Genomic DNA, 56887 nt, shown 5'->3' on the forward strand with positions numbered 1-56887 from the left:
CGCTCGGCCTGCAACTCCCCGACCTGTCCGGCTTCGACGGTCCGGCCGCGGGCCCGCAGGACGCGGCGGCCGCGCACCGCACGGCCGGGTCGCCCGCGGGCGCGCCGCCCGCGGCCGCGCTCCCGGCCGCCGAGGTGCCGCTGCCCTCCCTCGCGGAGAGCGCGGCCCCCGCGGACCTGCTCGCCTCCCGCCTCAGCGAAGCCGCGCGCGAGGCCCTGGCGTTCGCCGTCGCCCTCGACGGCGAGTGCCCGCACCCCTCGCACCTGCCCGCGCTCGTCGGCGACACCCACGGCGACGCGGCGCTCGGCGAACTCACCTCCGTCGGCCTGGCCGTCCCCGTCGCGTCGCACTTCCGGCTCGCCGCCGGTGTCGTCCAGCAGCTGGCCGCGAACCTGCGCGCGGACGGCGAGCTCTCGGAGATCCAGGCCCACACCGCGGCCGTCCACTACACCTGGTGGACCGGTCACCCCTCCGTCACGCCCGAGCGGGCCGCAGGCGAGTCCGAGGCGATCCTGAGCGCGATGGCCGCGTGCCGCGACGGCGGCAACGCCAGCGCCGCGGTGCTGCTCGCGCGCACCGTCGCGCCGGTGTTCGCCGCGGCCCTGCACTGGGGCGCGTGGGAGCGGGCGCTGCGGATCGGCCAGGAGGCCGCACGGCTGACCGGCGAGGTCGCCGAAGAGGCGTACTTCCACCACGAGTTGGGCGTCCTCGCGCTGTGCACCGGCCACCTGGACCGGGCACGCGCGGAACTCGAGGCGTCCATCGCACTGCGCGGCGCGCTCGCCGACCGCAAGGGCACGGTGGTCGGGCGGCGCACCCTCGCGCTCGTCCTGGACCGCGAAGGGGCCACGGGCGGCGTGCCGTTCGACCTCGAGATCGACGGGTTCGGCAGCGCCGGCGCCGCGGTGACGATGCCGTTGCCGCCGGCCGCGGAGCCGGCGGCGGTCCTCATCAGTGCGCCGAAGACGCCGGGCGGCGCGACGGCCCACCGCGGGGTCGCGGCCAGGCGGCTGCCGCTGGTGGGCACCCGGCGCAACCTCATCGTCGCGGGCTCCGGCGCCCTGCTGGTCGCCGCGCTCGGCACGGTCGTGGCGATCGGGACGTCCGGGGGCAAGGGCGGCGACACCCCCAACCAGGTCCAGCCCATCGAGTCCGTCCAGCAGGACGCGCCCACCGACACGACGGCCCCCCCGGAGGACGGCACCACCGCGCCCGCGGCGCCCGCCGTCTCGTCCACGAGTCCGTCGTCCAGCCCCTCGACTGCCCCGACCACCCCCGCAGGCGGGCAGCCCCCCACGACCCCCACCGGCGGCATCACCTCGCCCCCGGCCCCCCCGACGTCGCCTGCGGCGGGCGGCGGGGGTCCCACCCCGACGCACACGTCGAGCCACCCGACGACGCCGCCGACCAGTACGCATACGACGACGTCCACGCCGACGCAGACGCCATCCACGCCGACACAGACCCCTTCGACTCCCACGGATCCGCCGTCGGTCGGGACGGCCCCCCAGTCCTCCTCCACGGGTCCCACGCCCTGACGCGTACGGCGTCATAGCTGCCCCGCGGGGCCTGTCGCCGCCGTGCGGTCGGTGGGGAACCCCGCGCCCCTGCCGGGGCCCGCTGTGCCGCGGAGGGAGGGCACCTTCAGGGGCGCGGGGTCCCCCAGACTCCGTCCGGGAGGTGCCCCCAACGCGACCAGCCAGAACGGGCGGGAGGTCGGCAGTGGGCCTGCGGGGGCACCCCGGGTGCCGCCGACCCACGGGCCGGAGGCCAGCCGCGGGCCTGCGGGCGCGCACGCCGGGTGCCGTCCACTGCCGGGCCGGAGGCCGGACTCGGGAAGGCCCGAGGGAACCTCAGAAGAGGCGAAGCTTGTCGTCCTCGATGCCGCGCAACGCGTCATAGTCGAGGGTGACGCACCCGATGCCGCGGTCGGTGGCCAGCACCCGCGCCTGCGGCTTGATCTCCTGCGCGGCGAACACGCCCTTGACCGGCGCGAGATGGGGATCGCGGTTGAGGAGTTCGAGGTAGCGGGTGAGCTGCTCGACGCCGTCGATCTCACCGCGCCGCTTGATCTCGATCGCCACCGTCCCGCCGTCGGCGTCCCGGCACAGGATGTCGACCGGCCCGATGGCCGTGGGGTACTCGCGGCGGATGAGGGTCCAGCCCTCGCCCAGCACCTCCATGCGGTCCGCGAGGAGCTCCTGGAGGTGCGCCTCCACCCCGTCCTTGATCAGCCCGGGGTCCACGCCCAGCTCGTGCGAGGAGTCGTGCAGTATCTCCTCGATCGAGATGATCAGCTGCTCGCCGGCCTTGTTGGTGACCGTCCAGACGCCGTCCTCGCCCTCCTTCATGGAGCAGGGCGGCGACATCCAGTTGAGCGGCTTGTACGCGCGGTCGTCCGCGTGGACGGACAGGCTGCCGTCGGACTTGATCAGCAGCAGCCGGGTCGCCGAGGGAAGGTGTGCGGAGAGCCGGCCCGCGTAGTCGACGGAGCAGCGGGCGATCACGAGACGCATGGTGCGCAACGCTAGCAGCATCGTGAGGCCGCCCGGACCTTGGGGCGAAAGCCCGGCCAAGTCCGGCCAACCCCGCGATACCGAGGAAAATTGGCTGGTTGTGGGCGTCGCCGCCTAGTGCTGCCGCGCGCCGGGCGCCTACGGTTGAAGCCCGGATCCGGCGTGCGTCCCCACGGCCGCCCCGTCCGGGGTCATCCGTCGGTTCGACCCCGTCGCGGTGCGGGGTCACGAGAGGAGTACCCATGTCGCTCGACGTCTCACCGGCCCTTCTCGAGCAGGCCGAGCGAGGCGAGGTCGACGAGCAGGAATTCGTCGACTGCGTCCGGACGTCCCTCCCGTACGCCTGGGAGATGATCAGCTCACTGGTGGCGCAACTCAAGGTTGACGGGGGGGATTTCGCCGACAACCAGGTGCCGCCGCCGAGCGAGAAGGAGCGTGGGCAGTTGCTCCGCGCACTTGCCAGCGACGCGATACGAGGTGCCCTGCAGCGGCACTTCGGGGTGCGGCTCGCGTTCCAGAACTGCCATCGCGTGGCGGTCTTCCCGCTGGACCCCTCGGCCGAGGCGAGCCTCGGCCGCTTCACCTCCATCCGCTCCCAGATCCTCAACCAGTCGCCCGAGTTCCGGGACTGCTGACCGCCCCGGGGGCCGCCCGCGGCCCGCGACCGGCCCGGCGATCTCCCGAACCGCCTTGGTACACCTGCTTTTTCAGGCCAGTTCCGGGAGCACGTCAGCGCCCAGCCGCGCGACGTTCTGCAGGGTGGCGTCCAGGTCGCCCGAGCCCTCGGCGAGCAGGGCGAAGCGGGTGATGCCGGTGGCCTCGGCGGTCGCCGCGAGCCGGTCGGCGCACAGCCGGGGCGTGCCCACCGGGTGCAGTCCGCAGAGCAGTTCGGTGTAGGCGTGCGGGTCGCGCATCGCGCGCGGGCTGCCGTCGTGGGTGCGGTGTGCCGCGAGACCCTGCTGGAGCCAGCCCGGCATGGCCTTCAGCAGGGTCTCCACGGCGTCCTGGTGGGTGTCGGCGACCTGGACCACCCCGGCCGACACGTGGCCCGCCGCGGCCGCCGCCACGGCCTCGGGGGAGTGGCCCGCGGCCAGCGCGGTCCGCCGCCACAGGGCGGCCATCCCCGCCTTGTCCTCGTCGCCGCAGTGCATGCCCAGCATCATCGGCAGGGCCCGTTCCGCGGCCAGTCTGACCGTGCCGGGCGAGGTGCAGGCGACCACCACCGGCGGCCCGCCGCCGTCGAGCTCGTCGGGCCGCGGCACCACCGGCACCTCGGGGAACGCGAACCGCGGGCCGTCCGCGCCCACCGCGGGTTCGCGCAGCCAGCGCATCAGCAGGTCGAGGGACTCGGGGAAGCCGCTCTCGAAGGCACCGATCCCGGCGCCGAAGACGGTCAGGTCCACCCAGGGCCCGCCGCGTCCCACGCCGAGCGTGAAGCGGCCGCCGGACGCCAGGTGCAGCAGCGCGGCCTGCTCGCCGAGTGCCACCGGGTGCGCGGTCGGCAGCACGCTCACCGCGGTGCCCACCCCGATCCTGGACGTGCGTCCGAGCAGCACCCCCGCGAGGGTGACGGCCGACGGGCAGACCCCGTACGGCACGAAGTGGTGCTCGGCCAGCCACACCGCGTCGAGCCCCGCGGTCTCCGCGGCGTCGGCGGTGGATATCGCCCGGTGCAGCGCCTCACCCTGGCCCTGTCCGGGGAACTGGGCGGCGAGGACGAAGGTTCCCACGCGCATCGCTCACTCCCTCCTGCGGGGTCTAACGGTTGGCACGTGCCGTAGGCACGGCTTGCGCAGACGTTTTCATGATTTTCGGCAGCTGTCCCGAAGACCGCGGGAGTGCCTGCACGCCCCCTCCGGGCGCGTACGCTGGAGTGCTGCCCCTACCGCAGAGCCCGTGAGGTGATCGTGTCGCCGCGACGCAACCAACCGCACAAGCCGGCGCACGGCCGGGACGACGACGAGCGCGAGCCCGGCGGCGGCTTCCAGGACACCGAGTCCTGGCAGGGCGAGGAGTGGATCGTGCGGCAGGTCGCCGGCGGCCCCAAGCACTACCGCTGCCCGGGGTGCGACCAGGAGATCCCGCCCGGCACCGGGCACGTCGTGGCGTGGCGCGAGTACGGGGGAGTGGACGACCGGCGGCACTGGCACCGCGCCTGCTGGAACGCCAGGGACCGCCGCACCAGCAGGGTGCAGCGGTCCCGGAACGCTCCGCGCCACTGAGGCACGGCAGGTCGGCGGCCCGTCAGGCGGTCAGGCGTCGCGGTTCTTCAGCACGAGGAACCCGCCGGCGAGCGCGGCGGCCACCCACACGGCCATGATCAGGATGCCGCCCCACGGCCCGTACGGGGTGTGGTTGTCGGAGGTCTGCACGACCTGCATGATCTTCTGGCCGGCCTGGTCGGGGAAGTACTTCGCGACGTTCTTCACCTTCGGCACCGCCCGCAGGATCGGCGACACCAGGAAGAAGAACGGCATCAGGATGCCCAGGCCCAGCATCGGGCTGCGCAGCATCGCCGCGGCGCCCACGCAGAACAGCACCAGCAGCGTCATGTACAGCCCGGCGCCGAACACCGCGCGGAAGACGTGCGGGTCGCCGATGTGCGCCTTGTGCGAGCCGAGCAGGGCCTGCCCGAGGAAGAACGTGATGAAGCTCGTCGCCATGCCGACGACCAGCGCCAGCAGCCCGGCCACGGCGACCTTCGCGGCGTAGAACGAGCCGCGCTGCGGCACCGCGGCCAGCGACGTGCGGATCATGCCGGTGCTGTACTCGGTGGCGATCACCAGCACGCCGAACACGATCAGCGCCAGCTGGCCGAGGGAGGTGCCGAAGAAACTCGTGTTGGTCGGGTCGAACGTCGCCTTGTCGCTGTCCGACATCGAGCTCCACTGGTTGTTGAACACCAGGCAGATGACCGCGCCGAGGCCGACGGTCACGACGAAGGCCAGCACGAGCGTCCACACCGTGGAGCGCACCGACCGGATCTTCGTCCACTCCGACTGCAGGACGGCAGAGGGGCTCGCCATGTCAGCGCCCCTTCCCGGAGCCGGGGTTGCGCCACTGGGCGCCCCACTCCTGTGCCGGGGGCTGCTGCCCGGGAGCCTGGCCCGCGGGCACGCCCTGCGCGATCACGTCCGGACCGCCGGCGCCACCCTGACCGGGCGGCAGCGACCCGCCCGCGTGGTACTCCACCGACTCCGCGGTCAGCTGCATGAACGCTTCCTCCAACGATGCCCGCTGCGGGCTCAGTTCGTGCAGCACCACCTGGTGCTGCGCGGCCAGCGTGCCGAGGTCGGCCGCGTCCGCGTCCTGGATCTCGAACGCGCCGTCCGAGGTGGTCACCACCGTGTGCCCGGCCGCCGCCAGCACGTCCTTGAGCCGCTCCGGCTGCGGGCTGCGCATGCGCACGAAGGACCGGGAGTTCTTCTCGATGAAGTCGGCCATCGAGGTGTCGGCGAGCAGCCGGCCGCGGCCGATGACGATCAGGTGCTCGGCGGTCAGCGCCATCTCGCTCATCAGGTGGCTGGAGACGAAGACCGTGCGGCCCTGCGCCGCCAGGCCCTTCATCAGGTTCCTGATCCAGTGGATGCCCTCGGGGTCGAGGCCGTTGACCGGCTCGTCGAACATGAGGATCTCCGGATCGCCGAGCAGCGCCGCCGCGATGCCCAGACGCTGGCCCATGCCCAGCGAGAAGCCCTTGGAGCGCTTCCTGGCCACCGCGGTCAGACCCACCGTCTCCAGCACCTCGTCCACCCGGTGCCGGGGGATGCGGTTGGACTGCGCCAGGCACAGCAGGTGGTTGTAGGCGGTGCGGCCGCCGTGCACGTCCTTGGCGTCCAGCAGCGCCCCGATGTACTTCAGGGGCTCGCTGAGCTGGGAGTAGTGCCTGCCGTCGATCCGCACGTCGCCGCTGGTCGGCGCGTCCAGGCCGAGCAGCATACGCATAGTGGTCGACTTGCCCGCGCCGTTCGGCCCGAGGAAGCCCGTCACCACGCCGGGGCGCACGGTGAAGGTCAGATGGTCGACAGCGGTCTTGTCCCCGTACCGCTTGGTGAGCCCCTGCAACTCAATCATGGGGGCGAGGCTAGCAAGCACGGCGGAACCCCCGCCCGAGGAGGGACGGGGGTTCCGGGGAAATGCCTGTGAAGATCTGCCGCCGAGGTCAGCGGGACTGCTGCGCCGGGACGCCCCGCGACAGCGGCTCGTCGTCGGCGGGGGCGCCGGCCGCGGCGACCGCCGCACCGGTCAGCGTGGCCAGCATCTCGCGGACGTTGGTCAGCTGGGCGTTGATGCTGTCGCGGCGGTTGGTGAGCGCCGCCAGCTCGCGCTCGGATTCGCTGCGGATCCGGTCGGCCTTCGCGTTCGCGTCCGCGACGATGTCCTCGGACTGGCGCTGCGCGGTCTCCACCGTCTGGCGGGCGCGGCGCTCCGCGTCGGTGCGCAGCTTCTCCGCCTCCAGGCGCAGCTGCTCGGCGCGGTGCTCGATCTCCGCCAGGCGCTTCTCCGCCTTCGCCTGACGGGACGCCAGGTCGCGCTCGGACTGCTCGCGGCGCTTGGCCAGGTTGGTCTCGAAGTCCGCGGCGGCCTGGGCGGCCTTGGCGCGGGTCTCCTCGAACAGCGCGTCGGCCTCCTCGCGCTTGGCCGCGGCGTCCTTCTGCGCGTCCGAACGCAGCTGCGTGGCGTCGCCCTTCGCCTTCTCGACGATCCGCGCGCCCTCGTCCTCGGCCTTGGCCCTGCGGTCGGAGGAGTAGGCCTCGGCGTCGCTGCGCACCTGCGCGGCGGCCGACTCGGCCAGCTCGCGGTGCTGTTCGGCGGCCCGGCGGGCCTCCTCGCGCAGATCCTTCGCCTCCTCCTCGGCGAGGCGGAGGATCTTCTCGACCCGGGCCCCGAGACCCGCGTACGACGGCTCCGAGTCGTTCACCTGAGCCTGGGCGTTCTGGGTTTCGAGGTGGAGCTCCTCGATGCGCTTCTCCAGTGCGGTGATCCGGGTCAACGCGCTGTCACGGTCGGCGACGAGCTTGGTGATGCGGTCGTCCACCTGTCCGCGGTCGTATCCGCGCCGCACGAGCTCGAAGCCGAAGGGGGAGGAAGTGTCGCTCATGGGGTTCCTGTCGATTCAGACCGGTGAGGTGATAGGGGAAATCCTAGGGGCCTTTGCGGCGTGTCACCGAGCCATTGCGGTTTCGGTGTGGAGAATGACCGCTCAATCGAGTGGTGCATCGTCGATGCGCTTGCCACCCGTCCGAGCGTTGCCGGCACCCGCGCCGGCAGCGACAGTACTCTTCGATCCGCCGCCGCCGTGAGGTGCCTCAAAGGATTCCAACGCCTCCAGCACATCCTGCACACGCGAGATCTCCGCGTTGATGTCCTCCCTGCGGCGCGTGAGCGTCTCCAGTTCGCGCTTCCCGGCGGTCACGATGCGCTCGGCCTCCGCCGTGGCCTCCGCCTTGACCCGCTCCGCGTCACGGTCGGCCGCGATCTTCTTCTGCTCGGCCTCCTTGAGCAGGCCCTCGGCCTTCTTCACCGCGGCGATCCTGACCTTGCTGGCCTCCGAGGTGGCCGTGGACTTGACCTCCGCGGCCTTGGCCTCCGCCTCGGCGAGCTGCTCGGTGGCCGCGGCCACCAGCTTGTCCACCCGCTCACCGACGGACTTCATCGCCTCGGAGGCCTCCTTGCGGGCCCGCTCGTGCAGCTCCTCGACCTCCGACTCGACCCGGCGGCGCAGCTCGTCGCTGCGCTCGCGGATCGCCGTGGCGTCGGCCCGGGCCTCGCCGAGCATCGTGTCGGCGTCGTTGCGGGACCGCTCGACGTACGTGTTGCCCTCCGCGGTGGTCTCGGCGACGATCCGCTCGGCCTCCGCGCGGGCCGCGCCCACCATGGCGTCAGCCTGCTCCTCGGCGGCGGCACCGGTCCTCACCGCCTCCGCCTGGGCCTTGCCGATCAGCTCGTCGGCCTGCTCCGCGGCCTCGCTGCGGCGCTTGTTGGCCGCCTCACGGGCCTCGTCGAGGATGCGCTGCGAGGCGGTGCGGGTCTCCTCGGCGTCGTGCTCCGCGGAGTCCAGCGCCTGCTTGGCCATCGCGCCGAGCCGCTCCGCCTCCTCGCGGGCCTTGGACACCAACTGGTCGGCCTGGGACGCCGCGTCGGCCCGCATCCGGTTGGCGTCCTCGCGGGCCTCCGCGCGCAGCCGGTCGGACTCCTCGATCGCCTCGGTGACCGTGCGGTCGGCCAGCCGGCGGGCCTCCTCGGCCTCCTCCTGGGCCTCCCGGCGCATCCGCGAGGCGTCCTCGGCGGCGCGCTCCCGCTCGGAGTTGGCGTCCGCGTGCAGCCGGTCGGCCTCGCCCTGGGCGTCGGCGCGCAGCTGCTGCGCGGCGTGCTCGGCGGCCGCCCGCAGTCCGGTGATCTCCTCCTCGGCCTCCTGGCGCAGGTTCGCGACGGAGTCCCGCACCTGCTGCGCGGTCGTCTCGGCGGCGCCCACCATGTCGGTGGCCCGCTGCTCGGCCTCCGCGGCCAGCCGGTCGGCCTCCGCGGCCGCGTCCTCCACCCGCTTGCGGGCGGCGGCCAGCAGCTCGTCGCTCTCGGTGCGGGCCTGCGCCCGCTCCTGCCCGGCCTCGGCCCGCGCCGACTCCAGCAGTTCCTCGGCTTCGCGCCGGCGCCGGGACGCCTCCTCCTGCGCGGCGCCCAGGGCCTCCGCGGCCTCCACGCCGGTGCGCTCGGCCGCGGCCGCCGCCTCGGCCCGCAGCCGGTCCGCGGTCTCCTGGGCCTCCGCCCGGCGCTGCTCGGCCTCCGTGGCCGCGTCGGCCTGCAGCCGGACGGCCACCGCCTCGCCCTCGGCGCGGGACTGCGCGGCGTCGGCCGCGGCCTCGTCGCGCAGCCGCTGCGCCTCGGTCGCGGCCTGCTCCTGCAGGGCGCGGACCCGCTCGGCGGTCTCCTGGCGCAGCCGCTCGGCCTCCTCCGCGGCCTCGCCGCGGATCCGGTCCGACTCGCCGTTCGCCTCGCGCAGCGTCTCCTCGGCGGTGCTGACCCGGGTCTCGGCCTCCTCGCGCAGCCGCGCCAGGTCGGTCCCGGCCTCGTCGCGCATCCGCGCCACGATCGTCTCGCCCTCGGCGCGCTGCTCGGCGGCGGCCCGCTCGGCCTCCTCGCGCACCGCCGCGGCCTGGCGCTCGGCCTCGGCCCGCAGCTCGTCGGCCTCGGCGCGGGCGCCGCGCAGCGCCTCCTCCGCCTTGACCTGGAGCGCCGACGCCCGGTCCACGGACTCGGTGCGCATCCGGTCGGACTCGGTCGCCGCGTTCTGCCGCACCTCGTCGCCGTCGGCCGTGGCCTTCGCCAGCAGCTCCTCGGCCCGGCTCGCGGCCTCCTCGATCTGCTGGACGGCCTCGCGGCGCGCCTCGCCGCGGATCCGCTCGCCCTCGGCGACCGCGTCGGCCCGCAGCTGCTCGGCCTCGCCGCGCAGCCGCCGGGCCTCCTCCTGCAACTCGACGGTCCTGGCCCGGTACTCCTTGGTGTCGTCCTGGGCCGCGCCGCGCAGCTCCTGCGCCGACTCCTCGGCCTGGGCGCGCAGCCGGTCGGCCTCCGCGTCGGCCTCGCGGCGGATCCGCTCGGCCTCCTCGGTGGCGGCCTTGGTCGCCGACCGGGCGTCCTGGGACGCCTTGGTGAGGATCTCCTCGGCCGACCGGGCGGCCTGCGCGAGCTGCGCCGCCGCGTCCTCGGTGGCCCTGGCCTTCGCGGTCTCCGCCGCCTCGGTCCGGATCCGGTCGGCCTCGCCGCGGGCGTCGGCGAGCGCCTGCTCGGCCTCGGCCTTCGTCGCGTCGGCCTCCTTGGTGGCCTCGCCGACCATGCGCGCGATCTCGGCGCGGGCCGTGCGGGTGCGCTGCTCGGCCTCCGTCTCGGTGGCCGCCAGGCGCTTGGCGGCACCGGCCGTGGACTCCTCGCGCAGCCGGTCGGCCTCGGCCCGCGCGCTGCGCAGCGACTCGTCGGCCTCGCGCAGCCGCTCCTCGGCCACCCGGGACAGCTCGGCGGCCCGGGACCTGGCCTCGTCGGACTCGCTGCGGCTCGACGTGCGCAGCTGCTCGGCCTCGCTGGTGGCCTCGGTGGCCTGTGCGGAGGCGGCGGTCAGCAGCCGCTCGGCGTCGGTCCTGGCACGGCGCAGCAGCTGCTCTGCCTCGGCGCGGGCGGCCTGCGCCTCCGCGGTCAGCCGCTGGTTGGTCTGCTCGGCGGCACGGGTGGCCTCGGACTGCGCGGCGGCGATCGCCCGCTCGGACTCGACCCGCGTCTCGTCCAGCAGCCGGCGGGCCTGCGACTCGCTGCGCGCCCGCAGCTGCTCCGCCCACGCGACGTTCTCGTTGACGTGGCTCTCGACGGTGCTGCGCCGCTCGGCGAGCTCGTCGTCCAGCTGGCGGCGGCGGGCGATCGCCTCGGCGTGCCACTCCGCCTCGAACCGGGACCGGTGCTCGGCCTGCTCCTGCAGCAGCCGCTGGGTCTGCGCCCGGGCCTCGCGCAGCTCGCGCTCGGCGTCGGTGCGCAGCTGGTCGGCCTGCATCTGGGCGTTGCGGAGCAGCTGGTCGGCCTGGTGGCCGATGTTGTCGTAGGCGGGGCGGGACGCGAGGGCACGCCGCGCCTCGTGCAGCTTGGCGCGCAGTACCTCGACCTGGTACCCGAGGTCGTCGGCATGGTCGACCGCCTTGCCCCGCTCGGTACGCAGCCGTTCCATCTCGGCCTCGAGCAGGGAGAGGTGGTCGTCAGCCCGGTAGCTGTCGTTGCCCCGCACTCCGCGGTCCCATCGGTCTCCTGGCGTCCTCACCCGCCCACCGGGTGAGATTCTCCGTCACTCCGTCGGTGGACGGAGTGGTACGAGGAATGGTGTCAGATCAACATCGGGGAACGGGAGACCGCAGTCGGCAGCCCGCTCCTCGGACCCGGCCACTCTACCGGCCGTAGCGGGCGTTGGGTCAGTGGTCCTCGGAGGCCGAGGCGGAGGTCACGATCTCGGTGAGCACCCCGTGGCAGTCCTTGGGGTGCAGGAACGTGATCCGGGAGCCCATGGTGCCGATCCGCGGCGCGTCGTACAGGACACGCACGCCCTTGTCCCGGATCGCCTCCGAGTCGCCGTCCACGTCCTCGGAGCCGAAGGCGATGTGGTGGACGCCCTCGCCGTTCTTGGCCAGCCACTTGCCGACGGCCGAGTCCTCCCGGGTCGCCTCCAGGAGCTGGAGGTAGGAGGAGCCGCCGTCGGAGGTCCCGCTGATCCTCAGCATCGCCTCGCGGACACCCTGTTCCTCGTTGACCTCGGTGTGGGTCACCTCGAAGCCGTACGTGGCACGGTAGAACTCGACGGTCGCGTCGAGGTCGAAGCAGGCGATCCCGATGTGGTCGATGCGCGTCAGCATGCACACAGTGCACCGCATCACCATGTGGTCACGCAACGTGCGCGCCATCACACGCTATGGCCGGTGACCGATGCCTCTACTCCTCAGTACATTGACGATAACCCTCGTTAACATCCTCTCTTCGCATGAAGGGGCCGCACCATGAGCAGCCAGGCAGCACGCACGTCCGTGATCGTCGCAGGTGCCCGCACGCCGATGGGCCGCCTGCTCGGCGGTCTGCGCGGCTTCACCGGGGTGGACCTCGGTGGCATCGCGATCAAGGCCGCCCTCGAACGGGCCGGGATCTCCGGCGACCAGGTGCAGTACGTGATCATGGGCCAGGTGCTGCAGGCGGGCGCCGGCCAGATCCCCGCCCGCCAGGCGGCGGTCAAGGCCGGCATCCCCATGAGCGTCCCCGCGCTCACCGTCAACAAGGTCTGCCTGTCGGGCCTGGACGCCATCGCGCTCGCCGACCAGCTCATCCGGGCGGGCGAGTTCGACATCGTGGTGGCCGGCGGCCAGGAGTCCATGACCAACGCCCCGCACCTGCTGCCCAAGGCCCGCGAGGGCCACAAGTACGGGGCGATCGAGATGCTCGACGCGATGGCGTACGACGGCCTCACCGACGCGTTCGAGGGCATCGCGATGGGCGAGTCCACCGAGAAGCACAACGGCCGGCTGGGCATCGAGCGGGCCCCGCAGGACGAGTTCGGCGCGCTGTCCCACCAGCGGGCCGCCGCCGCCCAGAAGAACGGCCTCTTCGAGGCCGAGATCGTGCCGGTCGAGGTCCCGCAGCGCAAGGGCGACCCGGTGCTGGTCAGCCAGGACGAGGGCATCCGCCCGGAGACCACCGCCGAGGGCCTGTCGAAGCTGCGCCCCGCGTTCCCCGACGCCTCGGGTGCCGGCACCATCACGGCCGGCACGTCCTCGCCGATCTCCGACGGCGCCGCCGCCGTCGTGGTGATGAGCAAGGCCAAGGCCGAGGAGCTGGGCCTGGAGTGGCTCGCCGAGATCGGCGCCCACGGCAACGTGGCCGGCCCCGACAACTCGCTGCAGTCCCAGCCGTCCCACGCCATCCGGCACGCCCTGGGCAAGGCCGGGCTCGGCGTCGACGACCTCGACCTGATCGAGATCAACGAGGCGTTCGCCGCGGTCGCCGTCCAGTCCATGAAGGACCTGGGCGTCACCACCGACAAGGTGAACGTCAACGGCGGTGCCATCGCCCTCGGCCACCCGATCGGCATGTCGGGAGCCCGTATCGTGCTGCACCTGGCACTGGAGCTCAAGCGCCGCGGCGGCGGCACCGGCGCGGCCGCGCTCTGCGGCGGCGGCGGCCAGGGCGACGCCCTGATCATCCACGTGCCGGGCAACTGAGACACGGGAACGCGACGGGACGCGACGGCGGGCGCGGGGGACCCCGGGCCCCCGGGAACTCCAGGAACCCCAGGCACCCCAGGCACCCCAGGAACGGAGAAGCGGTTCGATGGTGGACGTTGACCAGCTGGTGCGGGACGCCCGGGACGGGCGGCCGCGCGCGGTGGCCCGGCTGATCTCGCTGGTGGAGGGGGCGTCCCCGCAACTGCGCGAGGTGATGGCGGCGCTCGCGCCGCTGACCGGCGGCGCCTACGTCGTCGGCCTGACCGGCTCGCCCGGCGTCGGCAAGTCCACGTCCACCTCGGCCCTCGTCACCGCCTACCGCAAGGCGGGCCGCAGGGTCGGGGTGCTCGCCGTCGACCCGTCCTCGCCGTTCTCCGGCGGAGCCCTGCTCGGCGACCGCGTCCGGATGTCCGAGCACGCCTCGGACCCCGGCGTCTACATCCGCTCGATGGCCACCCGCGGCCACCTCGGCGGCCTCGCCTGGGCCGCCCCGCAGGCGATCCGCGTGCTGGACGCCGCGGGCTGCGAGGTGATCCTCGTGGAGACGGTCGGTGTCGGGCAGTCCGAGGTGGAGATCGCGGCGCAGGCCGACACCTCCGTGGTGCTGCTGGCGCCCGGCATGGGCGACGGCATCCAGGCCGCGAAGGCCGGCATCCTGGAGATCGGCGACGTCTACGTGGTGAACAAGGCCGACCGCGACGGCGCGGACGCCACGGCCCGCGAGCTCAACCACATGCTGGGCCTGGGCGAGTCCCGTGCGCCCGGCGACTGGCGGCCGCCCATCGTCAAGACCGTGGCCGCGCGCGCCGAGGGCATCGACGAGGTCGTGGAGGCGCTGGAGAAGCACCGCGCGTGGATGGAGGCCGCCGGCGTGCTGGCGGAGCGCCGGGCCAGGCGCGCGGCCGGCGAGATCGAGACGATCGCGCTGACCGCCCTGCGGGCCCGGATCGGCGACGTGCACGGCGACCAGCACCTGGCCGGGCTCGCCGCCAAGGTCGTCGACGGCGCCCTCGACCCCTACGCGGCGGCCGACGAGCTGGTCGCGGAGCTGACCCGCGCCTGACGGGCGCGGGTGACGGCGTGCCGCCGCCCGTCCGGTGGGCGGGCGGCGCGCGTCGGCGGGACGGCCCCGGCCCGGGCGCGCGCCCGGGCCGCGAGGGCGCCACCCGGCGTCAGCCGCCCAGGCGCTCCGCGCGCAGGTGCTGGGCCACCGGCAGCATCGCCTGGTGGTACGAGGTGAGGTCCTCGGGCGTGATCAGGTCGATGAAATGGGCGCGCACGGACGCGACATGGCGCGGCGCGACCTGCCGCATCGTGTCCCAGCCCTGCTCCGTGAGCACCGCGTAGAGCCCGCGGCGGTCCTCCGCGCAGTCCTCCCGGCGGACCAGCCCCGCCGCCTCCATGCGGGTGATCTGGTGCGAGAGGCGGCTCTTGGACTGGAGCGTCGAGCGGGCCAGATCGCTCATGCGCATCCGGTGCTCGTCCGCCTCCGAGAGGTTGACCAGGATCTCGTAGTCGTTGTTCGTCAGCCCGAAGGGCTGCAGATCGCGCTCGAGCTGGTACATCAGCAGCCGGCTGACATCGAGGTGGACGCGCCACGCTCGCTGCTCGTCCTCGCTGAGCCAGTCGTCCGTGACGCGCTCCGCAGTGTCGGTCTCCATGGGGGAATCCTACCGGCGGTTGAATCGCGGAGGATCGCCAGGGTAGCCATACGGTCACCGTGAGAAACGATGCCGGCGCGCGCATGATTACGCGCTCGCCGCTCGCCGCTCGCCGCTCGCCGCTCGACGTCCGGGCCCCGGCGCGCCGGGAGCCTCCTCCAGTTGACGCTTGATTAAGCACATGCTTGATTAAGAGCATGAGCACTCCCGTGGACGACCGGCGCCTGGACGCCGTCTTCATGTCACTGGCCGACCCCACCAGGCGTGACATCCTCAAGCGCCTGTCGGCGGGCGACGCGACCGTCAAGGAGCTCGCCGAGCCGTACGCGATGACCCTGCAGGCCGTGTCGCAGCACATCCGCGTCCTGGAGCAGTCCGGGCTGATCAGCCGGGGCCGCTACCGGCAGACCCGGCCCTGCCGGCTCGAACCGGAGGTCCTGGAGGCCGCGGTGTCGTGGATCGAGGAGAGCCGGCGCACCTGGTCCGCGCGCATGGACCGGCTGGAGGCGCACTTGGAGCGCCTGCAGGAGCAGGCCCGGGACGCGGAGCAGGAGGAGCGGTGAGCGAGGACGCGTTCGTCTACCGGCGGACCTTCGACGCCCCGCGCGACCTGGTGTGGCGCTGCCTCACCGAGCCCGCCGAACTCGCGCGGTTCTGGGGTCCGCGCGGCATGAGCACCCCCCTCGACGGCATCGTCGTCGAGCTGAGGCCCGGCGGCCGCTTCGAGACGCTGATGACCGGCGAGCACGGCAGTCACCGCATGGTCGCCGTCTTCACCGAGGTCGTCCCGCCGGAGCGGCTGGCCTGGACCGAGCGGGCCAGCGGCATGGAGACCACCAGCACCCTCCAGGACCTCGGCGACGGGCGGACCGAGGTCGTCATCCATCAGCGGCACGTGCCCGAGGCGATGCGCGTCCCCGAGGCCCGCGCCGGCTTCCTCACGTCCCTCGACAAGCTCGAGGCGCACCTCGCCTCGCTGACGCAAGGAAAGGACGGATCATGACCGATCAGCAGCCCTGGGTGGCGACGGCGTACACCCGCCTCGCCGACCTCCTCGACGACGGGCCCGCGGAGGCCTGGGACGCGCCCTCGCTGTGCGAGAAGTGGCTCGTCCGGCACGTCGTCGCCCACGTCACGATGCCCGTGCGGCTCACGCCCGAGCGGTTCGGGGCGGAGATGGCCGCGGCGGGCGGCGACTTCACGGTGCTCTCCGACACCGTCGCCGCGCGCGACGCGGCGCTGCCCGCCGCCGACCTGCTGGCACAGCTCCGGTCGCCGGAGCTGCACGCGTGGCAGCCGCCGGGCGGCGGCGCGGACGGCGCGCTCAGCCACGCCGTCATCCACTCCCTCGACGTCACCGTCGCCCTCGACCGGCCCGCGGCCGCGCCCGCGGACGCGCTCACCGCGGTCCTCGGGCAGCTCACCGCGTCCGGAGGCGGCTGGTTCGGGGTGGACCTGTCCGGTGTGCGGCTCGATGCCTCGGACGCGGACTGGAACTGGGGAGCGGGCACGACCGTGCGTGCCGGCAGCGGTGAGCTGGTGTCCCTGCTGAGCGGCCGGACGCTGCCCGACGGACGGGCGCTGCCCCGCGGTTGAGGCGCGCCCGGCCGTGGATGGCCGGTCGCCGGTCGCCGTTCGCCTTTTACCGGACGCGGACGCGGGCGCTGCCCGCGGACGGGTCCGCGGGCAGCGCGGGCCGGTGTCAGCGGCCCGCGCCGGCGCCGGGCACGCCCGGTCCCGCCTGCCCGGGCACGCCCCCGGTGTTCACCTCGCCCATCAGCGTCTCCGTGGACTGCAGCAGCACCTGACCCGCCCCGGAGAACTCGAACTGGTGCTCCTCGCCGGAGGCGCCGCCGATGCCGGTCAGCGCCCGGATGCCGCCGAGCACACCGCGCATGTACGCGTGGTCGTAGTGGTGGCACGGCGACGGGCAGTCCGCCCAGCCCACCAGCGCCTGCGGGTCGACCCGGATCGGCGGCTCGACGAAGTGCACCGCGCCGTTGGACGCCGCGACGAACGTGCCGGTGCCGATCAGCGTCAGGAAGCCCGGGATGATCGACTGCTTGAGGGCCAGGCCCGGCTGGAACGCCAGCAGGTTCCCCGACCGGATCGTCAGGTTGCCCTCGTCCAGGTCGTACGAGTTGATGTCGTACGACCGGTCGGCCAGCAGCATCTTGCCGCGGCCCTGCGCGACCACCCAGTCCGCGGCGTGCAGCGGCGAGTGGAAGTTCGCCGCGACCAGCCGGTCCAGCGGGCCGTGGCCGATGGCGTGGAAGTCGACCTGCCCGTAGTAGGCGATCATCTTCCCCTTCTGCAGGAACCACTGACCGTCCAACTCGACGCTGAACGCGTACGGGTTGACGTTGTCGTTCGACGGCAGCGAGTACGGGTCGAACACGACCGGTCCGGCCCCGGGCGCGGACACGCTCACAGCTTCTCCTCCGACGCCTGCACGTACACCATTCCCTGTCCGGACAGCTCCAGCTGGAACGCCTCGCCCGAGCCGCGGCCGACCATCTCGCGCCAGCCCAGCGCGGCCGTCAGCTTGTTGCGGACGTCGCCGCGGTGGGCCACGTACGCCTGCGGGTCCACGTGCACCGGGTGCTGCGGGGTGATCGGCAGCTCGATGACGCCGCCGTGCGCCATCACCGCGACCGAGCCCTTGCCCCGCAACGTCGTGGTGAACAGGCCCTGGCCGGTGACCTGGCCGCGTATCACGCCCATCACGCCGCCCTGCGAGCCCATGAACATCGTGCCCTGCTGGAGCGAGCCGTCGAAAGCGAGCAGCCGGTCGGCCTCCACGTAGAGCGTCTCGCCGGTGAGGTCGACGGTGTGGATGTGGTGGCCGCCGTGCCCGAACATCACCGAGCCGTGGCCCTCGACCGTCATCAGCGGGGTCGCCTCGTTCGCCAGCCGGCGGCCGATCATCGCCATCGCGCCGCCCTGCCCGCCGGTGATGTTCGGGGTGAACGACACCTGGCCGCGGTAGGCGAGCATCGCGCCGCGCTGGCTGAACATCCGCTGTCCGGGCCCGATCGGCGCCTCGACCATCTTGGAGTTGATCCGGGTGAACGGCATCTAGAGCTGACCCCCGATCGTGTTGCGCTCGCTGGGCTGCACGTAGACCAGGCCCTCGCCCTCGAAGCGGATCTGGAAGCTCTCGCCGGAGCCCTCGCCCATCAGGGTGCGCCAGCCCACCGACGACTGGAGCTGCTGGCGCAGCTGCCCGGTGTGCGCCACGTACGCGCCGGGGTCGACGACCAGCGGGTAGGCGCCGGAGACCCGCAGCACGATCGCCGGGCCGTCGGACATGATCGCGGCCTGCCCGGTGCCCTCGACGGTGGTGGTGAACAGGCCGTTGCCCTGCGAGGCGCCGCGCAGCCCGGTGAAGGTGGTGCCGGTGCGCAGCGACGGTTCGGTGGCCAGCAGGTTGCTCGCCTCCACGTACAGCTTCTCGCCGGTCAGGCGCACCAGGTTGATCTCGGTGGCGCGGTCGGCGAAGTAACAGGTGCCGTGGCCCTTGACCTCCATGACGGCCATCGCCTCGCCGGTGATGCGGCGGGTCATCATGCCGCGCAGGCCCTCGCCGCCGCCGGTCATCTTCTTGAAGGTCATCTCACCGTCGTAGGCGACCATCGCGCCGTTCTTCGCCTTGACGGCGTCGCCCGCGAGGTCGACGGCGAGCACCCGCGAGCCGTGCAGCCGGAACACCGCCATGTCAGAGCTGGTCCGCCGCGCGCTGCCGCACCGGCAGCGGCTCCTTGCCCGGGCCGCCGGGGGCGCCGCCTGCGGCGGTGTCCGCGCCGCCGCGCCCAAGGTGCTCGCCCGCGGCCTCCTCGACCTCCATCAGTGACTCGCCGCGCCGTTCGGCCTCGAACGCCGCGTGCCCGCCGCGCAGCCCGAACAGGCGCTTGCCGATGAGGATGTAGAGGACGGCGACGACGTTCAGCGCGAGCGTGCCGATCTTGAAGTAGCTGATCTTCTCGGTCAGTTCGTAGATCTCGATCGGCAGGAAGGCCGCGGTGGCCACGACCGCCAGGTACTCCGCCCAGCGCTTGCCGAACCACAGCCCGACGCCCTCGACCACCTCGATCAGCGCGTACGCGCCCAGGCCCGCGGCCGCCTTCTGCAGCGTGGACTTCTTGTAGTCGAAGGTCTTCTGGATCGTGTCGACGACCGGCGAGTGGTCCAGGTCGTAGCCGAAGTGCCGGGCCACCGGGCGGAAGACGGTCAGGTCCTTGTCGAAGAGCTCGCGCACCGAGTCCTGCGAGTTGCTGAACCTCCACACCGCCCAGGCGGCCAGGATCACCAGGAGCCCGCGCAGCACCCGCTCGACGGCCAGGAAGCGCAGGATGAACAGGTCGCGCAGCGCCCGCCCGCGCGGCACCAGCGGAGCCCGGTCGGCCGGACCCGAGCCGTGCGGCTCGCCCAGCACGAAGTCGCCGCAGCGCAGGCAGCGCCACGCGGTGCCGACCGCGGTGGGCGCGTGCAGCTTCTCCTTCAGCCGCGGCTCGTCCGGCGCGTACGTGATGTGGCCCTTGCGCGCGCAGTGCCGGCGGTCCCAGTCGATGCTCATCGGCTTCGGTGATCCCTGTGAGTGGTCGGTGGACGGACGGTACGTGCAAGGGGACGCTACCGTCCGGCGGGCGGTTGCCGACCCCCGTGCCGCGCCATCGATACGGTCCGGTGATAATGGACGGCGAGCTTGTGATCACGTTCACAAGACTGACGCAGACGATCTCGCCCCGCTGCCACCGCAGCGCCCCCCGACAGATGAGGTTCCCGTGGACCTGAAGACCGCCGCCGCCCTGCGCAGGCTCCGCCTGGTGTCCGCCCCGGAGGCGGTGTCCTTCCTGCTGCTGCTGATCTGCTCGGTGCTCAAGCGCACCACGGACTTCAACGCCGTCCCCGTCATGGGCATGATCCACGGCGTCCTGTTCATCCTGTACATCGTGTTCTGGGCCGACGCCTGGAACCGCACCCGCTGGCCGCTGGGCCGCGCCGCCCTGTACGCGGTGCTGTCCGTGCTGCCGACCGGCGGCTTCTTCGCCGAGCGCAAGCTCGCCCGCGAGGGCGAGGCGGCCGTGGCCGCCGCCCGCGAGGCCGAGGCCGGCGCCGGGGTGAGCGCGGCATGATCGTCGCCTTCTCGGTCACCCCGCTGGGCGTCGGGGAGGACGTCGGCGAGTACGTCGCGGACGCCGTGCGGGTGGTGCGCGAGTCCGGCCTGCCGAACCGCACCGACGCCATGTTCACCTCCGTCGAGGGGGAGTGGGACGAGGTGATGGACGTGGTGAAGCGGGCCGTGGCGGCGGTCGAGGCGCGCGCGCCGCGCGTCTCGGTGGTCCTCAAGGCGGACATCCGGCCGGGCGTCACGGACGGTCTCACCTCCAAGGTGGAGACCGTCGAGCGGCTGCTCGCCGACTGAGCCGCCCCGAGCCCGGGCGTCCTGCCCCGCCCGGTCCGTGCTCCCTCGGACCGGCCCAGTGCGGACCGGCCCAGCGCGTACAGGCGTCGCTCAGGCCAGGCCGCCGGTGGCCATCGCGATGCCCAGCGGCGTGCGCTCGTAGAGCACCTGGTGCCCGTAGCGGCGCGACGCCAGCAGCCCGGCGTCGCGCAGCACCGCCAGGTGCGCGGACACCGACGACATCGCCATCGCGTGCCGGTGGGCGAGTGCCGTGGTGGTCGTCGGCGCGTCCAGGCCGGTGAGGATCGCCGCGCGGTTGGTGCCCAGCAGCCGGACGAGCGCGGTGGACGCGGTCGGGCCGGTCTCCTCCCACAGGCCGCCGATGCCGCGCGCCGGATACACCACGGTCGGCTGCCACGGCGGGTCGAACGGGCTGCCGGCCTCCGGCCAGAAGAAGACGCTGGGCACCAGCACCAGCCCCTGGCCGCCGCCCCGCCCCTCCGGCGGCCGGTCGCCCTCGCGGCCCAGCCCCTCGGGCTCCGGCGGCAGCGTGGCCGGGCCACTGGTGACCAGCGCGCCCTCCGTCCAGGTCAGCTGCGGGTGCAGGCCCGTGAACAGCCGCTGCATGCCGCCGTCGGCCAGCCGCCGGGCGTGGTAGGCCACGTCGGCCTCCAGCACCGCGCGCAACCGCGGCCAGTGCGGGGCCAGCAGCGCCGACCACACCTGCTCGTACAGTCCGGCCAGTTGCCGCACCGTGCCGGCCGGGTCCGCCAGCAGCGCCCGGCCCCTGCGGGTCCGGTCGGCGCCCGGCGTCTGCGCCAGGGCCGCGGCGATCTGCGCGCGGGCCTCCCGAGGATCGGTGGCGCGGACCGCCGCCAGCTCCTCCTCCAGGGCCGCCAGCGGCGCCTGGGGGACCGGGTGCAGGAAGTCGGGGCCGTGCCCGTTCTCGGGCACCAGCAGGCGCAGCGGCGCCAGATCCAGCCCGGCGGCGATGGTGCGGGCCTGGCGGAGCCACGGCAGGTGGTAGCCGTGCCGGTCCGGACGTGAGAGCGTACGCACCGCGCCCTGGGCCTCCCGCAGCGGCGATATGGCGAAGCGGCAGCGGAGCAGATCCTCTGCCCCAAACCGCATGCGAAAAGACATCACGCCCCCCAAGATTCGGCTGGGGCCGAAAGACTACGACGGGTGGGGCTTGTGCCACCAGTGTGATGTCATGACAACGGACAGCGAACACCCGCCACACGGTGGCAACCCCCCTTCGCCGGCCGGTCCTGATGTCGTCTCCACCACCCCCGGAGACGAGGAAAAGGCAGGCAGCAAGTACAGCGCGGTGTTCGCCGTGGCGGAGTTCCGGCCGGTCTTCGCCGCCCACGTGCTGTCCGTTCTCGGGTACGTGTTCTCCCAGGTGGCCCTCGCGGTCCTGGTCTTCGAGCGCACCGGCTCGTCCTTCCTGACCGCCCTGGTGTTCGCGCTGTCGTTCCTGCCGTACGCGCTCAGCGGTGTGCTGCTGTCCGGCATCGCCGACCGCTACCCCGCCCGCCGGGTACTGGTCAGCTGCGACCTGCTGTCCGCCGCGTGCGTCCTGGTGATCGTGCTGCCGGGCACCCCCCTCGCGGTGCTGTTCGTGCTGGTCGCCGCGCAGGCCATGATCGCCCCGCTGTTCACCGGCACCCGCGCGGCCAGCCTGGCTGACATCCTCCAGGGCGACGTGTTCATCCTCGGCCGCTCCCTGATCAGGATCGTCACCCAGACCGCGCAGATCGCCGGCTACGGCCTCGGCGGCCTCGTGCTGGTGTGGCTCACCCCCCGCCACGCGCTGTTCGTCACCATCGGCACCTTCCTCAGCTCCGCGCTGCTGCTGCGCTTCGGCACCCGCGACCGGCCCGCCCGGGTCACCGGCGGCGGCGCGATGATGCGCCAGTCGCTCGCCTCGTCGGGCGCTCTGCTGGCCCATCCGCGGATCCGCGCGCTGCTGCTGATGTGGTGGGTGCCGCCGATGTTCTTCGTCGTCGCCGAGGGCGTCGCCGCCCCGTTCGCGCACGAGGCCGGCGCCGGGTCCGCCGGGTTCGGGCTGTTCCTGGCCGCCATGCCCGCCGGCACCGTCGTCAGCGAGATGGTCGCCGGCACCCTGCTCGGGCCCGCCGCGCGCGAGCGGATCGCGCTGCCGCTCGCCGGGGTCAGCCTGCTGCCGATGGTGGCCTTCGCCGTGCACCCGCCGCTGCTCGTGGGCGTCGTCCTGCTGCTGCTGACCGGCCTGTGCGCGGCCTACACCCTCGGCATGGACAAGTGGTTCGTGCAGGAGGTGCCCGAGGACATGCGCGGCCGCGCCATGTCCCTGCTCGGCGCCGGCATGATGACGTTCCAGGGCCTGGGCATGACCGCCGGCGGCCTGCTGGCCGAGTGGACGCCCCCGTACGCGGTGATCTGCGGTGCGGGCGCGCTCGGCACCCTGAGCCTGCTGCCGGTGCTGCGCTCGGTGCGCCGGAGCCGGGTGCCGCTCGCCCGCGCCGCGTCCACCACGCCGGTCTGACGGGCACGGGGGATCCGGCGCCGCACACGACGGCGCCGCGGACACCCCGACGGGCCCGCGGCGGCGGGACGGGAGACCGGCTCAGCGGCGCGTGAGATAGGCGTGCATCCCCCGGTGCAGCGCCTTGTTGACCGCGCCCTGCAACGGCAGCTCCCACTCGCCGACGGTCTCCACCGCCTCGCCGCCGGTCCCCAGCTTCCAGCGCAGCAGCCCGTACGCCCGCGACGCCGGGTCGAGGTCGTCCGGCACCCCGCGCATGTCGTACACGGCCGCGCCCGACGCCTGCGCGTCGCACAGCATCCGCCACTGCAGGGCGTTGCTCGGCCGCACCTCGCGCCGGTGGTCGGCGGACGCGCCCGTCAGGTACCAGACCCGCTGCCCGTCCGGCGCGGTGACCAGGGTGTGCGCGGCCAGCAGCTCGCCCTCGTGACGCGCGGTGTACAGCCGTACGGCGCCCGGCCGTTCGGCGTTGAGCGCCGCGTACTGGCGCCGGTAGTAGTCCAGCCCCCGGCCGAGGTCGAAGCCGTCGCGCAGCTCGGTGACCCGCAGCAGCGCGTGGAACGCGGGCAGCGCCTCCGGGCCCTCCGTGCCCGTCCGCACCCCCGCCCGCGCCGCCTTCTTCACGTTCCGCCGCCACTCCTGGTTCAGGCCCGTCCACAGGTCGTCCCGGCTCCGGCCGGCCAGCGGGACCTCGAACACCAGCCGCGGCTGCGCGTCCCCGCCCTGACCGTCCTCACCGCAGCGGTGCCAGCCCGCGTCCCGCAGCCGGTCGGCGACCGCCGCACCCAGCGGCTCCACCAGGTCCGGCAGCACGTCCCCGATCCGCCGGCCCGGCCCCGCCGCGCCCTTCAGCGTGGCGGCCGTCCACCGGCGGTACGCCAGCGGCGGCCCCATCCGCACCGCGAACGCCCCGGTGCCGCGGAGGTGGCCGAGCAGCGGCTCCAGCCAGCCGTCCAGCCGCGGATCCGCCCAGTCCACGCACGGGCCCTCCGGCAGATAGGCGAACGACCTCCGCACGCCCGGCAGCTGGCGGTACAGCACCAGCGCCGTGCCCACCAGGCACTGCCGCCCGTCGAACCAGCCCAGGTGCTCCGCCCGCCACCCCTGCTTCACCCGCGCCCACGCCGGCGTCTGCAGGAAGCTCACCGGGCACGCCCGCCCCACGCGCTGGAACGCCGCGTGCGCCTCCGCGGGGATCGGACGGAGCGTCCGCCCCTCGCCGGGACGCACGGGCGGCTCCGGCGCGGCGGACGCCGGGCCGGTCGGCTGGTGAGTGGTCATCGTCAAGGCGTCGCCTCCGCGCTGCCGGGCGGCCCACGGGCGGGCCGCTCACCCCTCTCACGCCTGTGCCGCCCCCGAGGTGACCGAGACGTTCGCGACAGGACCGCCGGCTTTCCCCCCGCCCCCGCGGCAGGGCAGACTTGCGCCTCCGCGCATCGGCGGAACAGCAGGTGGGCCGCGTGCCGCACCCGGGCCGCGGCCCGGGACGGCCGGTCCAGGGGGAGGGCGGCACGGTGGGATCGGCAGTGGAGACGGCCGGGGGGCGCAGGGCACACGCCCGGCCCCCCTCGCTGCGGCGCAGCGGCACCCTGATGGTGGCCGGTTCGCTGGTGTCCAGAGCCACCGGCTTCGTCCGCCTCTCGGTGGTCACCGCCGCGGTCGGCACCGCCGCCACCGGCGACGCGTACGGCGTCGCCAACACCGTCCCGAACATCATCTACGCGCTGATGATCGGCGGCGCCCTGCAGTCCGTGTTCGTCCCCGAACTCGTCAAGGCCGCCAAGGAGCACGCCGACGGCGGCCGCGCCTACACCGACCGGCTGCTCACCCTCTGCGGGGTCGCGCTGGCCGTCATCACGCTGCTCGCCGTGCTCGCCGCGCCGCTGCTGGTCAGCGCGTACGCACCGGACTTCAGCGGCGGCCAGCGCACCCTCACCGTCGCGCTCGCCCGCTACTGCCTGCCGCAGATCCTCTTCTACGGCCTGTTCACGCTCCTCGGCCAAGTGCTCAGCGCCCGCGAGCGGTTCGGCGCGATGATGTGGACGCCGGTGCTCAACAACGTCGTCGTCGTCGGGGTGTTCGGCCTCTTCCTGGCCACCGCCCGCGGCGGCGTCTCGCACCGCGACGCGGTGCTCCTCGGCATCGGCAGCACCGCGGGCATCGCGGTGCAGGCCCTCGGCCTGCTCCCCGCCCTGCGCGGCGCCCGCTTCCGCTGGCGCCCCCGCTTCGACTGGCGCGGCTGGGGGCTCACCGCGCCGCTGCGGGCCGGCGGCTGGACGCTCGCCCTCGTCCTGGTCAACCAGCTCGCGTACTGGGTCGTCACCCGGCTGTCCACGTCCGCCGGCCAGCACGCGCTCGCCGCCGGCCACCACGCCGGCGTCGGCTACGCGGCCTACAGCAACGCGTACAGCCTGTGGGTGGTGCCGCAGGGCATCGTCACCGTGTCCGTGGTCACCGCGATGCTCCCGCGGATGAGCCGGGCCGCGGCGGACGGCGACCACGCGGCGATCGGCGCGGACCTCTCGCGCGGGCTGCGGATCTCCGCGACGGCGGTCGTCCCGGCGGTGCTCGGGTTCCTCGTGCTCGGGCCGCAGATCACCGGCGTCGTCTTCCAGCACGGCGCGACGGGCGACGCGGACGCGGACGCGGTGGCGGCGGTGCTGGCCGCGTTCGCGGTCGGCCTGCCCGCGTTCGCGGGCCAGTACCTGCTGGCCCGCGGCTTCTACGCACTGTCCGACACGCGCACCCCGTTCTTCCTGAACGTCGTCATCGCCGCGGTGAACGCGGCGCTCGCCTGGGCGAGTTACGTGCTGCTGCCCGCGCGCTGGGCGGTGACCGGCATGGCCGGGGGCTACGCGATCGCGTGCACCGTGGGGCTGGCGTGCACGGTGACGCTCCTGCGCCGGAGGCTGGGGTGGCGGCCGGGCGTCCTGCGGCACCACCTGAGGCTGGTCGCGCTGTTCGCGCCGGGCGCGGTCCTGGCTTTCGCGGCCGCGCACGTTCTCACGGCACGGCTCGGTACGGGTCTCTCCGGCGACGCGGCCGGGTTGGCCGTGGGCGCGGCGTGCCTGGCTCTTCCCTTCGCGAGGAAGTCGCTCCGCTCGGGTTCGGGTTGAGACGGCGGGGTGCCCCCGGGGCTTGTCGGCCGTCCACCGGCCAACGGGGTGCCCCCGGGGCTTGCTGGGTCGGCTTCCGGGGTGCGCCCGGGGCTTGTCGGCCGTCCACCGGCCGGTGGGTGTTCTCGGCCAACGGGGTGCCCCCGGGGCTTGTCGGCCGTGTGCCGCGCCGTCGTGGCTTGTCGCGCAGTTCCTCGCGCCCCTGATGTGCGTGCCCTTTGTCCGTGGGGTCGGGGGCGCTCCGGAAGCGTCTCCTCGGAAATGTGCATACGGCTACCTCCATCGACGCACCCGGGGGCCGCGCACATTTCTCTGCGGGGAGCACTTCCTCCCCACCCCCTCCCGCTGATCCACCGTGCGGCGGGGGACATCGACACAGCCAACGCCCTCCCGCAGACGGGGACCGGCCGGAAGGGGACGATCCGGGTGTGTCCCCGCAGAACTGTGCATCCACCCGCCCAGCCGAGCGGAAGGACGGTGCACGCACAGTTCGAGGAGACACTCCCGGAGTGGCCCCTGACCCCACCCACGAACGTGCACCGCCAGGGGCGCGGGGAACTGCGCGACCAGCCACGACGAGACCCGCGGACGGCAGCGCGCAGCGCCGGGCACCCCGTAGGCCGAGAACACCACCGGCCGGTGGGCGGCCGACAAGCCCCGGGGGCACCCCGTTGGCACCCCGTGCGGGGAGGACGCGGAAAAAAGACTTGTCACGTCGGGGGCGCGGCGCGCGTGAAGAAGGGTGGGAGGGACGAGAACAGATGAGCGCACCCACGGGGACCCGCACGGACGACTTCGACGAGTTCTACGCGGCGACGGCCAGAAAGATGGTCGCCGTCGTGTACGCCGTGACCGGCGACATCGGAGAGGCCGAGGACGCCGTGCAGGAGGCGTACGCCCGCGCCTGGCAGCGGTGGGCCCGGCTGACCGAGGAGGGCGACCCCGCACCGTGGGTGCGGACCGTGGCCCTGCGGCTGGCGGTCAGCACGTGGCGGAAGGCGCGCAACCGGATGCGCGCCCACTTCCGGCACGGGCCGCCCCCGGACGCCCCGGCGCTCGCGCCGGACCGCGTGGCCCTGGTCGACGCCCTCCGCACGCTCGGCGACGACCAGCGCACGGCCGTCGTGATGCACCACCTCCTGGACCTGCCGGTCGAGGAGATCGCCCGCGAGACCGGCGTGTCCAACGCCGCCGTCCGCACCCGGCTCAGCCGCGGCCGCAAGGCGCTCGGCGCCCGGTTGCAGGACGAGCCGGAGGACCCCGCAGCCCCCGACCACCCTGCGCGCCCGCCGCGGTGCCGCACCGAGGAGGTGCCCCTCCATGGCTGACGAGTTCGGCCCGACGACACCGGCCGAACCTGACCCGATCGACCGGCGGATGCGGCAACTCGCCCGCGAGGCCGAGCCGTTGGTGGTCCTGGCCGGCCCGGCCGCGGCCCGCCGGCAGGGGGAGCGCCGCACCAGGCGGCGCCGCGCCGGCGCCGTGGGCCTGGCCGCCGCGCTCGCCCTGGGCATCGGCTCGTGGCAGCTGCTGCCGCGGCTCGGCGCCGACCGCGCGGGCACCGTGCCCGCGGCGACGGTCCCGGCGCCGGCGCCCCGGCCCAGCGTGGCGCTCGCCGCGCGGCTGGAGGCGGAGCTGCTGCCGCCGAGCGCGCTGCCGCTGTACCCCAAGCGCCAGTGGGAGACGCTGCCCGCCGCCGTGGCGGCCGCCAAGTTCCCCGAGCCCTGCCCGGTCGCCGGTTACGACGTCCACCCGCTGGCACAGGCCCGCAGGGTCTACCGCACGCCCGACGGGTTCGTGGCGTACTACCGCCTGTACGCGATGCCGTCGGCCGACGACTCGGCCACCGCCGTGAAGTCACTGGACGCCCTGATCAAGGGCAAGTGCGGGTGGGTCGCGAGCGACGGGTCCGGCGGGACGCCGGGCTACGGGTCGTGGCCGGCGTCGGGGTCGGCGGGCGGGTCGGGGGGCCCGGGCGCGTCCAGCACCGTATGGGTCGGCCGCAGCGGCGGCTACCTCGCGGTCCTGGACGTCACCGGGTCCGACGTCAAGAACGGCACCGTCGGCGGCCCGTGGCCGGGCGCGTGCATCAGCGCCTCCCTGGCCCGGCTGTCCGGGAGTGCCGCAGGCCCCGACACCCACGAACCGTCGGTCGACGTGCGCAGCTCACCGTCCGCCTCGTTCCACTGCTGACAAGGATTCCGCACCCGTGTCCCACTTCCGCTTCCCCCGGTCCTTCGCGCTGCCCGCCGTCCTGCTGGCCGCCGCGCTGCCCGCCACCGCCTGCGGCGGCCACGGCGCCGCCGCGGGCCGCGATCCCGGCAGCGCCCCTGCCACGACCGCGACGGCCGGGGCGCACGTCACCGTCAGCCCGGCCGCCGAGCGCAAGGACGTCGCGCCCGGCGCGCCCGTCAGGGTCGGCGTCACCGGCGGCACCCTCGCGGCGGTGACCGTCACCCCCGACGGGAAGGCGTCGGACGGCGTGACGCCCGTCGAGGTGACCGGCGCGCTCGACGCCGCCCGGCACACCTGGACGTCGGACCGCACGATGACGCCCGGCACCGCCTACACGGTCGAGGTCACCGCGGAGGACGGCGCGGGCCACCGGACGCGGACCACGAGCACCTTCACCACGGCCGCCGCGGCCCTGGTCAACGGCGTCACACCCACCCCGCTCAACCACGCGGTGGTCGGGGTCGGCCTGCCGGTCTCGCTGGCGTTCGACCGGCCGGTCGCCGCCGCTGACCGGCCGGCCGTCGAGCGGGCGCTGCACATCACCACCAGCCCGGCGGTGCCCGGCAGTTGGGGCTGGCTCACCGATCCGACCACCGGCGTCCAGCGGGTGGACTGGCGCCCGGACGCCTACTGGACCCCGGGCACGACGGTCACCCTGACCGCCCGGCTCAGCGGCGTCGGCACCGGCGGCGGCCGCTACCTGCGCCGGGACATCCACGACACCTTCCGCATAGGGACCGCCCGGATCTCCTACGCCGACCTGCGCCGCCACACCCTGCGGGTCACCGAGGGCGGCCGCACCGTGAAGACCCTCAGGATCTCCGCGGGCCGGCCCGAGTACCCCACGTGGAACGGGCGCATGGTGGTCATGGACAAGCAGTCCACGGTCCGGATGACGTCGGCTTCGGTCGGCATCGCCACCTCGCAGGACTCCGCGGACTTCTACGACGAGGACGTCAAGGACGCGGTGCGGATCACCACTTCGGGCACATTCGTCCACGCGGCGCCCTGGAACGCGCGGGTGATGGGGATCAGCAACGCCAGCCACGGCTGCATAGGGATGGACACCGCGGACGCGCGGTGGTTCTTCGACCGGGCCACCCGCGGCGACCTGGTCATCACCTCGGGGTCCACCCGCGCCACCGTCGACGAGGGCAACGGGTACGGCGAGTGGAACCTCTCGATCGGCCAGTGGCGTGCGCTGAGCGCACTCGGCTGACCCCGGAACGAACGCGGTCCGACCAAAAGCTGGACACCCGTGCCCAGTATGTGACCGGCGGGTAGGCTCGGGCGCGTGCCGAAGCCCCTGAGCCTGCCCTTCGACCCGATCGCCCGCGCGGACGAGCTGTGGACCCGTCACTGGGGCGGTGTGCCCTCCATGGGCGCGATCACGTCGATCATGCGCGCCCAGCAGATCCTGCTGGGACAGGTGGACGCGGTCGTCAAGCCGTACGGGCTCACGTTCGCGCGCTACGAGGCGCTGGTGCTGCTCACCTTCGCCAAGAACGGCGAGCTGACCATGTCCAAGATCGGCGAGCGGCTGATGGTGCACCCCACCTCGGTGACCAACACCGTCGACCGGCTGGTGGCCTCCGGTCTGGTCGCCAAGCGCCCCAACCCCAACGACGGCCGCGGCACGCTGGCCTCCATCACCGCCAAGGGCCGCGAGATCGTCGAGTCCGCCACCCGGGACCTGATGGCGATGGACTTCGGCCTGAGCGTCTACGACGAGGAGGAGTGCGGGGAGATCTTCGCGCTGCTGCGGCCGCTGCGGATAGCGGCCGGGGACTTCACCTCCGAATGACGGCCTCGCCCCGCCGCGGGCACCGTACCCGCGGGTGACGGGGAGGGCCGACATCACGGGGCGAATCGGCGGCGCGTAGGCTTCCGGCCATGAAATCCAGCGTGCTGACCCGCTACCGCGTGATGGCCTATGTGACGGGTGTGCTGCTGATCGCGCTCACCCTCGGCGTCATCGCCAAGTACGTGCTCGACATCAACGGTGCGGGCACCTTCACCACGGCCGTCGGCTTCGCGCACGGCTGGCTCTACGTCGTCTACCTGATCTTCGCGTTCGACCTGTGCTCCAAGGCGAAGTGGCCGCTCGGCCGGATGGCGTGGGTGCTGCTGGCCGGCACCGTGCCCACCGCCGCGTTCTTCGTGGAGCGCCGCGTGACCCGTGAGCTGGGCCCCAAGGTCGTCTCCCAGGGCGCCGGCGAGCCGGTCAAGGCCGCCTGAGACCCCCGGCCGGCACCCGCCCGGGACCGGGCCGGTGCCGTCTGAGACCCGGCTCACTCACCCGGTGGGCCGTCTTCCCATCGACATTTACTAGGACGTCCAAGTAAATTCGAGGGTATGGACGCCCACGGCATCGAGACAGGCCGCCAGCGCTGGCAGGCACGCTACGACGCCGCGCGCAAGCGCGACGCGGACTTCACCACGCTCTCGGGTGACCCCGTCGAGCCGGTCTACGGGCCGCCGGCCGGGGCCGACGTCCCCGGGTTCGAGAGGATCGGCTGGCCGGGGGAGTACCCCTTCACGCGGGGGCTGCACGCCACCGGGTACCGGGGCCGCACCTGGACCATCCGGCAGTTCGCCGGGTTCGGCAACGCCGAGCAGACCAACGAGCGCTACAAGATGATCCTGGCGGCCGGCGGCGGCGGGCTCTCCGTCGCCTTCGACATGCCGACCCTGATGGGCCGCGACTCCGACGACGACCGCTCGCTGGGCGAGGTCGGCCACTGCGGCGTCGCCATCGACTCGGCCGCCGACATGGAGGTCCTGTTCAAGGACATCCCGCTCGGCGACGTCACCACGTCGATGACGATCTCCGGGCCCGCGGTGCCGGTCTTCTGCATGTACCTGGTGGCCGCCGAGCGCCAGGGCGTCGACCCCGCGGTGCTCAACGGCACGCTGCAGACCGACATCTTCAAGGAGTACATCGCGCAGAAGGAGTGGCTCTTCGCGCCGGACCCGCACCTGCGGCTGATCGGCGACCTGATGGAGCACTGCGCGACGTCGATCCCCGCCTACAAGCCGCTGTCGGTCTCCGGCTACCACATCCGCGAGGCCGGGGCCACGGCCGCGCAGGAGCTCGCCTACACCCTCGCCGACGGCTTCGGGTACGTGGAGCTGGGCCTGAGCCGCGGCCTGGACGTCGACACGTTCGCGCCGGGCCTGTCCTTCTTCTTCGACGCACACCTGGACTTCTTCGAGGAGATCGCGAAGTTCCGCGCCGCCCGCCGGATCTGGGCGCGCTGGATGCGCGACGTCTACGGCGCCACCACCGACAAGGCCCAGTGGCTGCGGTTCCACACCCAGACCGCCGGCGTCTCGCTCACCGCCCAGCAGCCGTACAACAACGTGGTGCGCACCGCCGTCGAGGCGCTGTCCGCGGTGCTCGGCGGCACCAACTCGCTGCACACCAACGCGCTGGACGAGACCCTGGCGCTGCCCAGCGAGCAGGCCGCGGAGATCGCGCTGCGCACCCAGCAGGTGCTGATGGAGGAGACCGGGGTGGCCAACGTGGCCGACCCGCTGGGCGGTTCCTGGTACGTCGAGGCGCTCACCGACCGCATCGAGGCGGACGCGGAGAAGATCTTCGACCGGATCAAGGAACTGGCCGCCAGGGCGGTGCCGAGCGGGGAGCACCCGATCGGCCCGATCACCTCGGGGATCCTGCGCGGCATCGAGGACGGCTACTTCACCGGCGAGATCGCCGAGTCCGCGTTCCGCTACCAGCGCGCGCTGGAGAAGGGCGAGAAGGGTGTGGTCGGTGTCAACCGGAACACCGGCTCGGTCACCGGCGACCTGGAGATCCTGCGGGTCAGCCACGAGGTGGAGCGCGAGCAGGTGCGGGTGCTGGCCGACCGCAGGACCAGCCGGGACGACGCGGTCGTCCGCGCCTCGCTGGACGCGATGCTGACCGCCGCCCGCGACGGCCGGAACATGATCGCGCCCATGCTGGACGCGGTCCGCGCCGAGGCCACGCTCGGCGAGATCTGCGACGCGCTGCGGGAGGAGTGGGGCACCTACACCGAGCCCGCCCGCTTCTGACCGCGCCCGCCGGCCGCCGAGCGGATCTCCGCCACCGCCACTGCTCGTACCCTCGTAGTCACTTGAACCGGCCTGACTAGGAAGGATTTTCGTGGCCATCGAGGCGATCGTCGGCGACGACGGACTGATCCACATCCGCGACACGGAGCAGCCGGAGGTGGTGGCCGTGACCACCCCCGCCAAATGGGACGCGTTCGTGAAGGGCGTCAAGGCGGGGGAGTTCGACCACTTCGTGGCAGGCGTCGAAGTCGACGCCTGAGCCGCACTACGGCGGCGGCAGGTGCAGCGCGCCGAGCCCGCCGACCAGGAGGCGGGCGAGCTGCCGCGCCCACTCCTGGTCGACGGGCCCGGAACTCACCATCACCCGGTGGACGACCGTGCCCGCGATGACGTCGAAGATCAGGTCGTCCCGCGACGGGTCCGCCCAGGCCCGGCCGGCGTCCTGTGGCCCGTGCGCCCCGTCCAGGGCTGCCGGTGCGCCGTGCGCGCCCTCCGCGCCGCCGGCCCCGTCCCCGCGGCCACCGCCGTCCCCGCCGTCCCCGCCGTCGGGGGGCAGTTCGCCGCGCTTCTGGGCGCGCTGCCGGCCGAGCGTCACCAGGTGCTTCTGCCGGTCGACGATCGCCTCCCGGATCCGCAGCCGCAGCGCCTCGTCGTGCGTGGCCTCCGCGACCACCGCCATCAGCGCGGTCCGCGTCTCCGGCCGTTCGATCAGCTCCGCGAACCGCAGCACCACGCCCTCGATGTCGGCCGCCAGGCTGCCGAGGTCGGGCAGCTCCAGCTGCTCCTCGAACAGCGCCGCGATGGCGTCCACCACCAGCTCGTTCTTGCCCGCCCAGCGCCGGTAGAGGGTGGTCTTGGCGACGCCCGCGCGGGCCGCCACGTCGCCCAGCGCCAGCGCCCCCCAGCCCTGCTCGGCCAGCGCCTCGCGCGTGGCCTGCAGGATCGCCCGGTCCGCCGCGGCACTTCTGGGGCGCCCCGTGCGTTTGACGGACGAACCCGACGACCCAGACGACTCTTGGGACCCCGGGGATCCCGACGGCGGCGCCGCGGTGGTCGCGGTGGCCGGATGCGTCGCGGCGGTCGGGGTGTGGGGGTCCATAGCCGGACCATACCGGCCGGTAGGTTCGCGTGGAGTGACCGGACTCACATCGCCCCCCGCCTCCGGTGCCCCCGCGTCGAGTTACGCTACGACCCGTAGCGAAACCATGCGAGTCTGCCGGCCGGTGCCATCACCCGGCAGGGGGGCGCGAGGACGGGAACGCGACGACCACACGCGCGGATGGGGATCCGCGCACGGAACACGGCAGCGACCGCGGCGGCACCGCGGACGTGCGCCCCCCGCACCCCCCGCAATCCGGCGGGGATCCGGGGTCTGTGCACGCTTTGCTCCACGAGGGGGGAGGATTGGCCTCATGCAGCCACGGAACATGTCCATGAGCGGCGTGGTCGACCTCGCCGCCCTGAAGGCGGCCGGAGAGGCCAAGGCGAAGGCCGAGGAGGCCCGGGCCCAGCGCCAGGGCGCCGGCGACGCCGCGCCCGCGTCCCCGCTCGTCATCGAGGTGACCGAGGCGACCTTCGAGAGCGACGTCCTGGAGCGCTCCGCCGAGGTCCCGGTCGTCATCAGCTTCTGGGCCGACCAGGCCGAGCAGAGCAAGCAGCTCAACGCCACGCTGGAGCGGCTGGCCGGCGAGTACCGGGGCCGCTTCGTGCTGGCCACCGCCGAGGTCTACGCCAACCAGATGCTCTTCCAGCAGTTCGGCGTGCAGGGCGTGCCGGCGGTCTTCGCCGTGCTGGCGGGCCAGGCCATGCCGCTCTTCCAGGGCAGCGCGCCCGAGGACCAGATCACCGAGGTGCTCGACCAGCTGGTCCTGGTCGCCGAGCAGCGCTTCGGCATCGTCGGCCCGGACGTCGACCCGGGCGCCGCCGAGCCGGCCGAGCCCGCGCCGCCGCGCCCGGCCACCCCGCAGGAGCTCGCGCTGTCCGCGGCCCACGAGGCGCTGGACGCCGGCGACCTGGGCGGCGCGGTGCAGGCCTACACGAACGTGCTGGCCGACGAGCCTGCCAACCTCGAGGCCAAACTCGGCCTGGCGCAGGCGCAGTTGCTCAGCCGCGTGCAGGGTGCGGACCCGCAGGCGGTGCGCGCCGCGGCGGCCGGTGCGCCGGGCGACGTCGACGCGCAGCTGGCGGCGGCCGATCTGGACCTGGTCGGCGGGCACGTCGAGGACGCCTTCGGCCGCCTGGTCGACACCGTGCGGCGCACGGCGGGTGACGACCGGGACGCGGCGCGGCTGCGGCTGCTGGAGCTGTTCGAGGTGATCGGCCCCGACGATCCGCGGGTGGTCGCGGCGCGGACCGCGCTGGCGCGCGTGCTGTTCTGACCTCGACGCCCGGACCTGTACGGGTGTTCGGTTCTGCTCAGAGATTTAGCGACACGGCGACCGCTCTTTATCAAACCGTGATAGTGAGCGGTCGCTGTTACTTCTGGTAAGAAGTCCGCCCGGCTTTGTTCGGCCATCCGCCCAGATGTCGGTTTTTATTCCGGCCCGAGCGGTCACGCAGAGTGATGTCACTCCTTGTGGCGATCATGGCATGTCCACACTTCCGTTACTCGCTGGTAATGAACCCCCTTGTGCGCGGGCCGGGAATGGACCACGATCGGCCAAGCTCGGTCCGCAGCCACAGCCCGGCAGCCAGTCGGCGCGCCGGCGGCGGGTCCCCGCCGAGCGGGAGTGCGCGGCATATGCCGCAACTCCGGGACAGGGGGGTCTCCGTCCGCTGGATGGAACCAACCGGATGGAGCCTGTCCCGCAGGTTGCGCGAGAGCGTGGCCAGTGGTTGTCGCTCGGGGGTGATCGCCGACGTTCGGACGCCGCCGTCCGTGACTCCCCCAGGGAGGGACGGCCCACCGCTCACCGGCGCTCTCCTTCCCGAGGACGTAGCACTTCTCCCATCCCAGGCCAGGACCCGAACGAGCCCGGCCGGAGATGTACGTCCGAGAAGGAGGAAGTATGGAGTCGCACGTTCGTGGCGGTACCAGATGGAAGCGGTTCGCCGTTGTCATGGTTCCGTCGGTCGCGGCCACCGCCGCGATAGGCGTGGCCCTCGCGCAGGGCGCGCTCGCCGCGTCTTTCAGCGTGTCCGGCCAGGAGTTCAAGGTCACGGCCGACACGCTGCACGGTGACGGGTTCGTCCAGTACGGCAACGTCGACGTGGAGCACAACGGCACGCCGCACGCGGTGGCCGTCTCGGCGTTCACCGACGCCACCATTCACGGCCTGTGCCAGTCCGTGGTCGTCCCGACGCCGATCGGCGACGTGACGCTCAAGCTCACGGCGGGCAACAACGGCAAGGTCGTCACCGCCAAGAACCTGTACATCGACCTCGACCAGCTCGACGCCGATGCCACGTTCAACGACATCAACATCGGTGTCGCGGCGGGCAACACGGACTCGTCCTACGCGCACGTCGAGGACCAGGTCGGCAAGGACGAGAAGAACGGCGGCGCCGCTTCTTTCGCCCAGGAAGCCAAGTCCGCGGACCTGGTCGGCGTGAAGCAGACCGCCTGGGCGACCAGCGCGGGCACCTTCAAGCTGGCGGGCCTGAGCCTGCGCCTGCACAAGGGCTCCGGCCCCGGGGTCGAGTGCTACTAGGCACCGACTGAGTGGTCAGGGCGAGCCGCGCGGGATGCGGCTCGCCCCGGCCACCGACGAACTTCACCGCCATGCCAGTCCCAGGGAGCTGTTTTCCATGAGCGCCGAGTCGACAGGACTGCGTGCCCGCATCCGCTACGGCCGCCTGACGTTCCGCCACTGGCGGTGGGGCCGCCCGTTCTGGGCGGGCCTGCTGACCATCGTGGCCGGTGTGCCGATCGCCTATTTCCCGTACGCGAACCTCAGCATCGGCCAGTTGACCGTGCGGATGGCGACCACCGCGGGCTCCGGCTCGCTGATCATCGGCGTCCTGCTGTTCGTGCTCGGCCTGACCATGTGGTTCCAGTCCGCGGTACGGATCTTCGCCGGTGTGGCGGCCATCCTGCTCTCGCTCGTCTCACTCGTGATCTCGAACTTCGGCGGCTTCCTGGTGGGCTTCCTGTGCGCGCTGCTCGGCGGCGCGCTGGCCGTCTCCTGGGCGGCGGGCACCCCGGCCACCGACGAGCCCGGCGAGAAGGCGGAGCGCCCCGACGGCCTGCCCGACGCGGGCGGAGACGGCTTCGAGCCCGTCCCGGGACTGACCGACGCGCCGGCCGTCCCCGCCCAGGCGGGCGACCCGTTCGCGCGGCCCGAGCCGGTGCCCACGGGCGCGGGTGGCGACGACGACACCATCGAGAAGGGGAGGCACCGTGCTGGGTGATGCCGCTCAGCCGGCCGAGAGCGACGGGTCCCGCAACAGAGCGACCTCGGGCCCGCGCCACGCGGCCCCGCGCAAGTCACTGCTGACCAAGCTGCACGTGCCCGCCGGCAAGGCGGTGGCGCTCGCCGCGATGCCCACCGCCGTCCTGATGGGCATGGGCTTCACGCCGCACTTCGCGCAGGCCGACGAGATGCCCAAGACCCCGTTCAAGCCGGGTCCGTGCGTCAGCCAGCCGGACACCCCGTCCCCGGACGCGACGTCCACGGCCAAGGACGGCACGAAGGCGACGGCGAAGAAGGCGCAGCCGAAGACCTCGGCGACCGCCACGCCGAAGCCGAGCGCGTCGCCGAGCCCGTCGGCGAGCGCCCCGGCCAAGACACCGACGAAGAGCACCGCGACGACGGCGCCCACCGCCCCGGCCGCACCCAAGGCCCCGGCGGCCCCGACGGCGACCACCAACCCGCTGGACCCGCTGGGCCTGGGCAACCTGCTGGGCGGACTGCTCGGCACCAGCCCCAAACCGTCGACAGCGCCAGCGACAGCGACGCCGTCGCCGTCACCGACGGCCACCACGGCCACGCCGAAGCCGTCGGCGAGCCCGAGCGCCACGACGTCCGCGCCCGCCGCGGACGACAGCGGCCTCGCGGGCACCGTCAAGAAGGTCGTGGGCGGGACCACGAACACGCTCCAGAAGGCCACCAAGGGCCTGACGGACACCGCCAAGGCTCCTCTGTCCGGCAGTACCGCCAAGTCCGGTACGACGCCGCTGGACGGCTCTCAGGGCTACCCGTGCCCGACGTACGACGCCAAGGCGCTCGCGAACGCCACGACCGAGGGCGGCATACCCCTGCTGCCGGACGCGCCGTTCACGCTGAAGACCACCAAGCTGACGCTGCACGGCCTGAACTACGACGGCATCGTGCAGGTCCGCACGTGGAGCGGCCAGGTCAAGGACGTCCTGAAGTTCACGGCCACCGGGATCGACATCAAGGACCTGTGGCAGATCGTGGACGCCCCCGGCGGCGGCCACACCTGGGTCAAGAGCGCGCCCGGCTCGACCTCGACGTTCAAGAACGGCACGGTCACGCTGTACACCGAGTCGCTCAGCGGCAACCTGCTGGGGCTGATCCCGGTCACCTTCACCCCGAAGGCGCCGCCGCCGCTGACCCTGCCGGAGCTCTTCTTCACCAACGCCACGGTGGTCAACGCCGGCCAGTTCGGCGGGGATCTGCACGTCCCCGGCATGCAGGTGCTGCCCGGTCAGCCCTGACCGCGGCCCCGCACCCGCCTGACGGCGCGGCAGCCCCACGGCGAGACGGTCGAAAAGGCGCCGCGCGGCCCGTGCCCCCTTCCCCGGGGGCGCGGACCGCGCGGCGTTCTGCTGCGTGCGCGCGGGCGCCGGCGGTCAGTTGCTGACGTCGCCGAGGTGGTGCACACGCACCAGGTTCGTGGTGCCGGGCACGCCGGGGGGCGAGCCGGCGGTGATGATGACGGTGTCGCCGCGGCCGTAGTCGGAGAGCTTCAGCATCTCCTGGTCGACCTGCTGCACCATCGCGTCGGTGGTCTCGACGTGCTCCATCACCAGCGCCTCCACGCCCCACGTCAGCGCGAGCTGGTTGCGGGTCGAGGGGTCGGTGGTGAACGCCAGGATCGGCGCCGGGACCCGGTAGCGGGCCAGACGGCGGGCGGTGTCACCGGACTTGGTGAAGGCCACCAGCGACTTGGCGTCCAGGAAGTCGGCGAGCTCGGCGGCCGCGCGGGCCACCGCGCCGCCCTGGGTGCGCGGCTTCTTGCCGGGCGCCAGCGGCTCCAGGCCGCGGCGCAGCAGTTCCTTCTCGGCCGCCTCGACGATGCGGGACATCGTCTTGACCGTCTCCACCGGGTACTTGCCGACGGAGGACTCCGCGGACAGCATCACCGCGTCCGCGCCGTCCAGGATCGCGTTGGCCACGTCGGAGGCCTCGGCGCGGGTGGGACGGGAGTTGGTGATCATCGACTCCATCATCTGGGTCGCCACGATCACCGGCTTGGCGTTGCGCCGGCACATCTCGACCAAACGCTTCTGCACCAGCGGGACCTGCTCCAGCGGGTACTCCACCGCGAGGTCGCCGCGGGCCACCATCACGGCGTCGAACGCCATGACGACGTCCTCCATGTTGTGCACCGCCTGCGGCTTCTCCACCTTGGCGATGACCGGGACCCGGCGGCCCTCCTCGTCCATCACGCGGTGCACGTCGCGGACGTCCTTGGCGTCGCGGACGAAGGACAGCGCCACCATGTCGGCGCCCATCCGCAGCGCGAAGCGCAGGTCGTCGATGTCCTTCGCGGACAGCGCCGGGACGTTCACCGCGGCACCGGGCAGGTTGATGCCCTTGTGGTCGGAGACCACGCCGCCCTCGACCACCAGGCAGCGCACCCGCGGGCCGTCCACCTCGATGACCCGCAGCGCCACGTTGCCGTCGTTGATCAGGATCGGGTCGCCCGTGGAGACGTCGCCGGGCAGGCCCTTGTAGGTGGTGCCGCACTCGTTCTTGTCGCCCGGCACGTCCTCGGTGGTGATGGTGAACTCGTCGCCCGCGACCAGTTCCACCGGACCGTCGGCGAACTTCGCCAGACGGATCTTCGGGCCCTGCAGGTCGGCGAGGACGCCCACGGCGCGGCCGGTCTCCGCCGACACCTTGCGGACGCGCTGATAGCGGTCCTCGTGCTCGGCGTGACTGCCGTGGCTGAAATTGAAGCGGGCCACGTTCATGCCTGCCTCGACCAGCGTCTTCAGCTGGTCGTAGGAGTCGACGGCGGGGCCCAGGGTACAGACGATCTTGGCTCGGCGCATGGGCGCTATCCTATCGGTTTGTTCCGCTCCGGAATATTCCTGGGCTACGGGGTCGTGAGGGGGCCAACCGCCTCGCCCTGGTGCGGTCCTCCTGCTGTCCATGCTCCTGCGGTCACTGGCGGAGGGCCAGCTCGTAAGTATCCCGGGCGATCGCCAGCTCCTCGTCGGTGGGGACCACCGCGACCGCCACCCGGGACGACGGGGCCGAGACGATCCGGGGGCCGGCCGCCCGTACCGCGTTGCGGACGGAGTCCACCACGATGCCCAGCGGCTCCAGATCGCGCAGCGCCGCCTCGCGCACCGCGGCCGAGTTCTCCCCGACCCCGGCGGTGAACACCACCGCGTCCACCCGGCCCAGCACCGCGGTGAACGCGCCCAGGTAGCGGCGCAGCCGGTGCACGTAGACGTCGAAGGCCAGCTGGGCGCTCTCGTCGCCCTCGGCCATCCGCCGGCCGATCTCCCGCATGTCGTTGGCGCCGCACAGGCCCAGCAGACCCGAGCGCTTGTTCAGCAGCCGGTCGACCTCGTCGGTGTCCAGCCCGCCGACCCGCTCCAGGTGGAGCAGCACGCCCGGGTCGACGTCGCCGGACCGGGTGCCCATGACCAGGCCCTCCAGCGGCGTCAGGCCCATCGAGGTGTCGACGCACACCCCGCCGCGCACGGCCGACGCGGACGCGCCGTTGCCCAGGTGCAGCACGATCACGTTGACGTCCCCGGGCGCCCGCCCCAGCAGGTCGGCGGTCGCGGCGGAGACGAACGCGTGCGAGGTGCCGTGGAAGCCGTAGCGGCGGATGCCGTACTTCTCGGCGGTCTCCGCGTCGATCGCGTAGCGGGCCGCCGCCTCCGGGATGGTGGCGTGGAAGGCGGTGTCGAAGACCGCGACCTGCGGCAGGTCGGGCCGCAGCCGCCGGGCGACCGCGATGCCGGTGATGTTGGCCGGGTTGTGCAGCGGCGCCAGCGGGACGAGCCGCTCGATCTCGTCGACCACCTCGTCGGTGATCAGGGTGGGTGCGGTGAAGCGGGTCCCGCCGTGCACCACCCGGTGCCCGATCGCCGCCAGCTGCGGGGAGTCCAGGCCCAGGCCGCGCTCCCTGAGCTCGGCGGCCGCCCGGTCCAGCGCCGCCGCGTGGTCGGGGACGCCGCCCTCCTCGCCGATCCGCTCGACCACCCCGGAGGCCAGCCGGCTCTCGTCCGCCATGTCCAGCAACTGGTACTTCACCGACGACGAGCCGGAGTTGAGCACCAGCACCCGCGTCGGTGCCGCCGTGCCGTTCACGCGTCCCCCTGGGCCTGGATCGCGGTGATCGCGACCGTGTTGACGATGTCCTGGACCAGCGCGCCGCGCGACAGGTCGTTGACCGGCTTGCGCAGGCCCTGCAGGACCGGGCCGACGGCGACCGCGCCCGCGGAGCGCTGCACCGCCTTGTAGGTGTTGTTGCCGGTGTTGAGGTCGGGGAAGATCAGCACCGTCGCCTGGCCGGCGACCGCGGAGCCGGGCAGCTTGGTCGCCGCCACCACCGGCGAGACCGCCGCGTCGTACTGGATCGGCCCCTCCACCAGCAGGTCCGGGCGCTGCCCGCGGACCAGTTCGGTCGCGGTCCGCACCTTGTCGACGTCCGCGCCGCTGCCCGAGGTGCCGGTGGAGTACGACAGCATCGCCACCCGCGGCTCGACGCCGAAGCGCGCCGCCGTCGCCGACGCCTGGATCGCGATGTCGGCCAGCTGCTCGGCGTTCGGGTCCGGGTTGACCGCGCAGTCGCCGTAGACCAGCACCCGGTCGGCCAGGCACATGAAGAACACCGAGGACACGATGACCGCGCCGGGCCGGGTCTTGATGATCTCGAAGGCCGGCCGGATGGTGGCGGCGGTGGAGTGCACCGCGCCCGAGACCATGCCGTCGGCCAGGCCCTCCTGCACCATCAGCGTCCCGAAGTACGAGACGTCCGCGACCACGTCGTAGGCCAGCTCGTACGAGACGCCCTTGTGCGCGCGCAGGTCCGCGTAGCGGGCGGCGAACCGGTCCCGCAGCGGCGAGGTCTGCGGATCGACGATCTCCAGCCCCGAGGTGTCCAGGTCGATGCCCAGGTCGCCGGCCCGCTTGCGGACCGCGCCCTCCTCGCCGAGCAGCGTCAGGTCGCAGACCCCGCGGCGCAGCAGCACCTCGGCCGCCCGCAGGATGCGCTCCTCGGTGCCCTCCGGCAGCACGATCCGGCGCCGGTCGGCGCGGGCCCGCTCCAGCAGGGCGTGCTCGAACATCATCGGGGTGACCCGCTCGGAGCGGGCCACCGACAGCCGCTCGGTCAGCTCGGCGGTGTCCACGTGCGTCTCGAACAGGCCCAGCGCCCGCTCGGCCTTGCGCGGGGTGCCCGCGCCGAGCTTGCCGTCCAGCCGGAACAGCTCGGTCGCGGTCGGGAACGAGCCCGACGGCACCGCGAGCACCGGCGTGCCCGGCGCCAGCCGGGTCGCCAGCGCCAGCACGTCGGAGCCCGGCCGCTCGTCCAGGGTCAGCAGCACCCCGGCGATCGGCGGGGTGCCGGCCGAGTGCGCGGCGAGCGAGCCGATGATCAGGTCCGCCCGGTCGCCGGGCGTCACCACCACGCAGCCCGGCGTCAGCTTGGACAGGAACGTCGGCAGCATCGCGCCGCCGATCACGAAGTCCAGCGCGTCCCGGGACAGGCCCGCGTCGTCGCCGAGCAGCACCTCGGCGCCGAGCGCCTCCGCGATCTGCCGGACCGTCGGCGCGGCCAGCGCCGGATCGTCGGGCAGCACGTACACCGGCACCGGCACGGTCCGCCGCAGCTGCGCCGCCGCGGCCGCCGCCGTGTCGGGGGCCACCCGGTTGGCGACCATGCCGATCACGTCGCAGCCCAGGTTGGTGTAGGCGTGCAGGGCGTTGCGGACCTCGGCGACCACCGCGTCCGCGCTCTGGTCGCGGCCGCCGATCACCGCGATCACCGAGGCGTTGCACTCGTTCGCCAGCCGGGCGTTGACGCCCAGCTCGGCCGGCAGGTTGGTGTCGGCGAAGTCCGAGCCGAGGATCAGCACGGTCTCGTACTCCTCGGCGACCCGCAGGTAGCCCTCGACCAGCCGGGCGGTCAGCGCGCCCTGGCCCTCCTCGGCCTGCAGCTCGGCGGCCTCGGCGTATCCCATGCCGAACACCGTCGCCGGGTCCTGGGTGAGCCGGTAGCGGCTGCGCAGCAGCTCGAAGATGCGGTCCGGGGTGTCGTGCACCAGCGGCCGGTAGATCCCGACCCGGTCGACCTGGCGGGTGAGCAGCTCCATCACCCCCAGCTCCACCACCTGGCGGCCGTCTCCCCGGCCGACCCCCGTGACGTAGACGCTGCGCGTCACCCCTGCACTCCCGTCCTGTGTCGTCCGCCGCGGCTGCCCGCGGGGCGGCCGCATCCGCCCGGCCTCCCGCTCGCCCCGTGCGCGCCCCCGCGGTCACCCGCGCGCACCCACGACGCTAGCGCCCCCGCCCTGACGGCGCCCGCCGGGGCGGCGGCGCGGGGGACCCGGCGGGGGAGCCGTGACGGGGGCCGGAACGGGGTTCGGTGCGTGGGCCGGCACGGGGAGGGTGCGGGACGGGTGCGGGCCCCGCGCGGCCCGGCGCGCGCGGGTGCGGGCGCCGTCCGCGCTCCGGGTGCGGGGTCCCCGTCTTCCCCGCACAGTGCACGTAGGGTGAACACAGCGGACAAGGAGGGCGATGCGGTGGAAATCCTCGCGACCGGCGTGCAGCGCGACGAGCGGCCCCTGCTGGAGCGGGCCTTCGCGCCCCGCCACGACGTCCGCTGCCTCGAGACGTTCCTGACCGCCGACACCCTGCCGCTGGCCGCCGGCTACGAGGCCGTGTGCACCAGCGTCAACGCGGTGCTGGACGCGCCCGTCCTGGAGGGCCTGGTGCGCGGCGGTACCCGGCTGATCACCCAGCGCTCCACCGGCTACAACAACATCGACCTGGACCACGCCGAGCGGCTCGGGCTGACCGTGGCGCGGGTGGCCGAGTACTCCCCGTACGCGGTCGCGGAGTTCGCCTGGACGCTGGCGTCCGCGCTCAACCGGCGCATCGTGCGGGCCGCGAGCCGCACCCGGGACTTCGACTTCCGGCTCGACGGGCTGCTCGGCCGGGACTTCCACGGCCGCACCGTCGGCGTGATCGGCACCGGCCGGATCGGCACCGCGCTGACCGCCGTCGCCCGCGGCTACGGCATGCGGCTGCTGGGCTGGGACATCTCCGTGAACCCGGAGTGCACCGAGATGGGCATGGAGTACGTCGAACTGGACCGGCTGTGCCGCGAGGCCGACGTGATCAGCCTGCACGTCCCGCTGGCGCCCTCGACCCACCATCTGATCGGTGCCCGGCGGCTGGCGGACATGAAGGACGACGTCCTGCTGATCAACACCAGCCGCGGCGCCCTGATCGACTCCACGGCGCTGGTGGACACGCTGCGCGAGGGCCGGCTCGGCGGCGTCGGCCTCGACGTGTACGAGGAGGAGGCCGGCGTCTTCTTCTACGACAAGTCGCTGGAGGTGATGACGGACGACGTCCTGGCCCGGCTGATGACCTTCACCAACGTGCTGGTCACCTCGCACCAGGCGTACTACACGGTGGACGCGGTCGAGCAGATCGTCGCCGCCACCGTCCGGAATGTGGACGACTATCTCGCCGGGCGGATCACGGAGTGCACGCTGGTGCCGAAGTCGCCCTGACCGGCTGTCCGGTCCCAGGGCCCGCCCGACCGTTCATCCCGGGTTTTCACGGATCTCTGGAGACGAAGTCCCATGCGCATCGGAGTCCTCACCGCCGGCGGCGACTGCCCTGGCCTCAACGCTGTCATCCGGTCCGTCGTGCACCGCGCGCTGACCGGTCACGGGGACGAGGTGATCGGCTTCGAGGACGGCTTCGTCGGCCTGCTCGAGGGCCGGTTCCGGCCGCTGGACCTCAACTCGGTGAGCGGCATCCTGGCCCGGGGCGGCACCGTCCTCGGCTCGGCCCGGCTGGAGCGTGCCCGGCTGCGCGAGGCCGCCGACAACGCGCAGGACCTCTCCGCGCAGTACGGCCTCGACGTGCTGATCCCGATCGGCGGCGAGGGCACGCTGACCGCCGCCCGGATGCTGTCCGAGGCCGGGATGCCGGTGGTCGGGGTGCCCAAGACCATCGACAACGACATCAACGGCACCGACCGCACCTTCGGCTTCGACACCGCGGTCACGGTGGCCACCGAGGCCATCGACCGGCTGAAGACCACCGCGGAGTCCCACCAGCGGGTCATGGTCGTCGAGGTGATGGGCCGGCACGCCGGCTGGATCGCGCTGGAGGCGGGCATGGCCGGCGGCGCCCACGCGATCTGCGTGCCCGAGCGGCCCTTCGACCCGGCGGACCTGGTGTCCGTGGTCGAGGAGCGGTTCGCCCGCGGCAAGAAGTTCGCGGTGATCTGCGTGGCCGAGGGCGCCCACCCGGCGAAGGACACCATGGACTACGGGGTCGGCGAGATCGACAAGTACGGCCACGAGCGGTTCGCCGGCATCGGCACCACCCTCGCCCGCGAACTGGAGGCCCGGATGGGCAAGGAGGCCCGCCCGGTCATCCTCGGCCACGTCCAGCGGGGTGGCGTCCCCACCGCCTACGACCGGGTGCTGGCCACCCGCTTCGGCTGGCACGCCGTGGAGGCCGCCCACAAGGGCGCGTTCGGGCACATGACCGCACTGCACGGCACCCGCGTCGCGATGGTGCCGCTGGCCGACGCGGTCACCCACCTCAAGACCGTCCCCGAGGACCGCATGGAGGAGGCGGAGTCGGTCTTCTGACGCGCTCCGCCGCCCCTGGGGAGGACCGTCCGGCCGGCGCGCCGGACGGTCCGGTCCCCGGCTCAGCCGGTGTAGGCCGCCAGCGCCTTGGTGAAGTCGTACGTGCCCTGGCTGATGCCGCTGCAGGTGTCGCCCGCGGACTCGCCCGAGCCGCACGCGCGGTCGCGGTTGAGCGCCCAGAAGGACACCCGCGCGAGGTGGTGCGACTGGGCGTACGCGATGATCGACCGGAAGTTCGCCAGCGAGACGGTCTCGCCCGCGCTGTCCGTCCTGCCGTTCATCGACGACAGGCCCACCTTGCGGTACGCGGCGTCGGAGGACAGGTGGTAGGCACTGGCCACCGCGTTCTTCAGGCCGTCCACCGCGGTCTTCGTGGTGGCCAGCATGTCCGTCGACCCCTGGTCGTAGTCGAAGGGCATGACGGCCCACGCGTCGATGTCCAGCCCGGCCGCCGCGCCCTTCTTGATCAGGTCCTTGCCGTCCGCGTCCGGGCCGGTCGGGGTGGTGCCGAAGGTCAGGTAGATCTTCAGCGACGTGTTGTTCGCCCGGATCGTCCTGAGTGCGTCGACGACGCGCTGCCGCACCGTGGACGAACTGACCTCGCCCGCCTCGATGTCGATGTCGATCGACTTCAACTGGTAGGCGTTGATCACCTTCTGGTACGCGCCGGCCAGCGCGGAGGCCGAACTGCACTTCTGGCCTAGCTTGTTGCCGCTGTAGCCGCCGAACGAGACGGTGACGTCGCCGCCGGCGGCGCGGATCTTGCCGATGGTGGACTGGTCGGTGCCGCCCGTCAGCGCGCGCGAGCCGTCCCACTTGGGGTTGCAGCCGCCGTCGGACAGGACGAACGCCATCGTGAACTGCTTGATGCCGGTGGCCGACATGACCGACGTCGCCGACGGCGGGTTGCCCCAGCCGAGGTAGAGGTACGGCGCGGCGATGCCGCTGGGCAGGGAAGTGGCCTGCGGCTGGGCGGCGCCGGCGGTGGCCGCCGGGTTCGCCGCGTGAGCCGCGCCGGTGGCAGCGAGGGCGGCGGCCGCGGCCAGGCCGCTGGCGGCGGCGACGGCGATCGTGCGGCCGCGGGTGCCGGTGAACAGGCGCATGTGGGGGACTCCTTGCCGTAGGGGGAGGGGGACAGGAGCGGAACACACCGCCCCCGGAGGGGCGTGGCCGGAACGCTAGTGGCCTCCGACCGGGCCCGGCAAGGGGTTGGTTAGGAAAGTTTCCTGTTGACTTCCACGTCCGGCGGAGACGATTCCCTGACACGACGGTCACAGGGCCGTGGCGCGCGGAACGACAACCAGCACCCCGGGTGGCGGGTCCAACTGTGCATGAGGGAGGCGGACTTGCCCGCCCCTCTCCTGCACAGTCCGCACGGCGCCCTGACCGTGCGACACACGCATCCGGGGGGACACGTTGAACACCACCGCACGCACGGCCCGTTCGTCCACCGTGGTGGCGGGGACCGGACTCCTGCTGGCCGCCGCGGTCCTGGCACTCGCCCCGGGCGCCACCGCCGCGCCCGCGGACTCCGGGCCGCCGTCCCTGTCGGTGTCGACCGCGGCGCCCGCCGAGATCGGCGCGGCCGGCCTGCCCGTCGCCTTCACCACCAAGGTCACCAACACCGGCCCGAACGACACCTCTTACGCGCGGCTGATCTACCGGATCGACGCGACCACGGGGGTGATGCCGGACGCCGTCAGCCTGGAGTACCGCCTGACCGGGACGGTGTGGAAGAAGGTCCCGCTCACCTACGCCGGCGGCGTGTTCTCCGGCGAGGTGCCGGAGACCTTCCCCCTCGCCGCCGGTGCGTCCCGCACGGTGCAGATGCGCCTGGGCATGCCCATGGGCACCCCGCACAACGGCGACAGCAACGGCGGCACCCGGCAGCTGAAGATGACCACGCTGGTGTCCTACGGGGCGTCCGGCGCGGCCACCGGAGAGGACCATGACACCGTCAAGGTCGACGGCCTGTCCACCGCGCTGTCCGGCGTGCCCCGTACCGCGGTCGCCGGCGGCCCCGCGGTGACCTTCACCGCGTCCGTGACCAACCCGAGCGCCTCGGCCTACGCGAACGTCGACGACGTGCTGTTCACCAACCGCCACACCACCGTGCAGGTGCTGCGCGGCGGCCGGTGGACGACCCTGACGCCGCGCACGTCCGCCGCCGAGCCCGACCTGTACGGGTACGACGTCGTCGGCAGGGACGCCTCCCTGGCGCCGCACAGCCGCACCACCGTCACCGTCCGCCTGACCTACCGCAAGGACGCCCCGCTCGGCGCCGCGAGCCTGAACCCCTGCGCGATCGTCAACGAGAGCCCGGACGAGCCGTTCCGCGGCACGACCGACTGCGGGGCGTTCACGACGATCACCGTGAAGGCGCCGGGGAGTTCGCCGTCCCCGACCCCGTCGGCGTCCACGTCCGCGTCCGCGTCGCCCACGCCGTCCGGTACCCCGGCTGCGACGTCCGGAACGACGTCCGGCACGACCTCGGGCACGACCACCGGTACCACCTCGGGCACCACCGGCACGACGGCCGGGGACGGCTCGCAGCTGGCCAGGACCGGCAGCGGCGGCAGCACGACGGCCGCGGCCGTGGGCGGCGCGTTCGTCCTGGCCGGAGCGGGCGCGGTGGGCTACGTCGCCCTGCGCCGCCGGAGCACCCGGGCCTGACACCTCGGAGCCCGGCACATCGGGACCGGCACACACGGGTGGTCCCGCCGCATCCGCGACGGGACCACCCGTGTGTGCCGTGCGTCCGGAGTCAGCCCAGCGGCTTCAGCCACACGGTGGCGAGCGGCGGGAGGGTCAGCCCGATGCTGTGCCGTCGGCCGTGCCAGGGCGTGGCCTCGGTCTTCAGCGGACCGTCCTGCAGCGCGCCGCTGCCGCCGTACCGCGGGTCGTCGGTGTCGATCACCGGCGTCCACTCGGTGTGCGCCAGTCCCTCGGGCACGCCGACGCGGTAGTCCTGCCGGACCACCGGCGCGAAGTGGCTCACGCACAGCAGCGGGGAGCCGTCCGCGGCGTAGCGCACGAACGAGAAGGCGTTGTCCTCCGCCGCGCCGCCGTCGATCCACTCGAAGCCGTCCGGATCGGTGTCCCGCTGCCACAGCGCGGGCGTCGCCGCGTACACCGTGTTCAGGTCGCGCACCAGGTCCCGCACGCCGCGGTGGTCGCCCGCCGCCGAGTAGGCCGCGTCGACCAGCCACCAGTCCGGGCCGCTCTCGTGCGACCACTCGGCGCCCTGGGCGAACTCCTGCCCCATGAAGAGCAGTTGCTTGCCCGGGTGGGCCCACATGAAGCCCAGATAGGCGCGCAGGTCGGCGCGCTGCTGCCACCAGTCGCCGGGCATCTTGCTGACCAGCGCCTGCTTGCCGTGCACCACCTCGTCGTGCGAGATCGGCAGCACGTAGTTCTCGCTGTACGCGTACACCATCGAGAACGTCATCTCGTTGTGGTGGTACTTGCGGTGCACCGGCTCGTGCGCGACGTAGCCCAGCGAGTCGTGCATCCAGCCCATGTTCCACTTCAGGCCGAAGCCGAGGCCGCCGAACCCGGTGTGGCCCACCTGGTGGGTGGCGCGGGTGACGCCGTCCCACGCGGTGGACTCCTCGGCGATCGTCACCACGCCCGGGCAGCGGCGGTACACCGTGGCGTTCATCTCCTGGAGGAACGCCACCGCGTCCAGGTTCTCCCGGCCGCCGTACACGTTGGGCAGCCAGTCGCCGCCCTCGCGCGAGTAGTCGAGGTAGAGCATGGACGCCACCGCGTCGACCCGCAGGCCGTCGATGTGGAACTCCTCGCACCAGTACACGGCGTTGGCGACCAGGAAGTTGCGGACCTCGGTGCGGCCGAAGTCGAACTCCAGCGTCCCCCAGTCCGGGTGCTCGGCGCGCCGCGGGTCCGCGGGCTCGTACAGCGGCTCGCCGTCGAACCTGGCCAGCGCCCAGTCGTCCTTCGGGAAGTGGGCCGGGACCCAGTCCATGATCACGCCGATGCCCGCCCGGTGCAGCGCGTCCACCAGGAACCGGAAGTCGTCCGGCGTGCCCAGCCGCGGCATCGGCGCGTAGTACGACGTCACCTGGTAGCCCCAGGACCCGCTGAACGGGTGCCCGGCGACCGGCATCAGCTCCACGTGCGTGAAGCCCAGGTCCCGGACGTAGGCAGGCAGTTGCTCGGCCAGGTCCCGGTAGCCCAGGCCCGGCCGCCACGACGGCAGGTGCACCTCGTACACCGAGAACGGCGCGCGGTGCACGGGCACGTCACCGCGGTGCGCCATCCACTCCCCGTCGCTCCAGGAGTAGTCGGACTCGGTGACGACGGAGGCGGTGTCCGGCGGGATCTCGGCGGCGCGTGCCATCGGGTCCGCCTTCAGCTGGCGGGAGCCGTCGCGCCGGGTGATCTCGAACTTGTAGGCGGTGCCGGCGCCGACCCCCGGCAGGAACAGCTCCCACACGCCGGAGGCGCCCAGCGAGCGCATCGGGAAGGCGGTGCCGTCCCAGTACGTGAAGTCCGCGGCCAGCCGCACGCCCTGGGCGTTCGGCGCCCACACCGCGAACCGGGTGCCCGCCACGCCGCCGTGCGTCATCGGCTGCGAGCCGAGCGCCTTCCACAGCTCCTCGTGCCGGCCCTCCTTGATCAGGTGCAGGTCCAGCTCGCCGAGCGCCGGCAGGAAGCGGTAGGGGTCGTCGACGACCTGCTCCGGGCCGTCGTAGACCACCGCGAGGCGGTACGCCGGGACCTCCTTGAGCGGCGCGAGCACCGTGAACAGGCCGTCGCCCTCCGCCTCCAGCTCGATGCGGCGGTCGTCGACGAGCACGGCCACGCACCGGGCGTACGGCCGCAGCACGCGGAACCGGACGCCGCCCGCCTCGGGGTGCGCGCCCAGCAGGGAGTGCGGGTCGTGGTGGCCGCCGTTCAGCAGCCGCCACCGCTCGCCGTCGTCGAGGGACGGCTTGCGCGTGCTGGTGCTGCTGCCGGTGCCGACGGCGCCGGGCGTGCCGCCCTTCGCGGCGGTGGCCGCCTCCGCGGGGGCCGCCGCGGAGACAGGTGCGGCGGCCGGGGGAACGGGAGCGGGCGCGCCGACGGGCGCCGTCGAGCCGCCCGCCTTGACCTTGGCCGCCTTCTTCGAGCCCCCCTCGGAGGACGTGGCCGACGTCTTCGAGCCGTCCTTCCTCGCGCCGTCCTTCTTCGCCCCGTCCTGCGCCGACCTGGCCGGCTTCCTGGCACCGCCCCCGTCCTTCGCCGGCTTCTTCCCGGTGGCGCCCGCGGCCGCCGCCGGCTCCGGTGCCGTGCCCGACGCGGGCGGGAGCGGGGTCGAGGCGTCGTAGCCGCGGGCGGCGGCCTCCGGGGTGGCGCCCTTGGGCACCCGGCCGTTCGGGGTCTCTTCGCTGCGCGGGCTCACGGTCGGCCTCTCCTTGACGATGTGGAAGGTGCGGCGTGCGGTTCACGGGTGCGGCGGGCGCGGGTCCGCCCGGCGGGGAGCGCTCCGCCTGGCGGCGGACGGCGCCCGTCAGGGGCGCGGGAGCCGTGGCGGGCCCGGGGTCCCGCCGGGGCCGGGGGCGCGCCCGGCGCGGTCACGGGGCTCACGGCGTGCTCGCCAGGCGGGCCAGCGCCGAGAGCGGGATGGGAAGCCAGGCCGGTCGGTGGCGGGCCTCGTAGCGGGCCTCGTACACCGCCTTGTCCGTCTCGAAGGCCCGTATCAGCACGGGCTGGTCCCGTGGGTCGAGGCCCGCGACCTCCGCGTAGCCGGAGCAGAACGCGTCGCGGTGCCGGGCCGCCCAGGGCCCGTTGCCGCTGTGGTGGGCGGCGTAGTCGAACGAGCGGAGCATGCCCGCCACGTCCTGGACCGGCGGTGCGGGCCGGCGCCGTTCGGCCAGCGGCCGGGCCGGCTCGCCCTCGAAGTCGATCAGCACCCACGCGCCGTCCGGCCCGCGCAGCGCCTGACCGAGGTGCAGGTCGCCGTGGATGCGCTGGACGAGGACCTGGCCGGGACCCGCGCCCGCCGCGCCCCCGGCGCCCGCCTTCGCCAGGTCGTCGAACGCGGCCCGCAGCGCGCCCGCGTAGGGGCGGACCGCCGGGACCTCCGCGGCCGTCTCGTCGAGCCGGCGGGCCATGCCCGCGGCGATGCGTTCCAGCGCGGGGCCGCCGAGCGGGCGGACCGGCAGCGCCGCGGCCAGCGAGGCGTGGACCTCGGCGGTGGCACGGCCGAGCCCCGCGGCCTCGGCGCGGAAGTCGCCGTCCTCCTCGACGGAGGCGAGGGCCAGCGCCCAGCCGTCCTGCGAACCGGGCAGGTAGCGCTGCAGGACGCCCAGGGTGAACGGTTCGCCTGCGTCGGGCCCGCGCGGATCGTCCGCCTCGAACCAGGCCACGGGTTCGGCCACCCGGGTGGATCCGGCCCGGGCCAGCGCGAGCGACAGCTCCAGGTCCGGGTTGGTGCCGGGGGAGACCCGGCGGAAGAGCTTGAGGATGTAGGCGTCGCCGTAGACGAGGGAGGTGTTGGACTGTTCGGCGGTGGACACCCTGGGCGCCAGCCCGGGCGGGAACTCCGCGTGCGGCTCGGCGGTGAACCGCAGCGGCCCGCTGCGGCCGGGCAGCCGCAGCCGCTCCAGGAGCAGCGCGGCCAGCCGCGGGTCGTGCGGCGCGTCGTAGAGCGTCAGGCCGTCGTAGGGGCCGCCGACCGCCGGGCCGAGGGCGGCGCGGACGAGCGCCGGGGGCAGCAGCGGATGGGCGCCCAGCAGCAGCTGGTAGCAGTCGGGCGCGCGGCCGGGCTGCTCCACGTCGACCAGCAGATGGAGCAGGCCGAGCGGGCCGAGCCGGCCGCCGGGTGGGACCAGTTCGGTCGCGGCGGCGAGCCCGAAGCGACCGATGGGCAGGCCCTTCCCGGCGAACCAGCGCTGCCGGGGCAGCCAGCCGCGCAGGAGGGGATCGAGCGAGCGCAGCAGCCCCGGCACGAGATCGCGGCCGGGTGCGGGAGGCGCGGAAGGGGTGGACGGAACACGGGTCCAGGAGCTGTCCGACATGACGTCCTTTCCCCGGGGAGTCGCGCACCCGGCCACTACGACGAGCGGCGGGGGCGCCAGCCTCCCGGATCACGGGTTCGGGCTGTCCGGCGACACGGGGAGCCTGCCCCGGGCGGGTGACAGGAAACCGCCGTACGGGCTGCTGCGGGATTACTGCTGGATATGTACGGATACTGCCAAAGGTCCGTCATGACCGCACCTCGGGACGGGCCTTGGCCATGGCCTCACACCGGCCCGCGGCCGTTGGGCCGTCCGGAGGACGCCGCGACCGCCGTACGACAGCCGGACCGGGCCACTCGGGCGCCATCGCACGACCGCCGCCGGCGCGGCCGCGATCGTCGAGGTCAGCGCTGCGGGACCGTTTCAGCGCCGCAGCGCATTCTCACCCAGGGGGCCGGCGCTCCAGACGCGGCCGGCCCCCCGACGTCACGACGGGTCGCGGCGCAGGCGGAACCAGTAGAAGCCGTGGCCCGCGAGGGTGAGCAGGTACGGCAGCGTGCCGATCGCGGGGAAGCGCACCCCGCCGATCAGCTCCACCGGATGACGGCCCCGGAACTGCCGCAGGTCCAGCTCGGTGGGCTGGGCGAACCGCGAGAAGTTGTTCACGCACAGCACCAGGTCGTCGCCGTCCTCCCGCAGGAAGGCCAGCACCGCCGGGTTGCTCGACGGCAGTTCGGTGAACGAGCCGACGCCGAAGGCACGGTTCTGCTTGCGGATCTCGATCATCCGCCGGGTCCAGTGCAGCAGGGAGCTGGGGGAGCTCATCTGCGCCTCGACGTTGGTGACCTGGTAGCCGAAGACCGGGTCCATGATCGTCGGCAGGTTCAGCCGCCCCGGGTCGGACGAGGAGAACCCGGCGTTGCGGTCCGGGGTCCACTGCATCGGGGTGCGCACGCCGTCACGGTCGCCGAGCCAGATGTTGTCGCCCATCCCGATCTCGTCGCCGTAGTACAGCACCGGCGAGCCGGGAAGCGACAGCAGGAGCGCGGTGAACAGCTCGATCTGGTTGCGGTCGTTGTCCAGCAGCGGGGCCAGGCGGCGGCGGATGCCGATGTTCGCGCGCATCCGCGGGTCCTTGGCGTACTCCGCGTACATGTAGTCGCGTTCCTCGTCGGTCACCATTTCGAGGGTCAGCTCGTCGTGGTTCCGCAGGAAGATGCCCCACTGGCAGCCGGAGGGGATCGCCGGGGTCTTGGCGAGCACTTCGGAGACGGGGTAGCGGGACTCGCGGCGCACCGCCATGAAGATGCGCGGCATCACCGGGAAGTGGAACGCCATGTGGCACTCGTCGCCGCCGGCGGCGAAGTCGCCGAAGTAGTCGACGACGTCCTCCGGCCACTGGTTGGCCTCGGCCAGCAGCACGGTGTCCGGGTAGTGGGCGTCGATCTCCTCCCGCACCCGCTTCAGGAACTGGTGGGTGCGCGGCAGGTTCTCGCAGTTGGTGCCCTCCTCCTGGTACAGGTACGGCACCGCGTCCAGGCGGAAGCCGTCGATGCCCAGGTCCAGCCAGAACCGCAGGGCGGCCAGGATCTCCTCCTGCACCTGCGGGTTCTCGTAGTTCAGGTCCGGCTGGTGGGAGAAGAACCGGTGCCAGTAGTACTGCTTGCGCACCGGGTCGAAGGTCCAGTTCGACGTCTCGGTGTCGACGAAGATGATCCGGGCGTCGGGGAACTGCTTGTCGTCGTCCGCCCAGGTGTAGTAGTCGCCGTAGGGCCCGTCCGGGTCGGACCGGGACTGCTGGAACCACGCGTGCTGGTCGCTGGTGTGGTTCATGACGAAGTCGATGATGACGCGCATGCCGCGCTGGTGGGCGGCGTCCACGAACTCCACGAAGTCGGCCAGGTCGCCGAACTCCGGGAGGACCGCGGTGTAGTCCGCCACGTCGTAGCCGCCGTCGCGCAGCGGCGAGGCGAAGAACGGCGGCAGCCACAGGCAGTCGATGCCGAGCCATTGCAGGTAGTCGAGTTTGGCCGTGATCCCCTTCAGGTCGCCGACGCCGTCGCCGTTGCTGTCCTGGAAGGAGCGGACGAGGACTTCGTAGAACACCGCCCGTTTGAACCAGTCGGGATCACGGTCCTTGGCCGGGGTGTCCTCGAAGGTGTCAGGAACGGGTTCGTTGACGATCAACTGAGTGACCCTCCGATCGATGGAGACGGTCGCAGGGACAGGAGGTGCGCGGGCGCGCGGCCCGGCTCAAGACGCACGTAGTTGTCCCTGCCCCAGTGGTAGGTGTCGCCGGTGAGCTCGTCGCGCACCGGGAACGACTCGTGCCAGGAGAGGCCGAGTGCCGGCATGTTCAACGACACGGTCGCCTCCTGGGTGTGGAACGGATCCAGGTTGACGACCACCAGTACGACGTCGTCGCCGTGCCGCTTGGAGTACGCGAGCAACGCGTCGTTGTCCACGGGATGGAAGGTGACGTCCCGCAGCTGCCGGAGCGCCGGGTGACGCCGGCGCAGCCGGTTCAGGGTGGTGAGCAGCGGGGCCAGCGAGCGCCCCTCCGCCTCGGCGGCGGCCCAGTCACGCGGCCGCAGCTCGTACTTCTCGGAGTGGAGGTACTCCTCGCTGCCGGGGTGCGCGGGGGTGCCCTCGCACAGCTCGAAGCCGGCGTAGACGCCCCAGCTGGGGGAGAGCGTGGCGGCGAGGACGGCCCGGGCCTCGAACGCGGGGCGGCCGCCGTTCTGAAGGTACGCATGCAGGATGTCAGGGGTGTTGACGAAGAAGTTCGGGCGCATCCAGCCTGCCGTCCGCCCGCTCAACTCCTTCATGTAATCCGTCAGTTCCGCTTTGTCATTACGCCAGGTGAAGTAGGTGTACGACTGCTGGAACCCGACCTGCCCGAGCAGGCCCATCATCGCCGGACGGGTGAACGCCTCGGCCAGGAAGATCACGTCCGGATCGGTCCGGTTGATGTCGGCGATGACCTTCTCCCAGAACACCACCGGCTTGGTGTGCGGGTTGTCGACCCGGAAGATCCGCACGCCGTGGTCCATCCAGTGCCGCAGCACCCGCAGCGTCTCCCGGACGATCCCGGCGAAGTCCTGGTCGAAGGCGATCGGGTAGATGTCCTGGTACTTCTTCGGCGGGTTCTCCGCGTAGGCGATCGTGCCGTCCACCCGGTGCGTGAACCACTCCGGGTGCTTGGCCACCCACGGGTGGTCGGGCGAGCACTGCAGCGCGAAGTCCAGCGCCACCTCCAGGCGCAGCTCGCGGGCCCGCGCCACGAAGTGGTCGAAGTCCTCCAGCGTGCCCAGGTCGGGGTGGACCGCGTCGTGGCCGCCCTCCGGCGAGCCGATCGCCCACGGCGAGCCGACGTCGTCGGGTCCGGCCTCCAGGCTGTTGTCGCGGCCCTTGCGGAACGCGGTGCCGATCGGGTGGATGGGCGGCAGGTACACCACGTCGAAGCCCATCGCGGCGACCGCGGGCAGCCGCTCGGCCGCCGTGCGGAAGGTGCCCGAGCGCACCGGCCGGCCGCCCTCGACGACCGCGCCCTCCGAGCGGGGGAACAGCTCGTACCAGGAGCCGAACAGCGCGCGCTCCCGTTCCACGACCAGCGGCATCGGGCGGGAGGCGCTGACCAGCTCGCGGAGCGGGTGCCGGTCGAGCGCCGCGACCACGTCCGGCGCGAGCGCCGCCGCGTGCCGGGCCGGCGCGGGCCGCTTCGCGTCGCGCATCGCGTCGACCGCGGCCAGCACCGCCGGCCGCCCGTCGTTCTTCGGCACCCCGTTCGCGGCCCGCTCGTAGAGCTGGGCGCCCTCGGCGAGCACCAGCTCGCTGTCGATGCCGGCCGGGATCTTGATGCCCGCGGTGTGCCGCCAGGTGGCCACCGGGTCCGACCACGCCTCGACCGTGTACGTCCAGCGGCCCTCGGCGGTCGGCGTCACCCGCGCGCCCCACCGGTCGCTGCCCTCGCTCAGCTCGGCCATCGGCGTCCACGGCCCGGACCGGCCGGCCGGGTCGCGCAGCACCACGTTGGCGGCGACCGCGTCGTGGCCCTCGCGGAACACCGTGGCCGTCACCTCGAACGTCTCGCCGACGGCAGCCTTGGCCGGCCTTCGGCCGCAGTCCACGGCCGGACGGACATCGACGACAGGAATACGACCGATCATTTCCTCACCTGGCAGCTCGGGGTACCGGGACTTCGGGACGGGCGGCGTGCACGGGGCGGCTTGTACGGGGCGGCTTGTACGGTGCCGTCGGGATCGGGTGACGGCGAAGGGGGGCTCACGCTCTTTTTAACTGTTCCTGGCGGTGCCGGCCTGCCCGCACGGCCCCCCGGGTACGCGTTCACCCGGGTGGATGCCTCCGTCGCACGGACACTGCGGAGCCTGCCCCGCGATCCGCCCGGGAACGCATGACCTGACGGCGTTTCGGGAGCGCGACCGGTTTCCGGCACCGCACGCCCGCGCGGCCGACCGGCCCAACACTCGCCTCCGTGAGCCGCCGTTCGAGCGTTTGAACCACCGGTTTGCGGACAGCACCCGGTGACTCCCCCGCCATCGGAGCTACGGTCGAAGGGTGAAGGCAATCCGTCGTTTCACCGTGCGCACCGTCCTGCCGGAACCTCTGCGCCCGCTGGGGGAACTGGCCCAGAACCTCCGCTGGTCCTGGCATCAG

Annotated in this window: 50 protein-coding genes (2 of these 50 running past the window's edge); 27 read left to right on the forward strand and 23 right to left on the reverse strand. The window is 73.3% G+C overall.

Annotated elements, in window-relative coordinates:
- On the forward strand, positions 1–1538 hold the end of the coding sequence (locus tag BMW99_RS41375; protein ID WP_177226090.1) for a tetratricopeptide repeat protein. 1663 nt of this gene lie to the left of the window's left edge; 1538 of the gene's 3201 nt are visible here — the last part of the coding sequence; its start codon lies off the left edge, out of view; its stop codon occupies positions 1536–1538.
- 315 nt (positions 1539–1853) lie between these two features.
- On the opposite strand, the gene nucS is transcribed toward BMW99_RS41375, so the two are convergent.
- A complete protein-coding gene (gene nucS / locus BMW99_RS20865; RefSeq protein WP_069466309.1) occupies positions 1854–2516 on the reverse strand; it encodes an endonuclease NucS in 663 nt (220 codons plus the stop codon).
- Between the two features lie 242 nt (positions 2517–2758).
- On the opposite strand from nucS, the gene BMW99_RS20870 reads away from it, so the two are divergent.
- The gene (locus BMW99_RS20870; protein WP_069466307.1) at positions 2759–3151 is read left to right on the forward strand and encodes an SCO5389 family protein; all 393 of its coding nucleotides are present in this window, start codon (positions 2759–2761) and stop codon (positions 3149–3151) included.
- Between the two features lie 72 nt (positions 3152–3223).
- Here the strand turns inward: BMW99_RS20870 and BMW99_RS20875 are convergent, their stop codons facing one another.
- The gene (locus tag BMW99_RS20875) at positions 3224–4252 is read right to left on the reverse strand and encodes an LLM class flavin-dependent oxidoreductase (protein ID WP_069466306.1); all 1029 of its coding nucleotides are present in this window, start codon (positions 4250–4252) and stop codon (positions 3224–3226) included.
- Between the two features lie 171 nt (positions 4253–4423).
- Here BMW99_RS20875 and BMW99_RS20880 point away from each other — a divergent pair, with 171 nt between their 5' ends.
- Positions 4424–4738: an ATP/GTP-binding protein gene (locus BMW99_RS20880; protein ID WP_069466308.1), complete on the forward strand. Its 315-nt coding sequence runs from the start codon at positions 4424–4426 to the stop codon at positions 4736–4738.
- Between the two features lie 30 nt (positions 4739–4768).
- On the opposite strand, the gene BMW99_RS20885 is transcribed toward BMW99_RS20880, so the two are convergent.
- The 5 genes from BMW99_RS20885 to mce all read right to left on the reverse strand — a co-directional run bounded on the left by BMW99_RS20885 (position 4769) and on the right by mce (position 11899).
- A complete protein-coding gene (locus BMW99_RS20885) occupies positions 4769–5542 on the reverse strand; it encodes an ABC transporter permease (RefSeq protein ID WP_069466305.1) in 774 nt (257 codons plus the stop codon).
- Between the two features lies 1 nt (position 5543).
- A complete protein-coding gene (locus BMW99_RS20890; protein ID WP_069466304.1) occupies positions 5544–6590 on the reverse strand; it encodes an ABC transporter ATP-binding protein in 1047 nt (348 codons plus the stop codon).
- A gap of 88 nt (positions 6591–6678) precedes the next feature.
- Entirely contained in the window at positions 6679–7617 is a 939-nt protein-coding gene (locus BMW99_RS20895) for a coiled-coil domain-containing protein (protein WP_069466303.1), read from the reverse strand.
- Positions 7618–7719: 102 nt separating this feature from the next.
- Positions 7720–11280 carry a polarized growth protein Scy gene (gene scy, locus BMW99_RS20900; RefSeq protein WP_075017309.1) on the reverse strand — a complete coding sequence of 1187 codons (3561 nt, stop codon included), beginning with the start codon at positions 11278–11280 and terminating at the stop codon, positions 7720–7722.
- A 181-nt stretch (positions 11281–11461) separates the two neighbouring features.
- Positions 11462–11899: a methylmalonyl-CoA epimerase gene (gene mce, locus BMW99_RS20905; protein ID WP_069461946.1), complete on the reverse strand. Its 438-nt coding sequence runs from the start codon at positions 11897–11899 to the stop codon at positions 11462–11464.
- A 141-nt stretch (positions 11900–12040) separates the two neighbouring features.
- On the opposite strand from mce, the gene BMW99_RS20910 reads away from it, so the two are divergent.
- Positions 12041–13252 (forward strand): acetyl-CoA C-acetyltransferase, encoded by a 1212-nt coding sequence (locus tag BMW99_RS20910; RefSeq protein ID WP_069461944.1) that lies wholly within the window; start codon positions 12041–12043, stop codon positions 13250–13252.
- 109 nt (positions 13253–13361) lie between these two features.
- Entirely contained in the window at positions 13362–14318 is a 957-nt protein-coding gene (gene meaB, locus BMW99_RS20915; RefSeq protein WP_069461943.1) for a methylmalonyl Co-A mutase-associated GTPase MeaB, read from the forward strand.
- A gap of 109 nt (positions 14319–14427) precedes the next feature.
- Here meaB and BMW99_RS20920 read toward each other — a convergent pair whose 3' ends face one another.
- A complete protein-coding gene (locus BMW99_RS20920; protein ID WP_069461942.1) occupies positions 14428–14916 on the reverse strand; it encodes a MarR family winged helix-turn-helix transcriptional regulator in 489 nt (162 codons plus the stop codon).
- Positions 14917–15113: 197 nt separating this feature from the next.
- Between BMW99_RS20920 and BMW99_RS20925 the strand changes: the two genes are divergently transcribed.
- Genes BMW99_RS20925 through BMW99_RS20935 form a run of 3 tightly spaced genes read left to right on the forward strand, consistent with a single transcriptional unit; the run spans position 15114 to position 16512 of the window.
- Positions 15114–15479, forward strand: a complete 366-nt coding sequence (locus tag BMW99_RS20925) for an ArsR/SmtB family transcription factor (protein WP_079138173.1) — start codon at positions 15114–15116, stop codon at positions 15477–15479.
- The gene (locus BMW99_RS20930; RefSeq protein ID WP_069461940.1) at positions 15476–15919 is read left to right on the forward strand and encodes an SRPBCC family protein; all 444 of its coding nucleotides are present in this window, start codon (positions 15476–15478) and stop codon (positions 15917–15919) included. The genes BMW99_RS20925 and BMW99_RS20930 overlap by 4 nt, the downstream gene beginning before the upstream one ends.
- A complete protein-coding gene (locus BMW99_RS20935) occupies positions 15916–16512 on the forward strand; it encodes a maleylpyruvate isomerase family mycothiol-dependent enzyme (protein WP_069461939.1) in 597 nt (198 codons plus the stop codon). Before BMW99_RS20930 ends, BMW99_RS20935 begins: the two co-directional genes overlap by 4 nt.
- A gap of 106 nt (positions 16513–16618) precedes the next feature.
- Here BMW99_RS20935 and BMW99_RS20940 read toward each other — a convergent pair whose 3' ends face one another.
- Genes BMW99_RS20940 through BMW99_RS20955 form a run of 4 tightly spaced genes read right to left on the reverse strand, consistent with a single transcriptional unit; the run spans position 16619 to position 19492 of the window.
- Positions 16619–17347, reverse strand: a complete 729-nt coding sequence (locus BMW99_RS20940) for an AIM24 family protein (RefSeq protein WP_245791563.1) — start codon at positions 17345–17347, stop codon at positions 16619–16621.
- On the reverse strand, positions 17344–17994 hold the full coding sequence (locus BMW99_RS20945; protein ID WP_069461938.1) for an AIM24 family protein: 651 nt from the start codon (positions 17992–17994) through the stop codon (positions 17344–17346). Before BMW99_RS20945 ends, BMW99_RS20940 begins: the two co-directional genes overlap by 4 nt.
- On the reverse strand, positions 17995–18633 hold the full coding sequence (locus tag BMW99_RS20950; protein ID WP_069461937.1) for an AIM24 family protein: 639 nt from the start codon (positions 18631–18633) through the stop codon (positions 17995–17997).
- A 1-nt stretch (position 18634) separates the two neighbouring features.
- Positions 18635–19492, reverse strand: a complete 858-nt coding sequence (locus BMW99_RS20955) for a DUF2127 domain-containing protein (protein WP_079138171.1) — start codon at positions 19490–19492, stop codon at positions 18635–18637.
- Positions 19493–19700: 208 nt separating this feature from the next.
- Between BMW99_RS20955 and BMW99_RS20960 the strand changes: the two genes are divergently transcribed.
- The gene (locus BMW99_RS20960) at positions 19701–20051 is read left to right on the forward strand and encodes a DUF3817 domain-containing protein (protein WP_069461936.1); all 351 of its coding nucleotides are present in this window, start codon (positions 19701–19703) and stop codon (positions 20049–20051) included.
- Positions 20048–20341, forward strand: a complete 294-nt coding sequence (locus tag BMW99_RS20965) for an MTH1187 family thiamine-binding protein (RefSeq protein ID WP_069461935.1) — start codon at positions 20048–20050, stop codon at positions 20339–20341. Before BMW99_RS20960 ends, BMW99_RS20965 begins: the two co-directional genes overlap by 4 nt.
- Before the next feature lie 90 nt (positions 20342–20431).
- On the opposite strand, the gene BMW99_RS20970 is transcribed toward BMW99_RS20965, so the two are convergent.
- Positions 20432–21463 (reverse strand): ArsR/SmtB family transcription factor, encoded by a 1032-nt coding sequence (locus BMW99_RS20970; RefSeq protein WP_075017310.1) that lies wholly within the window; start codon positions 21461–21463, stop codon positions 20432–20434.
- A 70-nt stretch (positions 21464–21533) separates the two neighbouring features.
- Between BMW99_RS20970 and BMW99_RS20975 the strand changes: the two genes are divergently transcribed.
- The gene (locus BMW99_RS20975) at positions 21534–22850 is read left to right on the forward strand and encodes an MFS transporter (protein ID WP_069465685.1); all 1317 of its coding nucleotides are present in this window, start codon (positions 21534–21536) and stop codon (positions 22848–22850) included.
- Between the two features lie 81 nt (positions 22851–22931).
- Here the strand turns inward: BMW99_RS20975 and BMW99_RS20980 are convergent, their stop codons facing one another.
- Positions 22932–24131 carry a lipid II:glycine glycyltransferase FemX gene (locus tag BMW99_RS20980; RefSeq protein WP_069465686.1) on the reverse strand — a complete coding sequence of 400 codons (1200 nt, stop codon included), beginning with the start codon at positions 24129–24131 and terminating at the stop codon, positions 22932–22934.
- Between the two features lie 233 nt (positions 24132–24364).
- On the opposite strand from BMW99_RS20980, the gene murJ reads away from it, so the two are divergent.
- The 8 genes from murJ to BMW99_RS21020 all read left to right on the forward strand — a co-directional run bounded on the left by murJ (position 24365) and on the right by BMW99_RS21020 (position 32516).
- Positions 24365–25966: a murein biosynthesis integral membrane protein MurJ gene (gene murJ / locus BMW99_RS20985; RefSeq protein WP_256090409.1), complete on the forward strand. Its 1602-nt coding sequence runs from the start codon at positions 24365–24367 to the stop codon at positions 25964–25966.
- Between the two features lie 761 nt (positions 25967–26727).
- The gene (locus BMW99_RS20990; protein WP_069464942.1) at positions 26728–27294 is read left to right on the forward strand and encodes a SigE family RNA polymerase sigma factor; all 567 of its coding nucleotides are present in this window, start codon (positions 26728–26730) and stop codon (positions 27292–27294) included.
- Positions 27287–28159: a hypothetical protein gene (locus tag BMW99_RS20995; protein WP_075017311.1), complete on the forward strand. Its 873-nt coding sequence runs from the start codon at positions 27287–27289 to the stop codon at positions 28157–28159. Before BMW99_RS20990 ends, BMW99_RS20995 begins: the two co-directional genes overlap by 8 nt.
- A 16-nt stretch (positions 28160–28175) precedes the next feature.
- Complete coding sequence (locus tag BMW99_RS21000) at positions 28176–29420, forward strand: L,D-transpeptidase (RefSeq protein ID WP_075017312.1); 1245 nt, start codon at positions 28176–28178, stop codon at positions 29418–29420.
- 75 nt (positions 29421–29495) lie between these two features.
- A complete protein-coding gene (locus BMW99_RS21005; RefSeq protein ID WP_069466260.1) occupies positions 29496–30005 on the forward strand; it encodes a MarR family winged helix-turn-helix transcriptional regulator in 510 nt (169 codons plus the stop codon).
- Positions 30006–30094: 89 nt separating this feature from the next.
- Positions 30095–30439, forward strand: a complete 345-nt coding sequence (locus BMW99_RS21010) for a DUF3817 domain-containing protein (protein WP_075017313.1) — start codon at positions 30095–30097, stop codon at positions 30437–30439.
- 117 nt (positions 30440–30556) lie between these two features.
- Positions 30557–32257: an acyl-CoA mutase large subunit family protein gene (locus BMW99_RS21015; RefSeq protein ID WP_075017314.1), complete on the forward strand. Its 1701-nt coding sequence runs from the start codon at positions 30557–30559 to the stop codon at positions 32255–32257.
- Positions 32258–32348: 91 nt separating this feature from the next.
- A complete protein-coding gene (locus BMW99_RS21020; protein WP_322899869.1) occupies positions 32349–32516 on the forward strand; it encodes a DUF397 domain-containing protein in 168 nt (55 codons plus the stop codon).
- Positions 32517–32522: 6 nt separating this feature from the next.
- Here BMW99_RS21020 and BMW99_RS39305 read toward each other — a convergent pair whose 3' ends face one another.
- Positions 32523–33356 (reverse strand): TetR/AcrR family transcriptional regulator, encoded by an 834-nt coding sequence (locus tag BMW99_RS39305; protein ID WP_079176130.1) that lies wholly within the window; start codon positions 33354–33356, stop codon positions 32523–32525.
- A 313-nt stretch (positions 33357–33669) separates the two neighbouring features.
- Between BMW99_RS39305 and BMW99_RS21030 the strand changes: the two genes are divergently transcribed.
- The 4 genes from BMW99_RS21030 to BMW99_RS21045 all read left to right on the forward strand — a co-directional run bounded on the left by BMW99_RS21030 (position 33670) and on the right by BMW99_RS21045 (position 37877).
- The gene (locus tag BMW99_RS21030) at positions 33670–34635 is read left to right on the forward strand and encodes a tetratricopeptide repeat protein (protein ID WP_176735428.1); all 966 of its coding nucleotides are present in this window, start codon (positions 33670–33672) and stop codon (positions 34633–34635) included.
- Positions 34636–35265: 630 nt separating this feature from the next.
- Entirely contained in the window at positions 35266–35907 is a 642-nt protein-coding gene (locus tag BMW99_RS21035; protein ID WP_069462593.1) for a DUF6230 family protein, read from the forward strand.
- Between the two features lie 97 nt (positions 35908–36004).
- Positions 36005–36607, forward strand: coding sequence for a DUF6114 domain-containing protein (locus tag BMW99_RS21040; RefSeq protein WP_069462594.1), 603 nt, complete (start codon positions 36005–36007; stop codon positions 36605–36607).
- Positions 36597–37877: a hypothetical protein gene (locus BMW99_RS21045; RefSeq protein WP_069462595.1), complete on the forward strand. Its 1281-nt coding sequence runs from the start codon at positions 36597–36599 to the stop codon at positions 37875–37877. Before BMW99_RS21040 ends, BMW99_RS21045 begins: the two co-directional genes overlap by 11 nt.
- A gap of 135 nt (positions 37878–38012) precedes the next feature.
- Here BMW99_RS21045 and pyk read toward each other — a convergent pair whose 3' ends face one another.
- The 3 genes from pyk to pta form a co-directional block, all read right to left on the reverse strand.
- Complete coding sequence (pyk, locus tag BMW99_RS21050) at positions 38013–39440, reverse strand: pyruvate kinase (RefSeq protein WP_069462596.1); 1428 nt, start codon at positions 39438–39440, stop codon at positions 38013–38015.
- A gap of 112 nt (positions 39441–39552) precedes the next feature.
- Complete coding sequence (locus BMW99_RS21055; protein WP_069462597.1) at positions 39553–40716, reverse strand: acetate/propionate family kinase; 1164 nt, start codon at positions 40714–40716, stop codon at positions 39553–39555.
- Positions 40713–42791: a phosphate acetyltransferase gene (pta, locus tag BMW99_RS21060; RefSeq protein ID WP_069462598.1), complete on the reverse strand. Its 2079-nt coding sequence runs from the start codon at positions 42789–42791 to the stop codon at positions 40713–40715. The genes BMW99_RS21055 and pta overlap by 4 nt, the downstream gene beginning before the upstream one ends.
- Positions 42792–43151: 360 nt before the next feature.
- Here pta and BMW99_RS21065 point away from each other — a divergent pair, with 360 nt between their 5' ends.
- Together BMW99_RS21065 and BMW99_RS21070 are read left to right on the forward strand one after the other, a co-directional pair.
- Complete coding sequence (locus BMW99_RS21065) at positions 43152–44150, forward strand: 2-hydroxyacid dehydrogenase (RefSeq protein ID WP_075017316.1); 999 nt, start codon at positions 43152–43154, stop codon at positions 44148–44150.
- A gap of 72 nt (positions 44151–44222) precedes the next feature.
- A complete protein-coding gene (locus BMW99_RS21070) occupies positions 44223–45248 on the forward strand; it encodes an ATP-dependent 6-phosphofructokinase (RefSeq protein WP_069462031.1) in 1026 nt (341 codons plus the stop codon).
- A gap of 62 nt (positions 45249–45310) precedes the next feature.
- Here the strand turns inward: BMW99_RS21070 and BMW99_RS21075 are convergent, their stop codons facing one another.
- Positions 45311–46351, reverse strand: coding sequence for a chitinase (locus BMW99_RS21075; RefSeq protein WP_069462030.1), 1041 nt, complete (start codon positions 46349–46351; stop codon positions 45311–45313).
- Positions 46352–46664: 313 nt separating this feature from the next.
- Here BMW99_RS21075 and BMW99_RS21080 point away from each other — a divergent pair, with 313 nt between their 5' ends.
- A complete protein-coding gene (locus BMW99_RS21080; RefSeq protein WP_069462029.1) occupies positions 46665–47921 on the forward strand; it encodes a hypothetical protein in 1257 nt (418 codons plus the stop codon).
- A gap of 91 nt (positions 47922–48012) precedes the next feature.
- On the opposite strand, the gene glgB is transcribed toward BMW99_RS21080, so the two are convergent.
- The 4 genes from glgB to BMW99_RS21100 form a co-directional block, all read right to left on the reverse strand.
- On the reverse strand, positions 48013–50652 hold the full coding sequence (gene glgB, locus BMW99_RS21085; RefSeq protein ID WP_245791564.1) for a 1,4-alpha-glucan branching enzyme: 2640 nt from the start codon (positions 50650–50652) through the stop codon (positions 48013–48015).
- 181 nt (positions 50653–50833) lie between these two features.
- Positions 50834–52270 (reverse strand): maltokinase N-terminal cap-like domain-containing protein, encoded by a 1437-nt coding sequence (locus BMW99_RS21090; RefSeq protein WP_075017317.1) that lies wholly within the window; start codon positions 52268–52270, stop codon positions 50834–50836.
- A gap of 426 nt (positions 52271–52696) precedes the next feature.
- Entirely contained in the window at positions 52697–54397 is a 1701-nt protein-coding gene (gene treS, locus BMW99_RS21095; RefSeq protein ID WP_069464911.1) for a maltose alpha-D-glucosyltransferase, read from the reverse strand.
- Entirely contained in the window at positions 54394–56379 is a 1986-nt protein-coding gene (locus tag BMW99_RS21100) for an alpha-1,4-glucan--maltose-1-phosphate maltosyltransferase (protein ID WP_069464910.1), read from the reverse strand. The genes treS and BMW99_RS21100 overlap by 4 nt, the downstream gene beginning before the upstream one ends.
- A gap of 409 nt (positions 56380–56788) precedes the next feature.
- On the opposite strand from BMW99_RS21100, the gene glgP reads away from it, so the two are divergent.
- A protein-coding gene (glgP, locus tag BMW99_RS21105) for an alpha-glucan family phosphorylase (RefSeq protein ID WP_069464909.1) crosses the window boundary here: on the forward strand, positions 56789–56887 show its 5' end (the start). It continues 2511 nt past the right edge of the window; the window shows 99 of its 2610 coding nt (coding positions 1–99); the start codon lies at positions 56789–56791; its stop codon lies off the right edge, out of view.

Source organism: Actinacidiphila rubida, assembly GCF_900110255.1.
GTDB lineage: Bacteria > Actinomycetota > Actinomycetes > Streptomycetales > Streptomycetaceae > Actinacidiphila > Actinacidiphila rubida.

Bases quoted from the DNA above. Each gene is read 5' to 3' on its own strand.
- BMW99_RS20895 (WP_069466303.1), bottom strand. From the start codon at position 7,617: ATGAGCGACACTTCCTCCCCCTTCGGCTTCGAGCTCGTGCGGCGCGGA.
- BMW99_RS21010 (WP_075017313.1), top strand. From the start codon at position 30,095: ATGAAATCCAGCGTGCTGACCCGCTACCGCGTGATGGCCTATGTGACG.
- BMW99_RS20910 (WP_069461944.1), top strand. From the start codon at position 12,041: ATGAGCAGCCAGGCAGCACGCACGTCCGTGATCGTCGCAGGTGCCCGC.
- BMW99_RS39305 (WP_079176130.1), bottom strand. From the start codon at position 33,356: ATGGACCCCCACACCCCGACCGCCGCGACGCATCCGGCCACCGCGACC.
- BMW99_RS20925 (WP_079138173.1), top strand. From the start codon at position 15,114: ATGAGCACTCCCGTGGACGACCGGCGCCTGGACGCCGTCTTCATGTCA.
- BMW99_RS20975 (WP_069465685.1), top strand. From the start codon at position 21,534: ATGACAACGGACAGCGAACACCCGCCACACGGTGGCAACCCCCCTTCG.
- BMW99_RS20995 (WP_075017311.1), top strand. From the start codon at position 27,287: ATGGCTGACGAGTTCGGCCCGACGACACCGGCCGAACCTGACCCGATC.
- BMW99_RS20980 (WP_069465686.1), bottom strand. From the start codon at position 24,131: ATGACCACTCACCAGCCGACCGGCCCGGCGTCCGCCGCGCCGGAGCCG.
- BMW99_RS21075 (WP_069462030.1), bottom strand. From the start codon at position 46,351: ATGCGCCTGTTCACCGGCACCCGCGGCCGCACGATCGCCGTCGCCGCC.
- BMW99_RS20970 (WP_075017310.1), bottom strand. From the start codon at position 21,463: ATGTCTTTTCGCATGCGGTTTGGGGCAGAGGATCTGCTCCGCTGCCGC.
- BMW99_RS20870 (WP_069466307.1), top strand. From the start codon at position 2,759: ATGTCGCTCGACGTCTCACCGGCCCTTCTCGAGCAGGCCGAGCGAGGC.
- BMW99_RS20875 (WP_069466306.1), bottom strand. From the start codon at position 4,252: ATGCGCGTGGGAACCTTCGTCCTCGCCGCCCAGTTCCCCGGACAGGGC.
- BMW99_RS20955 (WP_079138171.1), bottom strand. From the start codon at position 19,492: ATGAGCATCGACTGGGACCGCCGGCACTGCGCGCGCAAGGGCCACATC.
- BMW99_RS21015 (WP_075017314.1), top strand. From the start codon at position 30,557: ATGGACGCCCACGGCATCGAGACAGGCCGCCAGCGCTGGCAGGCACGC.
- BMW99_RS20965 (WP_069461935.1), top strand. From the start codon at position 20,048: ATGATCGTCGCCTTCTCGGTCACCCCGCTGGGCGTCGGGGAGGACGTC.
- nucS (WP_069466309.1), bottom strand. From the start codon at position 2,516: ATGCGTCTCGTGATCGCCCGCTGCTCCGTCGACTACGCGGGCCGGCTC.
- BMW99_RS20945 (WP_069461938.1), bottom strand. From the start codon at position 17,994: ATGCCGTTCACCCGGATCAACTCCAAGATGGTCGAGGCGCCGATCGGG.
- BMW99_RS21030 (WP_176735428.1), top strand. From the start codon at position 33,670: ATGCAGCCACGGAACATGTCCATGAGCGGCGTGGTCGACCTCGCCGCC.
- BMW99_RS20890 (WP_069466304.1), bottom strand. From the start codon at position 6,590: ATGATTGAGTTGCAGGGGCTCACCAAGCGGTACGGGGACAAGACCGCT.
- BMW99_RS20950 (WP_069461937.1), bottom strand. From the start codon at position 18,633: ATGGCGGTGTTCCGGCTGCACGGCTCGCGGGTGCTCGCCGTCGACCTC.
- BMW99_RS21090 (WP_075017317.1), bottom strand. From the start codon at position 52,270: ATGTCGGACAGCTCCTGGACCCGTGTTCCGTCCACCCCTTCCGCGCCT.
- BMW99_RS21035 (WP_069462593.1), top strand. From the start codon at position 35,266: ATGGAGTCGCACGTTCGTGGCGGTACCAGATGGAAGCGGTTCGCCGTT.
- pyk (WP_069462596.1), bottom strand. From the start codon at position 39,440: ATGCGCCGAGCCAAGATCGTCTGTACCCTGGGCCCCGCCGTCGACTCC.
- BMW99_RS21070 (WP_069462031.1), top strand. From the start codon at position 44,223: ATGCGCATCGGAGTCCTCACCGCCGGCGGCGACTGCCCTGGCCTCAAC.
- BMW99_RS21040 (WP_069462594.1), top strand. From the start codon at position 36,005: ATGAGCGCCGAGTCGACAGGACTGCGTGCCCGCATCCGCTACGGCCGC.
- BMW99_RS20920 (WP_069461942.1), bottom strand. From the start codon at position 14,916: ATGGAGACCGACACTGCGGAGCGCGTCACGGACGACTGGCTCAGCGAG.
- BMW99_RS21100 (WP_069464910.1), bottom strand. From the start codon at position 56,379: ATGATCGGTCGTATTCCTGTCGTCGATGTCCGTCCGGCCGTGGACTGC.
- mce (WP_069461946.1), bottom strand. From the start codon at position 11,899: ATGCTGACGCGCATCGACCACATCGGGATCGCCTGCTTCGACCTCGAC.
- BMW99_RS20885 (WP_069466305.1), bottom strand. From the start codon at position 5,542: ATGGCGAGCCCCTCTGCCGTCCTGCAGTCGGAGTGGACGAAGATCCGG.
- BMW99_RS20935 (WP_069461939.1), top strand. From the start codon at position 15,916: ATGACCGATCAGCAGCCCTGGGTGGCGACGGCGTACACCCGCCTCGCC.
- BMW99_RS20990 (WP_069464942.1), top strand. From the start codon at position 26,728: ATGAGCGCACCCACGGGGACCCGCACGGACGACTTCGACGAGTTCTAC.
- meaB (WP_069461943.1), top strand. From the start codon at position 13,362: ATGGTGGACGTTGACCAGCTGGTGCGGGACGCCCGGGACGGGCGGCCG.